40 protein-coding genes and 1 pseudogene are annotated in these 41,864 nt (G+C 35.9%); 6 read left to right on the top strand and 35 right to left on the bottom strand.

The features are described from left to right. Nucleotides 1-323 precede the first annotated feature (323 nt). Nucleotides 324-998 (top strand): hypothetical protein, encoded by a 675-nt coding sequence (locus WA340_RS03875; protein ID WP_336127368.1) that lies wholly within the window; start codon nt 324-326, stop codon nt 996-998. A gap of 229 nt (nt 999-1,227) precedes the next feature. Here the strand turns inward: WA340_RS03875 and WA340_RS03880 are convergent, their stop codons facing one another. The 35 genes and pseudogenes from WA340_RS03880 to WA340_RS04050 form a co-directional block, all read right to left on the bottom strand. Then, the gene (locus WA340_RS03880; RefSeq protein WP_336127371.1) at nt 1,228-1,869 is read right to left on the bottom strand and encodes a DUF6266 family protein; all 642 of its coding nucleotides are present in this window, start codon (nt 1,867-1,869) and stop codon (nt 1,228-1,230) included. Nucleotides 1,870-1,957: 88 nt separating this feature from the next. Further along, the gene (locus WA340_RS03885; RefSeq protein WP_336127373.1) at nt 1,958-2,431 is read right to left on the bottom strand and encodes a DUF6943 family protein; all 474 of its coding nucleotides are present in this window, start codon (nt 2,429-2,431) and stop codon (nt 1,958-1,960) included. Nucleotides 2,432-2,636: 205 nt separating this feature from the next. Further along, entirely contained in the window at nt 2,637-2,975 is a 339-nt protein-coding gene (locus WA340_RS03890) for a helix-turn-helix domain-containing protein (protein ID WP_336127374.1), read from the bottom strand. 769 nt (nt 2,976-3,744) lie between these two features. Beyond that, a complete protein-coding gene (locus tag WA340_RS03895) occupies nt 3,745-5,673 on the bottom strand; it encodes a heavy metal translocating P-type ATPase (protein ID WP_336127376.1) in 1,929 nt (642 codons plus the stop codon). Nucleotides 5,674-5,685: 12 nt separating this feature from the next. Beyond that, entirely contained in the window at nt 5,686-6,684 is a 999-nt protein-coding gene (locus WA340_RS03900) for a sodium:calcium antiporter (RefSeq protein WP_336127378.1), read from the bottom strand. A gap of 2 nt (nt 6,685-6,686) precedes the next feature. Further along, on the bottom strand, nt 6,687-7,367 hold the full coding sequence (locus WA340_RS03905; RefSeq protein WP_009778866.1) for a lipoprotein signal peptidase: 681 nt from the start codon (nt 7,365-7,367) through the stop codon (nt 6,687-6,689). Nucleotides 7,368-7,411: 44 nt separating this feature from the next. After that, nucleotides 7,412-8,203 (bottom strand): cation diffusion facilitator family transporter, encoded by a 792-nt coding sequence (locus WA340_RS03910; RefSeq protein ID WP_027885442.1) that lies wholly within the window; start codon nt 8,201-8,203, stop codon nt 7,412-7,414. A gap of 85 nt (nt 8,204-8,288) precedes the next feature. Then, on the bottom strand, nt 8,289-8,720 hold the full coding sequence (locus WA340_RS03915; protein WP_027885443.1) for a hypothetical protein: 432 nt from the start codon (nt 8,718-8,720) through the stop codon (nt 8,289-8,291). A 128-nt stretch (nt 8,721-8,848) separates the two neighbouring features. Next, on the bottom strand, nt 8,849-10,252 hold the full coding sequence (gene lpdA, locus WA340_RS03920) for a dihydrolipoyl dehydrogenase (RefSeq protein ID WP_298528474.1): 1,404 nt from the start codon (nt 10,250-10,252) through the stop codon (nt 8,849-8,851). 87 nt (nt 10,253-10,339) lie between these two features. After that, the gene (locus tag WA340_RS03925; RefSeq protein ID WP_336127379.1) at nt 10,340-10,774 is read right to left on the bottom strand and encodes a Fur family transcriptional regulator; all 435 of its coding nucleotides are present in this window, start codon (nt 10,772-10,774) and stop codon (nt 10,340-10,342) included. Nucleotides 10,775-10,809: 35 nt separating this feature from the next. Beyond that, nucleotides 10,810-13,338 carry a heavy metal translocating P-type ATPase gene (locus tag WA340_RS03930; protein WP_093026604.1) on the bottom strand — a complete coding sequence of 843 codons (2,529 nt, stop codon included), beginning with the start codon at nt 13,336-13,338 and terminating at the stop codon, nt 10,810-10,812. A gap of 4 nt (nt 13,339-13,342) precedes the next feature. Further along, nucleotides 13,343-13,702 carry an STAS/SEC14 domain-containing protein gene (locus WA340_RS03935; protein WP_027885449.1) on the bottom strand — a complete coding sequence of 120 codons (360 nt, stop codon included), beginning with the start codon at nt 13,700-13,702 and terminating at the stop codon, nt 13,343-13,345. Beyond that, nucleotides 13,699-14,163, bottom strand: coding sequence for a Fur family transcriptional regulator (locus WA340_RS03940; RefSeq protein WP_051191359.1), 465 nt, complete (start codon nt 14,161-14,163; stop codon nt 13,699-13,701). The genes WA340_RS03935 and WA340_RS03940 overlap by 4 nt, the downstream gene beginning before the upstream one ends. 9 nt (nt 14,164-14,172) lie before the next feature. Continuing rightward, a complete protein-coding gene (locus tag WA340_RS03945) occupies nt 14,173-14,589 on the bottom strand; it encodes a Fur family transcriptional regulator (RefSeq protein WP_027885450.1) in 417 nt (138 codons plus the stop codon). 15 nt (nt 14,590-14,604) lie between these two features. After that, nucleotides 14,605-14,874 carry a P-II family nitrogen regulator gene (locus tag WA340_RS03950; RefSeq protein WP_442920766.1) on the bottom strand — a complete coding sequence of 90 codons (270 nt, stop codon included), beginning with the start codon at nt 14,872-14,874 and terminating at the stop codon, nt 14,605-14,607. Nucleotides 14,875-15,041: 167 nt separating this feature from the next. Next, nucleotides 15,042-16,265: an efflux RND transporter periplasmic adaptor subunit gene (locus WA340_RS03955; RefSeq protein WP_121665799.1), complete on the bottom strand. Its 1,224-nt coding sequence runs from the start codon at nt 16,263-16,265 to the stop codon at nt 15,042-15,044. Between the two features lie 43 nt (nt 16,266-16,308). Beyond that, entirely contained in the window at nt 16,309-20,748 is a 4,440-nt protein-coding gene (locus WA340_RS03960) for a CusA/CzcA family heavy metal efflux RND transporter (RefSeq protein ID WP_336127384.1), read from the bottom strand. A gap of 138 nt (nt 20,749-20,886) precedes the next feature. Continuing rightward, nucleotides 20,887-21,198: a DUF6660 family protein gene (locus tag WA340_RS03965; protein ID WP_027885454.1), complete on the bottom strand. Its 312-nt coding sequence runs from the start codon at nt 21,196-21,198 to the stop codon at nt 20,887-20,889. 58 nt (nt 21,199-21,256) lie between these two features. Next, a complete protein-coding gene (locus tag WA340_RS03970; protein ID WP_336127386.1) occupies nt 21,257-23,320 on the bottom strand; it encodes a Piwi domain-containing protein in 2,064 nt (687 codons plus the stop codon). Nucleotides 23,321-23,340: 20 nt separating this feature from the next. Further along, the gene (locus WA340_RS03975; protein ID WP_336127387.1) at nt 23,341-23,658 is read right to left on the bottom strand and encodes a helix-turn-helix domain-containing protein; all 318 of its coding nucleotides are present in this window, start codon (nt 23,656-23,658) and stop codon (nt 23,341-23,343) included. 156 nt (nt 23,659-23,814) lie between these two features. Beyond that, nucleotides 23,815-24,129: pseudogene (locus WA340_RS03980) on the bottom strand (efflux RND transporter permease subunit); the annotation flags it as partial. 53 nt (nt 24,130-24,182) lie between these two features. Continuing rightward, nucleotides 24,183-25,199, bottom strand: coding sequence for a TQO small subunit DoxD (locus tag WA340_RS03985; RefSeq protein WP_129760615.1), 1,017 nt, complete (start codon nt 25,197-25,199; stop codon nt 24,183-24,185). 6 nt (nt 25,200-25,205) lie between these two features. Further along, a complete protein-coding gene (locus tag WA340_RS03990) occupies nt 25,206-25,628 on the bottom strand; it encodes a sulfur reduction protein DsrE (protein WP_129760614.1) in 423 nt (140 codons plus the stop codon). Further along, nucleotides 25,625-26,035, bottom strand: a complete 411-nt coding sequence (locus WA340_RS03995; protein ID WP_129760613.1) for a DoxX family protein — start codon at nt 26,033-26,035, stop codon at nt 25,625-25,627. Before WA340_RS03995 ends, WA340_RS03990 begins: the two co-directional genes overlap by 4 nt. Before the next feature lie 687 nt (nt 26,036-26,722). Further along, nucleotides 26,723-29,806, bottom strand: coding sequence for an efflux RND transporter permease subunit (locus WA340_RS04000; protein WP_129760611.1), 3,084 nt, complete (start codon nt 29,804-29,806; stop codon nt 26,723-26,725). A gap of 11 nt (nt 29,807-29,817) precedes the next feature. Further along, nucleotides 29,818-31,323 carry an efflux RND transporter periplasmic adaptor subunit gene (locus tag WA340_RS04005; RefSeq protein WP_336127391.1) on the bottom strand — a complete coding sequence of 502 codons (1,506 nt, stop codon included), beginning with the start codon at nt 31,321-31,323 and terminating at the stop codon, nt 29,818-29,820. Between the two features lie 11 nt (nt 31,324-31,334). Continuing rightward, on the bottom strand, nt 31,335-31,628 hold the full coding sequence (locus WA340_RS04010) for a hypothetical protein (RefSeq protein ID WP_129760609.1): 294 nt from the start codon (nt 31,626-31,628) through the stop codon (nt 31,335-31,337). A gap of 20 nt (nt 31,629-31,648) precedes the next feature. Continuing rightward, complete coding sequence (locus tag WA340_RS04015; protein ID WP_336127393.1) at nt 31,649-32,833, bottom strand: TolC family protein; 1,185 nt, start codon at nt 32,831-32,833, stop codon at nt 31,649-31,651. 78 nt (nt 32,834-32,911) lie between these two features. Beyond that, on the bottom strand, nt 32,912-33,346 hold the full coding sequence (locus tag WA340_RS04020) for a hypothetical protein (RefSeq protein ID WP_336127395.1): 435 nt from the start codon (nt 33,344-33,346) through the stop codon (nt 32,912-32,914). A gap of 36 nt (nt 33,347-33,382) precedes the next feature. Then, nucleotides 33,383-35,119 (bottom strand): DUF3987 domain-containing protein, encoded by a 1,737-nt coding sequence (locus WA340_RS04025; protein WP_336127396.1) that lies wholly within the window; start codon nt 35,117-35,119, stop codon nt 33,383-33,385. Beyond that, nucleotides 35,116-36,024: a BT4734/BF3469 family protein gene (locus WA340_RS04030; protein ID WP_336127398.1), complete on the bottom strand. Its 909-nt coding sequence runs from the start codon at nt 36,022-36,024 to the stop codon at nt 35,116-35,118. The genes WA340_RS04025 and WA340_RS04030 overlap by 4 nt, the downstream gene beginning before the upstream one ends. Then, a complete protein-coding gene (locus WA340_RS04035; protein ID WP_336127400.1) occupies nt 36,011-36,307 on the bottom strand; it encodes a helix-turn-helix domain-containing protein in 297 nt (98 codons plus the stop codon). The genes WA340_RS04030 and WA340_RS04035 overlap by 14 nt, the downstream gene beginning before the upstream one ends. After that, the gene (locus WA340_RS04040; RefSeq protein ID WP_336127402.1) at nt 36,304-36,606 is read right to left on the bottom strand and encodes a helix-turn-helix domain-containing protein; all 303 of its coding nucleotides are present in this window, start codon (nt 36,604-36,606) and stop codon (nt 36,304-36,306) included. The genes WA340_RS04035 and WA340_RS04040 overlap by 4 nt, the downstream gene beginning before the upstream one ends. A gap of 210 nt (nt 36,607-36,816) precedes the next feature. Continuing rightward, a complete protein-coding gene (locus WA340_RS04045; RefSeq protein ID WP_336127404.1) occupies nt 36,817-37,821 on the bottom strand; it encodes a DUF6617 family protein in 1,005 nt (334 codons plus the stop codon). Continuing rightward, entirely contained in the window at nt 37,814-38,926 is a 1,113-nt protein-coding gene (locus WA340_RS04050) for a site-specific integrase (RefSeq protein WP_336127406.1), read from the bottom strand. Before WA340_RS04050 ends, WA340_RS04045 begins: the two co-directional genes overlap by 8 nt. Nucleotides 38,927-39,202: 276 nt before the next feature. Between WA340_RS04050 and WA340_RS04055 the strand changes: the two genes are divergently transcribed. The 5 genes from WA340_RS04055 (at nt 39,203) to WA340_RS04075 (ending at nt 41,764) form a co-directional block, all read left to right on the top strand. After that, nucleotides 39,203-39,667, top strand: a complete 465-nt coding sequence (locus WA340_RS04055; protein ID WP_336127408.1) for a hypothetical protein — start codon at nt 39,203-39,205, stop codon at nt 39,665-39,667. Between the two features lie 176 nt (nt 39,668-39,843). Continuing rightward, the gene (locus tag WA340_RS04060) at nt 39,844-40,077 is read left to right on the top strand and encodes a hypothetical protein (protein ID WP_336127409.1); all 234 of its coding nucleotides are present in this window, start codon (nt 39,844-39,846) and stop codon (nt 40,075-40,077) included. Then, nucleotides 40,061-40,363, top strand: coding sequence for a type II toxin-antitoxin system RelE/ParE family toxin (locus WA340_RS04065; RefSeq protein ID WP_336127410.1), 303 nt, complete (start codon nt 40,061-40,063; stop codon nt 40,361-40,363). The genes WA340_RS04060 and WA340_RS04065 overlap by 17 nt, the downstream gene beginning before the upstream one ends. Before the next feature lie 172 nt (nt 40,364-40,535). After that, nucleotides 40,536-41,300 carry a hypothetical protein gene (locus WA340_RS04070; RefSeq protein ID WP_336127411.1) on the top strand — a complete coding sequence of 255 codons (765 nt, stop codon included), beginning with the start codon at nt 40,536-40,538 and terminating at the stop codon, nt 41,298-41,300. A gap of 2 nt (nt 41,301-41,302) precedes the next feature. Then, nucleotides 41,303-41,764 (top strand): hypothetical protein, encoded by a 462-nt coding sequence (locus tag WA340_RS04075; protein ID WP_336127412.1) that lies wholly within the window; start codon nt 41,303-41,305, stop codon nt 41,762-41,764. The last annotated feature ends 100 nt before the right edge of the window (nt 41,765-41,864 follow it).

Raw genomic sequence — 41,864 nt, forward strand, 5'->3', positions numbered from 1 at the left:
TAGTCTCTGCGTATATCATAACCTTATTCCTCTCTTTGGTTCTTTATGATTAAATGTTAAAGTTAATAGATTGCTAACTTAAGTCGTATAAATTCAATTGCGGTTGAATTTCCTTTCGGAAATTCAAACCTATTTACTAAATTAGTACCTAACTTAAAATCCTGCGGATTTTAAGCCGCAACTGAAATTTATACACAAACGTTGGCAACAAGCTGAAAGACATCATCGAAAAGATAATTGACCATATAAGAATTAAGGATTTATTTTGGATTCATATAAGACCACATTTATGTAGTTTTAGCTTTAAAGGAATTCCAGAGGATTTGCATTTTACTTTTGCAAAAAACAGTAAATCCGGAATTAATTTCCACATAACAAAAAATATAGCAGACTCTCAAAACCCAAAGAAAAAACCATTCATTCCAATTTTAGAAATTGATAAGGAAGTTATTACATCTGATTTAAGTTCATTATTTATAAATATGATTTTTGGAATGTTTAAAGAAATTGACATATCTGAAAAATCTAATTTTTCTTTCTTAAGTTTTGATAGTTTAAATAAAGACAAAACTTTTGGAGAAAATGATGAAGACTTATTTAATTCATTTAAGGAAGTTTCAAAAATAACTCGAAAAACAAGACTCAAAGTTGAACAAGGTTGGACTGACAAACTTGTGGAATTGACTCAATCTGAAAAAATGATTGGCTTGATTAACGAAAACACGAAAGAAATTGAGAAATCGGAAATTAAGGAAATTGACGGTGGAATTTTAATGAACGAGGATAAATCATTGACAGTTATTAAAATTTACGACAAATGGTATGAATTATCAACTGACATAAAACCAATTGAAATGTTTAAGCGAGTAATTGATGAACGACTTGCTAAATTCATTTGGAACAACATTAAACGTTCAATAATTATATTGAAATCAGTAAATTCTTGGAAAGAAACTGAAAATAGATATAAACCGATTGAAATAATACTAAATAAATAAAAGCCAGTTGCCAACAACGTGTAAGCGCAATAACGGCTGAATTTCCTCGCGGAAATTAAGAAACCCTTATTTATAAGGGATTTCAATTAAAAAGGCAACAATAAGGCAACAAATATTTGATTATAAGAACTAATCAAAGGAAAGAAATAATAGATAAAATTAGGAACTTATTAAACGATAAAAATAAAACCGTTCGTGTAGAACGGTTTTATTATTTAAACATCAACCGTTAATTAGCTGTTCCAGAGCCTAAATAAACGCTGTTTGACACAATACTACCATCTGCTGTAGTAAATGCCATAAAAAGCTCAACAGTATCTCCTGCATAGGTACTTGGAATTGTAATGATTTGTGATCCTACAGTTCTATCAGCACCATCAAGAATATACATTGATTCTTTTTTACTTGGATTGTAAACTAAAACCATTGCTTTATCGGTTGCATTTGCATTACCTTCAGCAGAGTTATCATCCCAAGTAAACTCAACTTGTCCAGCAGTTGCTAAATCTGTTGCAGGGTTTAACGCTCCTGATAAGTTACCTCTACTTAATAAAACTAAAGCATAATCTACAGTAAAGTTTGGTGCAGCTCCTGTAATAGCATTATTCAATACATAAGACATTGCAGCATTAAACTCTGTTTTTTGCACCGCATAAGACTTATATCCCTTTTGGATAAAGCCTAAATTTGGTTGAAGATACTCCAAAGTAACAGTAAACTTGTTTCTTTGGTTAACTTGCCCCTCTGTTCGTGGATTTGCCACGCTTGAAGGTTTGATTCTCAAGTAGTCAATACCCTTCCAAGAAGCACCGACTACGTTTCCTACTTTTCCTGATACACCGCCCAGGATTCCTTGTGAAATAACACCCATTGTATATAAAATTTAAAATTAATACTTGTTCGAAGTTGGTACGGACTTGGTACGGTCTTTAACCAACACAAGTAATATATGGCAAATACTATGCTAATAGATTGATTTGGTTTTTGTTGCCCTTTGTTGCCCGATTTTGCTTTTTAGAAAATAGATTTTGTATGTATGACACTTTTAAATCTGCCATTTTTGAAATTACTTTTTGAAGTTGAGCTTCTTTTTTACAAATTGCTGACACTATATTAATATCCTTTTGTAACTCAAATTCATCATTTAACAACGAGGTGTAACTGTTTTTTAAGGTGTTTCGGCAATCATCTATTGAGATAAACGGAATAACACTACCTTTTAAATAGTAAGCGTAAAAACCGCCAATTTGCAACATCATAGATAAATGAAAAAGCGTGTTTTTTTCTGCTTCCGTTTTTGTGATTACTACAAAACAGTTAGGACAAGGATTTGAGAGCGGTTTCCCGCTGTTAAGTCCTTTGTTTAGGATAAAAAAATGAGGGTTCGAGTAGGTTCTTCCGATTTGGTGTGTTTTTAGTTCAAAAGTTGACATAGCTATCCAATTTAAAATTGCTTCGCTACGCTTCGCACCATTAATTTTTTAAAAGAAAAACAATAAAAAAAGAAAGCCTAATGCTCTTGTGGCGTGGATAAGGCTGTCAAGGTTTTTGGATAAAAGTTTTTTTAGATTAATTGTTTAATGATTGTGAAAAATGCTTTTGAAAAAAGTTTTATTCAAAACCCGTAGGGCGTGACCTTTATAGCCTTGCGCGTTGGCTGTGGTAGCCACATATATTTGCTACCTTTTTTTTATTTATTTTCTGTTGTTCTAAAACATCTAATATGTCTTGTTTTTTATAAAAAATTCTATTGCCGATACGAATTGGATTTAAAATGCCGTTTTTATTCCAGGAATGTATTGTAACTAAACTTATTTTTAAATAATCGGCTACTTTTTGTCTTGTTAGGATTTCATCATTTTGTTTTTTAGATAATTCTTTAAGGTAGTTTTCAATTTTAAACATTAGTTTATCTGCTACCGCATCTGCTAATTCATCTATTGTAACCTCTGTGATTTGGATTGTTTTTGTAATCATCTTGTTTTCTTTTTAGTTAATTGATTTCCAATTTTTGGGGCATAAACTCTTAAAAAAATAGGTTACAATACGTATTTGAGCATTGGATGAAGCGGTTGTATGGGTAGCGTTTTAAATAGTTGTTTGATAAAACAGCATTTAAACAAGCTACTTATACAGGACTTTTAGGCAATAGCTTTTTGTTTTTTTGAGGTACGAGAAAAAGCAATATGCTATGGCGTATTACTACATTTTATGAACCTATTTTTTTAAAACCGCTGACTTGGGTGGTGGGGAAAAGTGGTCTTTTATATTTGTTAACGAAATGAAACAAACAAAGACTTGAGGTAAGGAATACTTGGACTTAACGATGGTTTTGTGCAGCTTGAATAAGGTAACGAATATGCATCATTTTAAGCTAAATTTTCATATGGCTATTGTTTCAGTTTAGTTCGGATTTTTATTAAAAGTTCGGATGTGAGCGTGGGAAAAGCGGCTATTTTACATAATGGCGTTATAACTACAGCTTTGGTGATGCGGTGGGTGTAGCGGCTGCTATTATAACTACCCGTTATGTAAACATAGCTTGGGGTAGTTTTTGGTGTGAGGGATGGCAACAGCTCTTTGCTTTTTTATTGTACTACTTTTAAAATATAATAGCAAATAAAATAAGCAATGTGCTGTGTGAGGGTTGGCAACCAAAAACTACAAGTGCGGTGGATAGCGGAACAAAACAAAAGACAGAGGATTTTGAGGTACGAAAAAACTGGGTTTTGGGTTGTGGGGACAATTACCAACTCATTCGTTGTAATCTAACTGCATTTAAAATTGCTAATAATGCTACTCCTACATCTGCAAAAACTGCTTCCCACATTGTAGCTAAACCACCTGCTCCTAAAATTAAGACAATGACTTTAACACCAAAAGCTAAAATGATATTTTGCCAAACGATTTTTCGTGTGGAACGACTTATTTTAATGGCTCTAACAACTTTTGAAGGTTGGTCGGTTTGAATGATAACGTCTGCTGTTTCAATAGCTACATCACTACCCAAACCACCCATTGCAATTCCAACGTTACTTGCTGCTAAAACAGGCGCATCGTTTATACCATCCCCTATAAATGCTACTTTATTTTCAGGATTCTTTTTTAAAATTTCAACTTCGTTTAACTTATCTTCTGGTAATAAACCACCTTTAGCATTTTCAATATTTAGTTCTTTAGCGACTTGTTGAGTAATGGAATCTTTATCACCAGAAAGCATCATAATATTTTTAATGCCTACTTTGTGTAATGCTGTAATTGTTTCTTTTGCATCTTCCTTTAATTCATCTGCTATGACTACATAACCTGCAAATTGATTATCGATTGCAACTAATACTATCGATTCTACAATAGATTCCGTTTCCGTTGGAACATTTATATTATTCGCAGTCATTAAGGCTTTATTTCCTACTAAAACTGTTTTACCATTTACAATGCCTTTTAATCCTTTACCTGCAATTTCAGAAATGTCTTGTGCTTCAAAATCTTCTCCTTCTGCTTTATACTCTAAAATGGCTTTAGCAATTGGATGTGTGGATTGTTCTTCCATCGCCATCAGGTACTTCATAAACGTTGCCTTTTCTAATGTTATGGGTTTGATTTCCTTTATTTTGAATACCCCGTGAGTAACGGTTCCTGTTTTGTCCATTACTACCGTATTCACTTGGGTCATTGCATCCAAGAAGGATGCACCCTTGAATAGAATACCGTTTCGGGATGCTGCACCCAACCCACCGAAGTAACCCAGGGGAATGGAAATCACCAATGCACAGGGACAAGAAATTACCAGAAAAATCAAGGCCCGGTATAACCACTCCTGAAATACGTACCCGTCCACAAAAAAATAAGGTAAAAACGTTAAGCATACTGCTAAGAAAACTACGATAGGAGTATAGATGCGTGCAAATTTCCTTATAAACAGTTCGGTCTTTGATTTACGTGCTGTGGCATTTTGCACCATATCGAGAATTCGAGTAATGGAACTATCCTTAAATTCCTTGGTGGTTTCCACTTCTACAACACCTTCTAGATTGATGCTCCCGGCAAAAACCTTGTCTCCTTTGGCAATGGTGTCGGGTTTGCTTTCCCCCGTAATCGCTGCGGTATTGACCGATGCTTTTTTAGATAGCAATTGGCCATCTAAAGGGAACTTTTCACCTACGCGCACTTGTATTTTTTCTCCAATTTCAACGGTCTCGGGATCGACCGAAACATAATCGCCGTTCCGATACACCACGGCCTCATTAGGACGTACATCAAGAAGCGCCTTTATGTTGCCCTTTGCTCGTTTTACAGCTGCGTTTTGGAAAAGTTCGCCCACGGCGTAAAACAGCATTACGGCCACACCTTCCGGGTATTCCCCAATGGCGAACGCCCCTAAGGTTGCGATAGACATTAGGAAGAATTCGGTAAAGAAATCACCGTCCCTGATACTTTTCCATCCCTCTTTTATAACAGGAAAACCAACGGGGATGTAGGCTACCGCATACCAAGCGATTCGTACCCAACCTTTAAAAAACGGAAAGGCATCAAAGTAATCAATAGCAATTCCCGCTATCAACATCACAAAACTGAATATGGAAGGGATGTATTCCTTAATGCTCAGTTGTGATGAAACCTTATTTTCAATTGAAGGATCCTTGAGGTCTCTTAGATTTAGTTTTTTCTTTTTCATATATGTTTTATTTTAAAATAGTTTTAGAACAAAAAATACCATTGTCAATAGATAGACGATATAGGCTGCATCGAACGCGAATATCTGCCATCTGCTAAAACCGTGAAGTTCCTTGCTTTGATGGACAAAAAGGGAGTACAAAAGCGGCATCAGTCCAACGAAGGCAAGATTCACCCAAAACAACTGGAAATCTTCGATAGGGGTAGTAACCAGCGCCAACGGGAAAAAGGCGACCGTCATCGTAACAGCATTATCTGCGATAACACTAGTGGTGCCTGCCGTTACTTCGCCTCCTTTCACCACGCTCCAGGTCTTAAATATTTCAGGCGCGGTGGTCATTATACCCGTGATGAACAATCCCCCAACGATTTCAGAAATATTCAGGGCCGAAACAATATTTTCTGTTGCCTTAACAATAAAAAAAGCACCCACAGCTATGGCCAGGGCCCCGGCCACGGATAACCAGACTTTCTTTTTGTCCCATTCTACTTTTTCGCCCTTTTCCCTGCCTTTTATAATGGCATGCGTTAAAAAAGCAGCATAGGCAGCCAGCATAATATAGCCATCGATGGGTTGTAATCCACGCCAGGCTTTGGGAAGGGTTAGTATAGCTACCAAAGCAATGATTGCCAGGTAGGGGATGGACAATACCGAAACAGAACGTTTGTTCAGAGCCAGTAGGTTGGCATCCAGATGTTTTTGGTGTTCCTTATTATTTTTAAATTGCTTTCTGGAAGCGAAATAGGCTATGCTAACCATCAACGGAATGGAAATTATATTGGAACCCAAAAGGTTGCCCAGACCAATTTCCGATACTCCCCGGGCTGCACTGGTAACGTTTACAGCTACCTCGGGGCTGGCGGTCACAATGGCAAGGAGAGCTGCTCCTGCAGAAGCTGTAAGCCCCCATTGCTTACGGAGCATCTTTAAAGGCGTCAAGAGTTGGTCCGCACCCCAATGGGCAGCCCAAGCTGCCAATCCCAATACTACTACCAAAAGCCAAACGTTCATAACTAATCGTTGTTTATAATTTTTCTGTTACCCTCAGTATATTTCAACTTTTTATTTTCCGATATTTTCTGGTCTTTTTTTTGTTGGCTTTGAAAGATCAGGAGTAAAATCACTCCCGTGCTAATCCAGACATCTGCGGTATTAAATACAGGGTCAAAAAAAGTAAATTGATTACCTCCCCAAAATGGCAGCCACTCCGGAAGCCTTGTATCAATAATGGGAAGGAACCACATATCCACGACATTGCCATTTAAAAATCCAGCATATCCACCCCCTGACGGGAATATTTCTGCAACGTTTTGTACTGCCGGATCACTTTTTTCAAAGATCAGTCCGTAAAATGCACCGTCAATCAAATTACCCAATGCACCTGCGTATATAAATGCTGCACAGATTACAAAAACCTTTGCATATCCTTCACGTATCATCTTTTTGATATAAAAAGTCCCCCAAACAATGGCGGCCAGCCGAAATAGGATCAAAACAAGCTTGGCCAGATATCCCTCCCCAAACTTAAAGCCCCAGGCCATTCCGGGATTTTCCAAAAAATGCAAGCGAAACCAATCCAGGCCAAATACGTAGTACTCCTCGCCATAATAAAAATGGGTCTTCACATAAATCTTTATGGTCTGGTCTATTGCCAACAACAGTAAAATCAATAATGCTACACTACTTTTATTCATAATTTCCTATTGTTTCCCAACGTCTTGTGCAACATATATTTGCATTATTTAGATAATTTTAAAATTCTTATGGCGCCCCGCATTACAAACGTGAAGACGATGCCGCCAATCACCAAATCGGGCCATTTGCTATTCAGAAAATAGACCAGTACCCCTGCCACTATAACCCCACCGTTTACAATAATATCATTGGACGTAAAAATGGCACTGGCCTGCATATGGGCCTCCTTACTTTTAGCCTTGTTTATCAACCAAAGCGAAATAAGGTTCCCCAGTAGGGCTAAAATGGAAACTACAATCATCCACTGGAACATTGGTGTTTCACTACTGGTAAAAAACCTTCTTAATACCTCTGCAAAACCAAGTGTTGCCAATGCCATCTGAAAATACCCGCTGAATTTTGCGACCTTCTTTTTTCTTGAAATGGCACCGCCTACCGCGAATAGGCTTAGCGCATATACGATGGAATCTGCCAGCATATCCAACGAATCCGCCACAAGTCCCATAGAAGAGGAAATCCAACCTGTGGTCATTTCGATAACGAAAAAACCAAAGTTGATGCCCAAGACCCACCAAAGGATTCTTTTTTGTTTGGATTGGTCTTCCATTACGGGTGGTTCGGCTTCTGTGGTTCCCTCTAAAGAATCCCCAAGGTTTAAACCGGCTATTGATGTTTGTATATCTTCAATGCCATCCACATGATATACTTCCAATTTCCTGTTGGGAATATCAAAATCCAAATATTTCACTTGAGCATAAGATTCCAACTTCATCCGGATCATCTGCTCTTCCGAAGGGCAATCCATTTTGGTTATCTTAAATGTTGTTTTCTCCATTATCTCTTTTTTTATTTTTAATATTCGTTATAATAGTTGTCCTTTATCCGGATACAATTGTTACAAAATCCTTTTAGCAGCAGGTTTACTTCTTCTGCCTGAAACCACTCCGGCAAAGGCACTTTTGCTCTTCATCTTTCTCCCATTTACCAATGTATGTTTCCCAGTAGCTCTTTTGAATTTTTAGGAACCCCCGCAGGCTATCCGGTTTCATCAAAGACATAGACATTTCATTTCTTTGCCTGTATGCTGAATTATTCAGTGTCTGGACACCCTTCTGGAGGAATAATGTTTTTTGCACTCTTTTAGGAGCAGCGTCTTTTCGCTGAAACTTTTCAGTGTCATAGAAAACCTCCGCGGCTTCTTTTCCACTCATGCAGATCGTTTCCTTTAACATCAAACGGGTTCTAAAAATATCGGACCAAAGCTTTTGACGCTTTTTCTGAATAAATTCATAGCCGTCACGAAGTAGCGTCAAACTACTATCGATGTTTTTGTCTTTCGGAATAGTTCTCATGCTCTTTACATTTTTAAAATATTTATTTTATTTTTTAGACCATAAACTTAAACTTAATACAAACTGATTTAAGTCTTATGAAATGATTAAAAACTGCCTAATCCGATTTTACAATTAAATTAAGGCCGTTAAATATGCAACGCTCTGTCTTCGGTGGCTGCCAGACAGGCCTCTTTAAAGGTTTCTGAAAAAGTTGGGTGCCCGTGGGACATCCTTGCAACATCTTCGGCAGATGCCCTGAATTCCATCGCTACCACCGCTTCGGTATAGCTGTCTGCAATGCGTGGCCCTATCATATGCACTCCCAATATCTCATCAGTTTCTTTATCTGCGATTACTTTTATGAAGCCGTCGGTGTCCATACTTATTTTCGCCCTTGCGTTGGCCTTAAAAGGAAAAGAGCCTGTTTTAATACTTCTTCCTGCTTCTTTCAATTCTTCTTCGGTTAAGCCTACCCCGGCCACTTCGGGCTGGGTATAAACAATATTAGGAATAAGCGAATAATTGATATGTGGCTTTTGATCTGCTATCCTTTCGGCTACAAAAACGCCCTCTTCACTGGCTTTATGGGCAAGCATTGCCCCTCGGATTACATCCCCAATGGCATATACACCCTTGACATTGGTTTCAAGGTTCTCATTTACCGTTACCTGTCCTTTCTCATTGGTTTCCACGCCAATGTTTTCAAGGCCTAAATTGGCGGTGTACGGTTTCCGGCCAATGGCCATAAGGCAATAGTCGCCTTCTAAATTCATTTCTTTTTTATCGGACAGGTTTTCCGCTTTCAATTCAACTTTGTTGTCCGTTGCTGTTGCATTGGTCACTTTATGTTCCAAATAAAACTCAATTCCCTGTTTTCTTAGGGAACGATGCAATTGATGTCCCAGTGCGCCATCCATAGTGGCGATGAGGCTATCAAAATATTCCACAATAGACACCTTAGAGCCCAGGCGGGCGAAAACAGAACCTATCTCAACCCCGATAACGCCTCCACCAACGACCATTAAATGCTCGGGAATTTGGCCTAAGGCAAGGGCTTCGGTAGAAGAGATGATCCGCTTTTTATCGATTTCAATATTGGGCAGTGAAGCGGGTTTGGACCCTGTGGCAATGATGATTTTATCGGTTGCTATGGTTTCCGTTTTATCTTCGCCCTTAATCTCAATCGTGTTTTTATCCCTGATGGTACCGTGACCTTCATATACGGAAACCTTGTTCTTTTTCATCAGATACCCAACGCCATTGATGATTTCCTGTACCACATCCTGAACCCTTTGGTTCATTTTTTTGATATCGACATTGGCTTCTTTTACATCAATCCCAAAATTTTCGAATTGATGTTTGAGTTTGTAATAATGCTCAGAGGCTTCAAGCCAGGCTTTTGACGGGATACAGCCCACGTTAAGGCAGGTGCCGCCAAGCGTGCTGTACCTTTCAATAATGGCTACTTTTAATCCTAATTGGGCGCAACGTATAGCGCTTACATACCCGCCAGGGCCAGAGCCTATAATTGTTACATCATATTTTTCCATATTCGTAAATTTTTTAATTAAATAAGGTGGGGGAAACCTTAAGCTGACCAGGGGCGCAAGGGTTCAGTTTTAAGGTACTCCCACCTATTATTTTTTACTACAATTTTTACATACCCCTTTTAATACCAGGTTCAAATCGTTTATTTCATAATCGTCCGGCAAGTTTTGTTTCGATATTCTATCCGGCAAGCAAATAGTTTTTCCGCAAACGGTACAATGAAAATGCATATGTAAATCTGTACCGTATTTACCTTTGGCCTTTTTATCGGAAATTGCAAATTTTGCCACTCCTGTCCCTTCATTAATCTGATGAATTAGCCCTTTATCTTCAAAAGTTTTTAGGTTTCGATAAAAGGTAGTTCTGTTTGCCGTTTTGTTTTTTTCGCTTTTAGCGATAAAGACTTTTTGCATTTCGTTTAAACTTACTGCATAGGTCTTCCTATTGAGGTATTTGTGAATTTTCAACCTCATTTCAGTGGGACGTATCCCTTTTGACGATAATTTTTTTTCCGTTTTTGTCATTTTATATTCTTTCGAAAAACAGTCTAAGTCCGGATCTAATCTTTTTTATAAGCCAAAAGCCTTAACGCATTAAAAACCACCAGAAGCGTCGAACCTTCATGGATTACTACAGCCACTCCAATATTTGCCAAGCCGAATATGGTTGAAGGTATAAGCAGGGCCACAATACCAAGGCTAACCCAAAGGTTTTGCCTGATAATCGCCTTTGCCTTCCTGCTTAAGCCTATGGCAAAGGGCAGGGTTTCCAACTTATCGGCCATTAGCGCAATATCCGCCGTTTCCAAGGCTACATCACTTCCCGCAGCACCCATAGCTATGCCTACAGTGCTGTTTGCCATGGCAGGGGCATCATTAACGCCATCGCCCACCATTGCCACCTTGGATTCCTTTTCTTTTAATTCTTTTATAGCATCCACTTTTTCTTCCGGCAATAGGCTCCCCCAGGCATCGGTCAATCCTATTTCTTCTGCTACAGCGTCTGCTACCTTCTGGTTATCTCCGGTAAGCATGATCATTCGTTTAATGCCGATTTCTTTTAATTTTTTGAGGGTTCCCTTGGCGGCTTCACGAGGGGTATCCATTAATGCAATGATGCCTATATATTCTTCATTTTTTCGTATAAGCATTGTTGTATTTCCACCACCTTCAAGACCACGCACTTTCGTAGCTATTTTTTCGGAAGGTGTACTCTCATCAAGCCCTTCGTACAGGTCGAGGTTACCTATATAGATTTTATCATTGCCAAACGATGCTTTAATCCCTTTACCCAGAACTGCCTCCAAATTAGAGGCATTTGGGATTTCCTCGCCTTCCAGACGCTCTTTTCCATCACGAACTACAGCTTTGGCCAGGGGGTGATCACTCAAACTTTCCACAGCTACTGCTATTTTGAGAAGTTCGTTTTCAGATATATTTCCAAGTGGCACCACTTGGGTAAGTTTTGGCTTTCCTTCCGTTAGAGTTCCGGTTTTATCAAAGGCGAGGGCGGTAATAACCCCCAGGTCCTCCAGAGGGCGCCCTCCTTTAATTAATACCCCGCCACGGGCAGCTCTGGCCACTCCACTCAATACAGCACTTGGGGTCGAGATTGCCAACGCACAGGGACTTGCAGCTACCAGTACCGCCATTGCCCGGTAAAAGCTCGCACTAAAGGGTTCGTCAATAACTAAAAAAGCGAACAAAAGAATCCCGACCAAAATAAGGACGGACGGCACAAAATATTTTTCAAATTTATCGGTGAGCAACTGGGTAGGTGATTTTTGGGTCTGGGCCTCGTTAACCAGTTTCACCAATCGGGAAAGCGTTGAATCTTTGGCTGCTTTGATCACTTTAATTTCCAAAGTATTGTTCCCATTGATCGTTCCAGCAAAAACGCGGTTTTCATCCTTGATATCATCTTGCGCCGAATAATCCTTGTCAACATCTTCTACGGGAACTTTATCTACCGGTACACTTTCCCCGGTAATCGGAGCTTGGTTGACACTGCTTTTTCCGTTGACCACAACGCCATCGGCAGATATTTTACTGTTCGGCTTGACCACGATAATATCGCCTATACCCAATTTTTCGATACCCACCTCTTCGGTTTTGCCATCTTTTTTGAGCAAAGCTGTTTTTGGTGCGAGATCGGCAAGGGCCGCTATGGACTTTCGGGCCTTGTTCATTGCATAGTGTTCCAGGGCGTGGCCAAGGCTGAACAGGAACAGCAAGAGTGCACCTTCGGCCCATTCTCCCAGAACAGCGGCACCTATGGCGGCCACCAACATTAAAAAATCGATTTCAAAACCACCTTTGGCAACGGTCTGTATGGCCTCTTTTGCCGTAAAGTAACCCCCAAAAAAGTAAGCACCTATGTATAAAGTAAGACTGACCCAATCTGGGATGGATGCAACATAGGAAAGTCCGAAACCTATCCCGAGAAGGGCGCCGCAGATAATAGAAAAAATAAGCTCCGTATTTTTACCGAAAATCCCACCGTGGGCGTGCCCTTCTCCTTCCTCGTGGGTCTCGCCCTCTTTGTGCTCGTGCCCCTCTGTGGAAGTTTGTTCTTTAGTATCTTCCTTCTTTGAACGCTCCTGTTTTTTGGATGCTTTGGTGTAATCATTTTCGTTTGAAGAACTCCGCTGAATCTGAAGGTATTCTTTTTCAATTTGTTTACTTATTTCATCAAAATTCGTTTGCTTTTTATCAAATTCAAGTCGTACCATTCCAGAGCCTGAAACGGAAACTTCCAAAACTCCATTGATTGCCAAAAGGCTTTTCTCGATGGAACGAGCGTGCCTTGTATGTCTAATCCCCTCAACCTCTAAAAGAAGATGACCATATTTTTCTGTAATTTCTGCCCCGGCATTTTCCGCCAAAGATTGAATTCGGTCAATAGAGATAATGTCCGGATCATAATGAAAGCACAGTTGCGGCACCGTATCTTCCTGATCATCTACTATATGTACTTTTTCAAGACCCTCTTTGGCCTCTAATTCAGCAATGAGCCTTTGCACACAAGTGTCTTTTTCATTTGGCACCTGAGGTAGCAATACCGGAATTTTTAGTTGTAGCTTTTTCATATCCCTATTGGTTTAATATCCATCTTTTAGCTTCTTCCTTTTCGGTAAAGTCGAAATATTTAACTTCCGAGCTTGTAAAAAAATCAGTGGCTTTAGCAGCCCATTCCTGCCATTCTTTTTCACCCACAAAGGCCATCTTTCCATAATCTGAAATATGGGCGGTATCAACTTTTAAATCTTCCCATAAGCCTTTGAGATCGTAGCCCTTAAAGTTAACTAGTTCAAAAAAGAAATTCACCTTATTTCCATTTTTGACAATATTATGTATCAAAGGATGGATTTTCTCTATATCCTCTTTAGTAATCTTACCGCTTATTGAAGCGGATATCAAATTGCTTTTTTCGACATTTTTGATTCGTATCATTGTTTTAAGTTTTTATGAGCAGATTGGTCTATGTTATATTTTAGCTTCTTTGCTTTTTGGCATTTTACACATGCCCCCTTCAAAACTAAATTTACTTCGGTTATTTCGTATTTGTCAGGTAAATTTTCCTGTGGAACTTTATTGGGCAAACAGAAGGTTTTGCTGCAATTCATACAGTGAAGGTGTAAGTGTAGATCCAGCGAATTCTTATCAGAATATGCATATTTTGCGGTAGCCGTACCGTCATCAATTTGATGTATAATCCCTTTCTTTTGAAATAATTTTATACTCCGATAAATTGTTGTTCTATCTCGTGTATGTTTACTTTTTTTAACGAAAGCCGTTTCTATTTCCCTTAATGTTACAGCATAAAACTTTCTTTTGAGATATTTATAAATAAATAATCTCATTTTGGTAGGTCTAATCCCGTTGTTTCTAAGTGTTTCTTCGGCTTTGGTCATCTCATAAAATTAAACGCCACTACATTTCTCACATATTCCCTTTACTACCAGATTGATATCCTCTGCCACATAGCCTTCGGGCAGGTTTATCTGAGGGATTTTGTGCTCTGTAAGGCACACGGTTTCCCCGCAACTATTGCAATGAAAATGTAAGTGAAGGTCGTTTCCCACCTCACATTCACAATTGTCTTCGCACAGGGCATATTTAATGATGCCGGTGCCATCCTCAATTTGATGCACGATTCCTTTTTCTTCAAATGTCTTCATAGTACGGAAAAGCGTACTCCTTTCCGAGCTTTCGAAATCCTTTCCAAGGTCGCCTAAGCTAACGGCCACATTCAGTTGTGCCAGCCGTCTATAGGTCATCAAGCGCATTGCCGTAGGGCGGATGCCTTTGCTTTCCAACTTTTTTACTATTTTTTCCATTTGCTATAAAAGTATTTAGGGGTCGTAACGCTTTATGGATTCCCCGGTTTTTATCTGGAAGGCATCTTCAATATCGGAAAGATAAATTATTCCGTCACCGGGTTCAGTTGTTTTTGCATTCTCAAGGATAATATCTATTGCTGATTGTGCTTCTTCGTTTTGACATACCAGTTCTAACTTTACAACCGGACTGTCTGTTACACGGAAATCTAAAGAAGGTGATGCGCCTTTTGCTTTAAAAGCCCCGGTACCTTCCCCCTGGGAAAGCGCGTCATACTTTTGAATCCACTTTCACTAAGGGATTCTATCACTTTTTGAACTCGTTTCGGTTTTATAAATGCTTTTATTTCTTTCATTGCTGTAATATTAATTTTAGTATTAAGGATGAACCCTCTGGAATTTTAATTAAGACAAACATTTAACAGAGAGTCCATCCATCTAATTTTTTTAATTTAATGACCATGGGAAGTCTGGCTTTTCTGCATTTCAGAAACCAGATAATAGGCATTATTATAGGCAACCAACGTACCTTCAGGCAGAGGCTCCAGCAGTTTAATTTCAACCCAACCATCTTCATTTATTCCCGTTCTAACCTGCACTGGTTTCAATTCCCATTCGGTTTCACCATCTTCCTGGTGTTTTTGGGCCGTAAAGATGTAGGGATTTCCTTCTTCTTCAATTATTGCTTCTTCCGGTAAGGCAGGAACAGCTTCTTCACCGGTCCTGATTTTTCCGTTTATATACATCCCCGGAATTAGAAAATCTTCTTTATTATCGATTTCTGCATGCACATGTACCGCTTTGGGGTTTTGTTCAAATTGTTTCCCCACTGAATAAATTTCCCCGGTTAAATTACTGCCTGGAACCGATTCCAGTGTAAACGCAATCTTTTGGCCTTCTTTCACCTTATAAATATCTTTTTCAAAAACCATTAGATCGGCATGAACATGTTCATTATCAACTACCATAAACATGCTGGTTTGCGGCTCCACATACTGTCCTATCTGCACCAGTACTTTTTCTATATAACCTCCAATTGGGCTTACTACCGGAATATATTCATATAATTCACCGTCTCTAACCTGGGAAGCATTTAGGTTTAACTGGCGCAATTGCGATTCGTACCCCCGCACTTCACCTTGTACAGACTGGTAATCTGCCTGGGTTTGTTGAAAAGATTTTCCAGATCCTACCTCTGCTTCATATAAACGTTTCTGTCTTTCAAATTCCTTTTCCAAAAATTGCATCCTGCTATATGCATTAATATAATCAGACTGCATTCTGGTTAAATTTGGGTGAGAAAGATAAGCCAGTACCTGACCTTTATTTACCTTATCCCCCTCAATAACCTTTATAGAAGTTATATTACCGCCTAAAACTGCCGTCACGGTAGCCTCATATTGTGGCGGCACTTCTAACTGGCCATTGGCTTCCACAATACCGGACAAAGCTTTTTTAGGTAAGGTATCTACTTTAATCCCCAGACTATTGAATTTCATTTCTGAAAGATGTACCGAACGCATCCCACCTTCTTCTTCACCGTGTTCTTCATCTCCTTCCTCACCGTGATTTTCACCTTCTTCGGTATTAGTAGTTGCAGTTTCACTGGAAGCGTCATCCCCTTCCTCAGGATTTTCTTTACATCCAAAGAATATGCTGAGCGTTAAGGCAAGCATTAAAATATTTATTGATCTTGTATTCATATCGATTTTCTTATTTTTATTTTTTATTTGAATTCTTAAGGTAATATTCCAGTTGGTAACGGCTGTCGAGATAATCATTAAAAGCACTCCAGGCATTTACCTCAATTCTAATGGCATCCCTTATATTTTGAAGGAAAGTTATATAATCTATAGCTCCCTCTTTAAATGCTAATACTGACCCTTCCTGTTGTTCCTGTGCTAAAGGAAGTGCTTCATCCCTATAATAATTCCATGAGTTTCTCCATTTGATATAGTCTTCACGCATATTTTTATAGGCGGTTTCCAGTTCGATTTTATCCTGATAAAAGTTTTGCTCTGCAATCTGTCTATTTACTTGTGCTTCCTGTGTACGGCCTAATTCCGGCCCAAAAAACAGCGGAATTTGAATTCCTATTTGATATTGGAAGAAACCCGATTGCCCGGCTATTTCCTGCCTACCGTACTGACCCTGAAATTTGGGCAAAAATTCAGATTTTCGTTCTCTGGTAACCGCTTTGGCAACATCTATCCTTTGTTCCGAAACCTGTAGCAACGGATGATTTTCAAGCGACTCTACCAGAAAGTTTAAAGGTTCGTCTAAAGTTTCAACAGGCAAATCTGGTACATCATAGATTGTGTCACTAACGAACCATAGGTTTAAACGCTGTATTGATTTCAGGTAATCTCGGTACGATTGTTCCAGCTGTATTTTAACCTCGTTCGCCTGGTTGGAGGTAGCAAGATATTCCAATTTGGAGGTGGCCTCTGTTTCATACCTGATTCTTGCAGCCCTTTCAATATCTTCAAAAATTGAATCCATTTTTCTATAAACCTGGAATGTCCTTTTAGTTGTATAAACCGAGGCCCAGGCCCTGCTTACTTCACGTTCAATTTCAATAGTAGATAACTCTAAGGCACTTTCAGCAAGGGCAACCCTTTCTTTCTGCAATTTTAACCGGGGGGCAATTCCAAAAATATCAATGCCTTGCTGTTGGACGCCAATTTGAGTATAGACCCCATCAGAGCCATCTCCTACTTCTTCTTTTCCTGTAAAGATTTGGGTATTTCCAAAATCATAGGCGGTTTTACGCAATACTTCCTCACTTTCAATTTCAAGTTGAGCAGCTTTTAATTGCGGAAAGTTTTGGATTGCCATTTCTTTAGCCTCTTGCAAACTAATAGTTTGTAAAGAATCCTGTTGTGAATATTCAGATGACATTGCATCAGATTGTGCATTTACAGAAAAGGTTCCGCCTAAAACAAAGCCAATTATCAAAATCGTAGCTAAAGATCGTGAATTGGAAGAACCAAGCTTGTTCTGTTCCTTTTTCTCCCGTCTCTTCTCTACAAATGTATAAAGGACAGGAAGAACCACCAGCGTAAGCAAGGTAGCCGTAAGCATACCACCTATAACAACTGTAGCAAGTGGTTGTTGAACTTCTGCACCGGCAGATGTGGAAAATGCCATTGGTAAAAAACCGAAAATATCTGTTGTTGCTGTTAACATAATGGGACGTATTCGTTCTTTGGTTCCTGTAAAAATTCTATCTTTTATACTGGTTACCCCTTCTTCTTTTAAGGAATTAAACCTGTTAATAAGCACCAGCCCGTTTAAAACGGCAACCCCAAACAATACAATGAAGCCTACACCAGCTGAAATACTAAACGGCATATCTCTTAACCAAAGAGCAAATATTCCTCCAATAGCCGCCAGTGGAATGGCTATATAGATCATAATTGATTGGGAAAAAGATTGGAGTGCAAAGTACAGAAGCACGAATATCAGAAATAGAGCGATGGGCACTACTATTTGTAAACGCCCTTTTGCTCTTTGAAGGTTTTCAAACTCCCCACCATAAGTAATGTAATATCCTGGAGGTAAATCTAACTCTTCATCCAATTTTTGCTGGATGTCATTTACCACAGATTCCACATCCCTCCCGCGGGCATTAACTCCCACATAGGTTCTTCTAAAGGTGTTATCCCTGGAAATTTGCATAGGACCCGGTACATAACTAATATCAGCTACTTCCTTAATCGGAACCTGGGTTCCATCCGGCAGATCTATATAGAGGGTACGTAAATCATCAATGCTTTGGCGGTGCGCCTCATCAAAACGTATTACCATATCAAACCGCTTTTCCCCTTCAAAGATCACTCCGGCCGTTCCTCCAGCAAAAGCTGCACTTATATAATCGTTAATCTTTTCAATGTCCAATCCATATTGCGCAATTTTTTTACGATTAAACCGCACCGTCATTTGTGGAAGACCAGATGTTCGTTCAGGGTTCACATCTCCTACGCCCGGTATAGTCTGTATTATTTCAGCCATTTTATCAGCTTTTTCAGCAAGAAGGTCTAAATCTTCACCATATAATTTTACCGCAACATCTTCCCTGACCCCGGTAAGCAGTTCATTAAAACGAAGCTCTACAGGCTGGCTAAAAACCAGGTTGACTCCCGTAAGTTCTTCATTAAGTTTCTCTTTGATCTTTTCTATCAATTCCTCTTTAGAACTTGCCGAAGTCCAATTATCCATATCCTTCTCTAATACAATAAACATATCGGCAATATCCATAGGCATTGGATCAGTAGGGATATCGGCAACCCCAATCCTCGCTACGGCGGTTTCTACTTCCGGGAAATTCTCAAGAAGGATATCTTCTATTTTTGTGGAAACATCAATTGCTTCACTCAAACCACTTCCAGGTCTTATTAAAGCCTGCATGGCGATATCCCCTTCATCAAGTTGAGGGACAAATTCCCCTCCCATTCTGGAAAAGATAAAACCGGCTACTATAAGTAAGACAACCGCAGACCCCAATACTATGAACTTCAATCTTAAAGCTCCTTTTAATAAAGGCATGTATCCTTTTTGAATCCCTCCAATAATTTTATCACTAACTTTTTCCAGCCAGCGTTCAAACTTTCCAAACCAGTTCTTTTTATTCTGAATTGGTTTCATAAATAAAGCAGACATCATAGGGACATAGGTAAGGCATAAGAAAATAGCACCTATCATGGCAAAACCAAAAGTAAATGCCATTGGCCGAAACATTTTCCCTTCTACCCCCGTTAGAAAAAGAATGGGCGCAAATACGATAAGAATGATAATTTGTCCAAAAAAGGCGGAACCCATCATCGTACTTCCGGCATCATAGGCTACTTCATCCATTTTAGCCTTATTAAATTTTATTTTGCCGGAACGCATCCGTTTTTGTATTTCATATACCGTACCCTCAATGATGATCACAGCACCGTCTATAATAATTCCAAAGTCAATAGCTCCCAAACTCATTAGATTGGCCCAGACATTAAATTGCTTCATTAATATAAAAGCAAAAAGAAGTGATAAAGGAATGGTAGTCGCTGTTATAAGTCCACCTCTTAAGCTACCTAATAGTATCACCAGGGCAAAAATCACGATTAAAGCACCTTCCAGAAGATTCTGGGTCACGGTACTCGTAGTTCTTTCAATTAAAACACTTCTGTCAAGGAAGGGTTCTATTGATAAACCTTCAGGCAAAGATTGTTCTACCGTCTCCATACGATCCTGAACATTTGCAATTACTTTATTAGGATTTGCACCTTTCAACATGAGCACCATACCGCCAACAGCTTCACGGCCGTCCTGGGTAAAAGCACCATAGCGTACCTGGCTACCAAACTGGACCTCTTCAGCTGCATCTCCAATTGTTACAGGTACTCCATTTTCATTCTTGATAACAATAGATTTTATATCATCTAGTGACCTGATTAAACCCTCACCACGGATAAAATTGGCCATATTATTTTTTTCTATATATGCACCGCCTGTATTAACATTATTTTTTTGCAGGGCATCGAAGACTTGGGAAATAGAAACGTTTAACGCATTCAGTTTTTCGGGATTAATGGCAATTTCATATTGTTTTATAGAGCCCCCAAATGAATTTACCTCTACTACACCTTCGACGAGGGTCATTTGACGCTTTACGATCCAATCCTGGATGGTACGCAATTCCGTAGGGGAATAAACAGTGTCATACTCTTTTTGGGGCTTTATCGTATATTGATAAATCTCACCCAAACCTGTAGTAATGGGCCCCATAGCGGGACTTCCAAATTTTTCAGGTATTTGGTCCCTGACTTCGTTCAGTTTTTCCTGAACCAGTTGACGGGGTTTGTAAATGCCCATATCGTCCTCAAAAACAATTGTAACCACGGAAAGGCCAAACCGGGAAACAGATCGTATTTCCGTAACCCCGGGCAGGTTCCCCATTGAGAGTTCTACAGGATAGGTTACAAATTGTTCAATATCTTCTGTTGCAAGATTAGGTGATTGGGTGATCACCTGAACCTGGTTGTTAGTAATATCTGGCACCGATCCCAGGTTGACGGTCATCATGGACCAAATACCCGTCCCTATCAGCGCTAAGGTAAGTAGTCCAATAATAAATTTATTATTAATGGAAAATGCGATTATCTTATTAATCATATAAATAAAAATTTAATTCAGTTAAAATTCTTGATAATAATTTTGTGCCTAACAAAATCTATCAATAGGACCAAGGATCTAGTATGAGAACCAGGATTTGGTCAAAAAAGGATATAATTATCCTTTAAAAAAACTGAATTATGCCTGTGGTGGCTGTAAAATGGAAGTGGTAAAATCTTTTTTTATACCGTTTAAGTAGAGAAAATCTTGAGAAGAATTGTATTTAAACTCAAATTTTATTTCTGCGAATTTGAAATAAGTTGCGTTTATATGGCAACATTGGCAAATACAAAATGGGGAACATAAATCTGCATCTTGATGTTGGTGGTTATCACCTAAATCTTGAGAAATTTCTGTTTTAACTTCATTGTCAAAAGTACCTGTATCTTCACAAGGCACTAAATTTAGTGTGAAGATATAGATTGACAATATGAATGCTAAAAATTTCATTAAGGCAAATATAAGAATTTTTTAATGCAATGGTTGTGCAAAGAAAAAAGGCTTCGGATTATAAAAACCATAAGGTTTCTTGACCAAAAGGTGGTATTTCCTTGCTTTCAAAACGAGGTGCTATTTCTGCAACCATTTCAGGATATTTAATTGTTATTGGTACGTTTTGTTGACGTAAGGATTTCCAATATAGCCTACTAAATTGATACACTTGCTCTATTAGCTTTCTAATCATTTTACTATCATTTAAAGCCTCTGGTGTAGGACTTGATATTTTAAGTTTTATTGGAAATGAATAACTTGAATGACTTGGGTATTTTACAGTATTGTTATACCTCAAATTATTAAAGAGTAAATATTTATATTCTCCTTTAGGGCCAATATTTATATATGTGCCACTCATTGGAATTAACTCACCATTCCAATTTTGGTCAAAAGCAATAATATCTTGTGATTTTGTTTTATTAATATTAAGAACAAAAAGAGGACAAGGCAATTGAAGTTTATCCATCATTTCTAAAACAGGTTGTATTTCTTCATCCTTCATATCCTTATAAAAGTGAATCACTATTTTTTCAGGTATTTGGTTTGTTGGTACGTATTGATAGATAGCATCACTTAATGCACCCCCTAACTGTTTAACATCAGATTTACTGAAATAATGAAATTCATTAAACCTTCCATTATTTTTAAAACTGAATGCACTTGCTACATATCGAATGTTTTCTTCGGTATTTTTAAATGCACCCACACCAATAACTAATTCATTTTTAGGTTTGACATTTAGTTGCCAAGGTGTACCATCTAATTTTGCTAATAAGGCTAATGATATATTGGTTAAATCGTATATGAACTTATGTTGATTTCTTCTAAATCTATCAAACTCTATTACTTGAGATATTATTCTTTTATATAAAAGCTGCTCTTTAACCTTGTAATACACTAACTTTTTTTCAAGATTGGGTTCGTGCTTGTTAAAAGGACTTAAATAAATAGCAACATAATTAATATTAGGGTCTGATTTAAAATCTTTTATACCCTTTGCTATTTGAGGTAATGGATTTTCTAAATCATCAAATACTATATTGACATCATTATCGAAATGTGCTAAAACACCAGCATAAATATTTAAACCTTTATACCAACTTGTACCATCTTCCAATAACTTTTGCAATGCTTCTACTTCTTTAGTATAACTTGTATGATGTATAAAGAAGAAATGCACATTATCTAACTGACAAGGATTTAAAGGCTTTAAATTCTTAAAATCAATTTTGGGATTTCTACCAACACCATTTTGGAACACTAAATCATTGCTTTCATCAGCAACTTCACCAATTCGATTTATTTCTACAGGTAAGTAATCGTCATTATTAACAGGGATAACTTTCTTAAATTCCTCACTTAAAATGAAATGCTGAATAAACTTATCGATTTTGTGTTTATAACTTATATATTTATTGGAATCATCTTTTGGTTCTGGTTGAATATTAAAAGCTGTTCGTAAATCGTTATTCAAAATGGCAAAAGCCTTTGTGTTATCATCAATAAATTCCTTTTCCTTATGATATTTTAATAACCTCATTTTATATACAACTTTATTAAGATTTGTTGTTGAGGTATGTTTTATAATTTCAGAAATAGGTTTTTTAAACACTTTAGCCATACCATCATAAGAAATAACTAACTCACCATATTCACTAACTTCTTTAATTTGTACTTTGACAGTAAACTTATAATACTGTGCAAAACTTTTATTTTGATATGATCTATTACCTATCCAAATTTGATTATCATTCACAAAGTTTTGACCAACAAGTTTTTTTATGCTTTTAAAGAATTTTTTGATTCGCCAATTATAGTAATGCTTTATTAAGTCGGTTGGTTGTTGTTTTAGATTGAGTTTTAAAGGCAAATAGCCTTCCTTTTCATAAATAAATGATGTGTAGATAAAATCAGGATTTTCTTCTTTTATACCAGGAAACAAATCTTCTATATTGGTTGGAAACTTTGTTTTATACAACTTTTGAGCATTACCAATTTTCTCTTTACTTAAATAAAAAGTTATTGGTTTGTCTGGTAAATCAAATGTTATGATATTAAAATAAAGTTCCTGACTCATAAGACTTGGGTTTATTAATTCTACTTCTTGCTCAATCTATTAATTTTTTGTTCTACAATTTTGAGGATTTCCGTAATGTTTTTTTCTTCTTTTAACATAAAGACAATTTTATCTGCTAACCAATATTGAAGTAATTCGCTTTTGTTTTGCTTTAATGCTTTAGCTAATGCTTCAACTTGTTCTTTACGAGCTATACGAGTGCCACGTTCAATTTTACTTAATAATGCGGTATCTATATTCATTTGAGAAGCAACTTCTCTTAATAATAATTGCTTTTCTTCTCGTATTTCTCTGATGTATTCTCCAAACGTCATTTTGGGGATATCTTGACTTGTCAATATTTGTCTAATGCAAGAAAAAGAAAATAAGAACTAACAAAAAGATATTAACAATTACAAACAGGAAATGAGGAAGTTAAGGATATGAGGATATGAATAAAAAAAACCTCCCTAATAAGAGAGGCTTCCTTAAATCCTGTATTTCCTTAAAATCCTTTAATGGGTATTTTTTGTGACCAATTGATACACACAAGGAATTACTACCAAGTTTAATATTGTAGCAGATAACAAACCACCTAAAATAACTACAGCCATTGGGCTTTGTATTTCACTACCTGGTTCGCCACCTTTTAAAGCCAAAGGAATTAACGCCAAACCTGTTGTAAAAGCGGTCATTAAAATTGGGTTTAAACGGTCTAAAGCTCCTGTTTTAATTAATTGGAAACCGTGCATTCCTTCTTTTCTTAAATCTTTATAACGTGATACTAATAAGATACCATTACGAATAGCTAAACCGAAAAGTATAAAAAAGCCATAGACGAAGAATTACTCCCGCTATGGCTTAAATACATTGTTAGTCTCTATTATTTTTCAATTGAATGTGTCCAATAAGCACCACTAATGTCAGTAATTTTAAGAGTGTATTTTCCACTTGCTAAGTTTAATAAATTATTATTATCTAAATTTAATTTTGCTTTGGCTCCCAATGGTACAACTAAACTATGTTCACCGGGTCTGATTTTAGCAACATAATAATTTTTGATATTTTCCTTATTTAACTGAGCTAGGTTTTCTTGCGAATATTTTACAACTGTTTTATTGTTTTCGTCCATTAATTCAATTGCTATTACCCAAGAGCCATAAACATCAACTCCTTCTGTTCTAAACACATCAAATGAAAGGGTGGATTTTTCAATTTTACCATCTGTAATTTCTAGTTTTGGTTTTACCGATTTATTCTGTAGTGTTCCCCATAAACCACCGTGAAATATTTGGTTGGTCATTAAGGTTATCCCTAAAATAAATAGAGACCCCATTAATACGACTTTAGGGAATTTACTTTCTTTTATTGGTAAAAGCCCTGAACCAAACCAACTAAACCATTTCTTTTTAGTAACAGTGAAATTGTACTTTATTAAATAATTATCTATAGAATATTTTCCGCTTCCTGTTAAAAACAAAACAAAGCCTGTAGCTATTCCTAATACACCTATTTGCCATTCATCTAGGCAGGTTGTGCCTATCCAACCTGAACCAAGAAGAATCCCCAAAGCCAAGCCAAATACACCAATACTCATAAATCGAGTAAATAACCCAAACATTATAAATAGTCCCACAATACCTTCAACAATGGTAAAAACCACCATATTTATCCAAAGCACATCAGGATTTTCCACTAAGTATTGAATAATAGGTTTTATACCTAAAGCATTGGGCAAAAAAGCATTAAACTTTTCACCAATATATCCAGCCACTTCAGGGTCTAGTTTATCTACTAAAACAGTTCTTCTCCAAAATGCAGAAAAATATGTCCAACCTACTACTAATCTTAATGCCAGAGTCAAGAGACCTGCATCATTTTTTATATTTACTATCTTCATTGTTTATTAGATTGTAAGTGTGATAAACCCTTTTTTAGTAAGTTGAAAACCGAATAAAATACCGTTAGGCGTTATTGCAAGATTGGCTGGTAAAATTTCTGGATTTATATCAAACTTCGAAAGCGAAATTCCACAGACAAAAACTTTAATATTTTGGACTTTTGCTTTTTCCAACAGTATATTAAATTCTGTATTGCCCGAAATACTATTCACTGTTTTACCACAGATTACTACATAAAATTCTCCATAATTTTTTCCATCTTCTTTTTTCAGTTTACTAGCAGTTAACAAAATAGGTTTGAGTTGTTGTATGTTTTTTGAAAGCACTAAATAATTATTTTTTTTAGGGTTACTATTTTGTGCTTGCAATTGAGATGTTCCAAATAGTAAAAGGAACATAGTTGTTGTATATAAGATTATATTTTTCATTGTTTTTGAATTTTTAAGTTTGAATTAATACTAAAAAAAAGTAGACCACCAAGTATGGCTACGTTTTTAAAAAGTGGGCCTAGAGTTGCAATTTGTCCCACTTGCACTGTTAGTGTAATAGGAATTAAAACCGCAATCAATACTATTGAAGCTATTTTTGTTTTAAAGCCAATAAGTAATGAAATGCCTGCAATTAGCATTACAATTCCTGATAGAATCACAGCTATTTCTGGTGTTCCTAAAATATTCCCAATAAAACCCATTGAGGAATTTTCTATTCTACTTACAGTTTTTTCGGTATTAAAAAAATGATTGGTGCTCGCTATGATAAAAATTAGGCTAAGCATAATGCGAAGTATAACTACAGATTGGTAGTTAACTTCAAGTGTTTTTTCTTGAAATTTCATTTTCGATATTTGTAATTGATTGATATATAGCAGGAATAATAACTGCTTTACGTTTTCTTATTTAGAAAAATCAATTACGAATAGACCTTGAGGTTCTGATATAAAATATAGAGAGGAACATCAGAAACCTGTTGGTTTCTTGATGTATTAAGATTAAAAGAATACCTGAGTAAAAAGGTAGTATAATCAATATGAGAATACTCAGCAATTAGAAAATCAGATTGCTGAAAATTTGGTTTTGTGATAGTCTGAATAGTTTCAGAAAACTCAAAAGTCTGGCAATTTGATTGCGAAACTGTAGACTGACTCTTATTTAAGACTTTGGTTTGAGGAATTTCTAATTCAGCTTGAATAAAATTCCTAACCTTACAAGGTGAAAGCAATAATAACAACACAAGTCCAAAAATGGACAAGTTTGCGTTCATTTTATTTATTTTAAAATTTTCTTTCACTTTGCGAAGATAGATACATTTTTTTCAGCATTATGTTATTTTTTTCTTAATGTAAGCTAATGGTCTTACATATAAAAAGTAGCGGATTTCAAGAACTTAAACCATTATTTTATAAATGAGTTGTTATGATTAATTACTTATTTCTGTTTTGTATGTAATGTTGGCGATTCTATTCAGTATAATTTAATTTGATAAAATTTGAGCCACTTCATAAAGAAGCAGCTCAAATTAATGTTTAATCTTTCTTTTTTGTGACCAATTGATAAACACAAGGAATTACTACCAAGTTTAATATTGTAGCAGATAGTAAACCACCTAAAATAACAACTGCCATTGGACTTTGTATTTCACTACCTGGTTCACCACCTTTTAAAGCCAATGGAATTAACGCCAAACCTGTTGTAAAAGCGGTCATTAAAATTGGATTTAAACGGTCTAAAGCTCCTGTTTTTATCAACTGAAACCCTTTCATTCCTTCTTGTCGTAAGTCTTCATAACGTGATACTAATAAGATACCGTTACGTGTTGCAATTCCGAAAAGACTAATAAATCCAATTGTGGCTGCAATACTTATGATTCCTGATGTGAAATACACAATCAAAATACCACCAATCAAGGCCAACGGTAAATTAATCAATACCACAAATGCCAATTTTACATCTTTAAATTCATAATAGAGTAAAAGGAAAATAATGGCTATCGCAACGATTGCTGTTATCATAAGTAATTGTGATGCTTTGGATTCGCTTTCAAACTGTCCGCCATATTGCACACGATAGCCTTCTGGCATATTCACATTGTTTGCAACCACTTCCTTGATTTCGTTTACTGCACCACGTAAATCCCTGCCTTGTACATTGGCAGCAACCACAATTTTACGTTGTACATCTTCACGATTAATGGTATTTGGACTACTTACCGATTGAATAGTTGCCAATTCCCCTAATATCGTTTGTCCACCATTTGGTAAACTAATTAAGGCGTTTTTGATATTTTCAATATCATCACGAAACGGTTTTTCGTAGCGAACTATCAAATCGAAATACTGTTGACCTTCGTAAATCTCGCCTGCTTCTTCTCCTGCAAAAGCAATATCTACCTGTTCCATTAGATTTCCAACCGTCATTCCATACGCTGCTAAAATCTGACGTTTAGGTTTGATACGAATTTGTGGTACTTCAATTTGTTGGTCAACAGCAACATCTGCCAATCCATCAATTTCTTTGATGTTTTGCTCTACTCTTTTACCAACCTCGAACAAACGTTGTAAATCTGAACCAAAAATCTTTATGGCAATATTGGCACGTGTTCCAGAAAGCATATGGTCAATACGGTGTGCAATGGGTTGTCCCAACGTTATATTAACACCTGGTGCAACGCTCAATTTGTTTCGGACTTCTTCAAAGAATTCTTCTTTGGTTTTATCCTCAAGCACAAAAGGCACATCTATTTCTGATGCATTTACACCTTGTGCGTGTTCATCCAATTCAGCCCTTCCTTGTCTTCGGGTAACAACTTCCACTTCTGGTAAATCCAATAAAATAGTTTCTATTAATTTTCCTGTTTTGTTGCTTTCTTCTAAAGACATTCCTGGTGGACCAACCACGCTTATCACCAAAGAGCCTTCATTAAATTCTGGTAGAAAACTTCTCCCCAATTGTGTTAGAACTAAAAGACTTATGATAAATGCAATTACTGTAGTTCCAATAATGGTTTTTGGAATATTAGTCGCACTTTTCAAAAGATTACCATAATGTTTCTGTAACCAGCGTTCCACACGTGTTCCTTCCGCTTGTTTATTGAGTAGTTTTTCATTATCCAATAAATAAGAACACAAAATTGGTGTTACCGTAACTGCGACTATCAATGATGTTAACACAGAGGTTACAAAAGCAATACCTAATGGTTGCAATAACCGACCTTCCATTCCGCTTAAAAAGAATAGTGGAACAAATGACACAATAATAATTAGTGTTGCGATAATGATTGAACTTCTAATCTCTACAGAGGCATCACGCACAACCGTAATTGTAGATTGTCGTTCTGCTTTCGGTTTTTTGATATTCTCTCGTAAGCGTTTATACACGTTTTCGACATCAATAATCGCATCATCAACCAACGCACCAATAGCAATTGCCATACCACCTAAACTCATTGTATTGATTGTGTAACCCAACCATTTTAAAATGATAATAGACACCAACAATGAAATAGGAATTGCCAATAATGATATTAACGTTGTTCTCCAATTCATTAAAAAGATGAACAGGATAATCATTACAAAAAATGCACCTTCTAAAAGAGTCATATTCAGATTGCTAATAGAGGCATCGATAAAATCGGATTGTCTAAAGATTTGACTTTTAATGTTTACGCCTTTTGGTAAAGTTTTTTGTAAATCGGTAATCGCTTCATCCAAGCGGTCTGTCAATTCCAATGTATTAACATCAGGTTGTTTTGAAATGGTTAAAATCACCGCTGGATTTGCATTTAAAGAACCATCACCAATTTTATCTGAAGCCCCAATTTTCACAGTCGCCACGTCTTTTATTTTGATGGTTTGTCCGTTGACTTGTTTTAAAACTGCTTCCTGTAAATCTTCTAACGCATACGCTCTACCGCTTCCTTTAATGATGTATTGATTACCGTATTGATTCACAACACCACCAGGTGCATTTGTATTTGCTTCCTTAACGTGTTCTACCAATTCGGAAAGACTCACGTTGTAATGTTTCATCTTTTCAGGATTAGCAAATACTTGGTATTGTTTGTAATCGCCTCCAATGACCACCACATTTGCAATTCCACCAATCGCTTTTATACGTGGTCTAATTGTCCAATCGGAAAGTGTTCGTAATTCCATTGGCGACAAACTATCCGAAGTCACTCCCAATAGCATTATTTCACCCATAATCGATGAAATAGGTGCCATTGTTGGTGCTCCGATACCTTCTGGTAAATTTTCCCGAACCATTGGGATTCGTTCACTTACAATTTGTCGAGCACGATAAATATCGGTTCCCCATTCAAATTCTACCCAAACAATGGAAATTCCAGCTGCCGATGACGAACGGATTCGTCTCACATTGGGCGAACCGTTTAAGGCTGTTTCTAATTGATAGGTGACTAATTTCTCTACTTCTTCCGATTCCATTCCGTGCGCTTCGGTAAGAATAGTTACCGTTGGTGCTGTTAAGTCTGGGAATACATCAACATTCATCGTCTTTGCATAATACACGCCTAACACACTCAACACCACAGCTCCTAACAGAATAAGCAATCTGTTATGAAGTGATATATTTAATATTTTATTCAACATAACTTTTGCTTTTAGTGTTCGTGTCCGTGTGCAGGTGTAGAACCTGACATTGATGCCATTTTAACTTGGTAGGCTCCTGTGGTTACAACCACATCACCAACCTGTAAACCTTTAAGCACCTCTACGTTTTTACCATTTCGTTTTCCTATGGAAATAGGGCGTCTTTCAAAACTTTCTCCAGAAAGTTGCACCATTACCGAATAGTTGCCATAATCTTCCAATAAAGCCGATTCGGGTACAAGTGTTCCTTGTTCTCCATTACCCATAGCAATTTGTACTTGGGTTAGACTTCCATCTGGCAAGTTTATAGCATCGTTTACTTTGGCATATACCGAAATTAACGGACTGTCGCGTTCCACATCTTTGGATATGGACAGAATTTCACCTTCTGAATCTAAAATGCTTTTCCAATTTCCTATTTCAGTTTGATACCAAACGTTTTTAATGTTTTGCATCGTCAACCCATATGTAGGTGCTATTTGCGATTTAAGCACTTTAGATTGTTCGGTTGCAACACTTATTAAAACCGTTCCTTGTTCTGCATAATCACCATTGGCAACATTTACACTCCTTATAAACCCATCAAAAGGTGCTCGTATTTGTTTACTGCCACCAGAAACTCCTGAAGCAAGCGATTGATATTGCGATTTTGCAATAGCATAGTTGCTTTCTACTTTTTCAAATTCTGATTTTGGTATAATCTTACTTTCGTAAAGCTCTTTCTTCCTATTATACTCGGATGTGGCTTGGTCATAGTTCGCTTTGGCTTTAGCTATTTCTGCGCTTAAATTATTGCTTGCCAATCCTTGACTACTTACATTCATAAGCAATTGACCTTGTTTCACTTCCGTTCCTTCCGTTAAGTTAGTTGTGGCAAAATTTACGGTTCCATTAGCCGTTGCGACCATTGTTTTTACAGAACCCTGTGCAGGCTGCCAAACTCCCGATGTCTTAATCACATCGTAAATTTCACCATTCATTACAGATGCTGTTTGAAACTCTATTTTCCAAGCCTGTTCTTTTAAAAAGGATATAGAACCATCTTCTCCTGCATCGTCTATTGCGTTATTGGCTTCTTCCATATTAGCATACACCATTAGGTCTTTAATCATAATTTTATCGGTGTATTGTGGTGTGGAAAGGTCGAATACCAATTGATGTATTCCCGATTCCTTTGGTTGAATGATGGGCGAAAATATTCCTGGTGATGATGGACTTTCTGCTGTAGCACGAATGCCTTTGTCACCTTTAATTAAACTTACTGTAACCGAACCTTCACGCACAGGTTGATGTTTGTCCATTACCGTAAAATGCGCTGCAAATTTGCTGGGTTGCCCAACAATAAGTACAGGAAATTCAACGAACAATTCGGTTTGGTCTGTCCAAATGGTATAATCCACTCGAGGTATTTCTTCGCCTACGTGACTTCCATCTGGATTGTGGGCGTGATTATCTTCATTATTTTGCTTACAAGCTATTGCCATAAAGGCAAGCACAATTATTACATACTTTTTCATTTGTTTTATTTTTAGTGGTCGTGGTGTTCTTCTCCGTTGTCGTGAGTGTGTGTTTTCTCATCGGATTTCATAGAATCCTTGTCCACGTTAAACTCTTCTTGTTTTACGTCTTCGTGTTCAGTCTTATGACTACCATCAGCATTATGCTCGTGTCCGTGGTCATCGTTTGTTTCTTCTTTTTTTGTGTCTCGACAACTTGTAATACTTATTGCAAGGATTACAGTTAATGCCAATAAAAATTTTGATACTGTTTTACTCACAATGAGTTTATTTGTTTTAAGGTGTTCGTGAATCTGTGATTTCATTGTTTTAGATTTTTAAATTGTTAAAGTTTGTGTATTAATAATTGTGCTTGTAAAAGCTGTAATTCTTTTTCCATTTGCAGCATTTTGTCGGTAGCATCCCGATAAAACTGCACTTCCATATAGTACTCCAAAAAGGAATATTCCCCTAAATTGTAGGCTTTAAAAAGCAAATCTTCGCTGTTCAGGGATTCTATGATATTTTGGTATTCGGTGTATTTATCAAACAATAATTGATACTGATTATACTCCTGTTGCAAATCGGCATACAATAGTTGTTTGGTTACTTGCGAACTTGATTGTTGGTACTCGTAATTTGCCTGGGCAGCTTTAACTTTATTCTTGCTGCTCCATAATGGAATGGACAAACCACCGTAAACACCAGAATAATTATTGCCATTTACACCTTGATAATTATATCCTAAAGCAAGGTTGGGCAAAATTTTATTCTTTTCGAGTGTTACATTTTGAAGTGCTGACGCTTCATTAGCCTGTAACTCCAATAATTTGGGGTCACTTGCCAATTTGTCGCTCCATAGTGTTTCCATAGTTTGCAGTTCAAAAGGAATTTCCAATTGCAGATTATCCAACTCAAGCGATTGCTCACCATTTAAGGTTTGCAATACCGTAATTTGATTCTGAATTTCAGCTTCTAATTGTTCTACTACAAATTGTTCTTGAATCCAAGCTACTTTGGCTTTATTGAGGTCTAAAATGCCAACTTGCTCTTTATTGAAAAGCTCTTGCATTTGCTCATAAACCTGCTTGCTTTGTTGCTTTCTATTGGTTTCAATAGTCTTTTGCTTTTGAAGTATATAGAGGCTAATTAACCCTTGTTTTGCTTTTAAGAGTACTTCCTGTCGCTTTTTAGTAAATAGGGCTTGTAGCTGTTCTGCTTTCAAGTTATTCCATTTGCTACGCGCTGCATACACCGTTGGAAACTCAAAAGACTGTGAAATTTCAAACTCGGTATAATCGTTACTTTGGTGTTCACCAAATGGCAAATAATATCCCGAAAGTTGAGGGTCTGGTAAATTATTAGCAATTTTATTTTGCAAGTTTTGCCCATCGATGTACGATTGATAGGCTTTTAACTCGGTATTGTTCTGTTCTATTTGGTTAAGTAATTCATCTACTGATTTTGTTTGAGAATAAATGTTACCAACGAACAGGCATACACCAATGGTGCATACTAATTTTATGTTCATAATGATGTTTTTTTAGGTTTATCAAAATAGAATTACAGGGTGTTTTTTGTTTATACTAACAAAACCCTGTATAACTGATTAACCTAAACTTGGTGGTCCCCGAAGTGAGCAATTGGGGAAATATGTGTTTTGAAGTTTATCTGGCGGATGATACCATCTTTCTTTTGAGGTATCAACATCTATAAGTGCAAGATTTACGGTTTCAGGAAATAGTGTTCTTACCGATTCTTTTTCTACGGTAATTTTCTTTACTGTTGATTCCTTCAACACCAACACATCTGTTGTTGTATTGATATGCACGTGCATTTCTACAAACCAATCAAAAAATCCTTTTTTAGAATTATCTTTTTCAGGGGTTTCGTGATGATGTTCGTGATTGTGCGAATGTGCTACTGCACTATGTTGATGTTCTTCTTGATGTTGATGATGCCAATGTGGCACAACTTGGTGCATCAGTAACATACTGAATATGCCCAAGAAAAATAGTGCCTTTATGTTTTTGTGTTTTTGCATCACGTACAAAAGTAATAAAATATAAATAGAGTATTATTAATTCTTTTGACTGTTCGAATAATTGTTATGTGCTTCCCTATGTATTAAACCAGCATCGACAAATTTAGTAATATAGCCTTCTGCTGTTTTATGAGGAATCTTGTTTTTGTCGGCTATATTTAGGTAATCTTGTCTTGAAAATTGATAAGGTAATTCTTCTAAAAAACGTTCTTTTCGATTGGCTCGTTTAACTTGCTTTTGTTCAATAGGCAAATCGTTAAAAACCTTACTACTGTGCTTTACTAATACGCTTATCATTTCCAATGTATTTTCAAAATCTATATCCTCACAATATCTTACTTGGTTTACATCACCATCTTCCATAATGCGAAATACAGAAAACAACATTATAATTCTAAATGCTATTAACCCCAAACGTCTAACAGTTGCTATATAGTCATCGGGTTGAAGATTGAGGTATTTGGTTTGAAGCTTCTCAAAAAACACATTAAACTTTTGTTGTTGCTCGGTTGTTAGCCTTACTTCAATATCAGGATTGTTTTTTAGGGTTTTGTATAACCCAAAAAATTCTTTTCCTAATTGGTCGTAATATTCATCTAAACCATTGGTTGTATCAGTTTGAAAAACGTTCTTCCAAGTAGGTTTGATATTCATATAATAAAACATAAAACGACTAAACAAGCCATTTTCAGCACTTGGAACCAATGCCTGAATCTGCTTTGGTGTACCAGACAACACCGTTGACAAACAAGGTCTTTCAATATCTACATACTCTCTGTCCGTTCTACGATAGTAACTAATGGTTTCGTGGTGGAATGCTTTACGAAAACCATCGGAATAATTACCGTAATCACTTTTAAAAGCTTGTGCTAAAGTTTCTCCTTCGGTTTCAAAAATTAACCCTCTACCTTCATTATCCGATATTAATTGATAAACACCTGTTACACTATTGTTAGCCGGAATAAACAGCATTCTTTCAGGTGGTTTACTCGGTTTTTCCATAGTTTCACTTTTGCCCTTATTCATATTATAAGTAGCCATTTCAACTTGATGCTGTTGTTTTAGGGTTTTGGATTGTTCGCGCTTTTCTTTGTGAACAGGATTTACCAAATTTTTAATTTGGTTTAATCTCCCTTTTCCTGCTGAAGCAGGTGCAGTAACAAATAAATACAAGTTGCTAAACACTTTCCGTTGGTCGTACACACCAAACAATTTAGGAAAACAGGCACTAAATGCAGTTAATGCACCCAACAACAAAATATCACGTTCTTCATTACTGCTTGATGGTTTTACTACTTGTTGCAAAAATGTTGGGATGTTGTTGTAAACTGTTGTTGGTATTGTTGGCAATGGTTGTTTTTCTTCCTCTGGATGTTGCGATACTTCAACAACTTGTTGTTGCTGTTTTGGTTTAATACCAACTTGATGCAAATGGTGGTATAAGGTTGCTATGCTTATACCGTGTCCTTTTGCTTGTGAGCATTTATTATACTGTTCGTCGCATTCTTTATGGTCGTAACCTGAATAATTTCTGCTAATTCTATGGTAGTAATCACGTCCAGCTTCACCGTATTCCTCTGAAATAGCAAAACCAATATCACGCCATTTATCGTAAGTATCAGTAATATCGATACCTGATTGTTCTAAAGCGTTGATATATGTTTCAATATCATTTGCAACAACCGTTGTCGGTTTGTTGTTGATTGGTTTTTTAGGTACTTCTTTTTGCTCTGGAACAGCTAACCAATCTTTCGGGTTGAATATTTTTGTCATAGCTTTTGATGTCTTTTATGTAGGTATGCCAATGGATCGTGGGATAAAAAACACGCTCTGGAAATGTCTTTACCCGATTGGTCTACCTCAATGTTATATGTTTGCTTAATGTAATTGGCCACCGCAATAAAATATTCATTGTGTGACACTTTAGATACATCGATTCTAATTATCCATTTTAAGCCTTCTCCTGAAGGTGATGTAAACAACAATTCGGTATCAAAATATTCATCGTTCAATAATTGTTGTTTTAGTTCTTCAAGATTTTGTAAATGGTCAAAATCGATTGTCAATAATGATGAATGCTCAATTAAGCTAGCATCATTTCGTTTAGAAAACACGCCTGAAAATGTTACATAATCAAAATGATTTGCTTTAAATTTTCGTGCTTCTTTTGGGTCTTTAATCGCTCTAAATTGCTCTGTGATACTTTTATACTTATCGCTTGTAATACGCTCAAATATTTGATATAACCTTACTTTTTCGGTTGGAAAAACATTTCTAATTGGTGCTTTATAAAAACTGCTGTAAGCATACCAAGTATCATCGGGTTTATCTAACCAGGATAATTCATCTTCTTGCTTTACTTCAAGATTTAGATGTAGTTCTTTGTTAATTTTTAGTAACAATTCTTCTTCATCTATGAGTTTAAAATGATAGGATGCGAAATCAAAAACATCACCTTTAAAATCGATTAGTTCTGTATCATAATGTACCGCTCTATTATCGACAACATTAATTTGTAATGTTGATTTACCACCGTTGAAAGGGTTACGGGTTACCCAGCAGTCCCTTCCTTTTAAGGAAAGGACTGTTGATTTGGGATAATACTGCCTTAATACATACGCATAGATATTTAACCCGTAATGCGTTTTCTTTAAGATGGTTTCTTTACTTATTTCCATCGCATTTGAAATTTGGGTTGTAATAATTGCTCTGTAATAGTTCCTCTATATCTGATACCTTGTTATAAAATTTACCTTGTACCTTACTATATGGAATCGTACCATTTGTACGGAACGTTTGCAAAGTCCGTTGGCTAATATGTAGCGTTTGCATTACGTCCTGATTGTCAATCCACGTATCTTTTAAGCATTCTGCTCTCGATGCTCTTATTAATTCGATACGTGCTTTTAAATCCTTAATCTCTTGTGAGAGTGCCAAGAGTAAATCGATTATTTCAGTCATAACTTTACCTTTCCTTTTTTGATTAGGTAATCGGCAGCTTGCTGTTCGATTTCATCTAGGGAATCCATACGGTTACGCAATAACCATTGGTCTAACTCCTGACGTTGGAAATAGATTTTTTTGCCATTCGGTTTATAGTGTGGAATGGCTCCCGTACTTGTAAGTTTATACAAGTGCGATTGTGATAGTTCTAAATACTTGCAAGTTTCATTGAAGTTCAATACTTGCTTTTGCAACGTTTGTTGTTCTAATAACAACTTTTCGATGCTTTCTAAACGTTCTATAATTTTAACGTCCATCTTTTTATAATTTTAATTTAAAAATGGACTTCTGCGCAAAAGTCATCCTTGATTGTCAAGGACATAGCAAATATGGAAAAAGGTGTTTGGTATAATAGAAAAGAGAAAAAATGGTATTATTAAACCATTGTAAAACAATAAGTTATATTGTTTTTGGTATTATCTATTTGGTATTTAGTAGAGAAAATACCACTTTATAAAAATGAAGATTTATTTGATTTGGTCAAGCCAAAAATTAGCATCAACTAATTTTTGATAGGCTCTTTTTTCAGTACCTAAAAATCTACGGTATTCTTTACCTGCATTACTACTTGGTCCATATCGATAAGCAAAGAATTTATAAATGTGTTTAGGCTCAATTTTTTTAGATGGTTTACTTTCAAAAAATATTCTTTCATTAAAATATTTAGTTTCTGTTAACTTAACCATAAAAGCTGCAAGTAAGATTTTATTACCTCTATCCTTTATGAAGTTATATTCATCATCTATAATGCCTTTTTCATTTAACAGCTCCTCTAATTTTGCAAATTCTCTTTGTTTAATCTTATTAATAAGTTCGTTATAGGATAAGACATCATTGTTTTCCTCTCTAAAATCACCTTGTATAGCGTTGAAAATTGAACTTTGTTTTACTTTTTTCCTGACCGTTTTTATTTCTGCACCAGAATAGGATTTTACAATTAACTCTTGAGGTGGTTCTTCATTAAAAAATACTTCGTGTAGTTCTTCGATAGTATAAATTTCTGTATCACTTAAATCTGAAAATCGGTCTTGAAGTACCATAAAAAGCATCATCGCATTAGCTTTTAAAAATGAAATGATATAGGCTTCATCTGATTTGTCATTATTAATAGGCTTTAAATACAAACTTTCATCAAGATCATTTTCAGAAATGTAATTGCTAATCTGGGTTAAATAATTTGTAATTCGGTTAAATTCTTTGTCATAGAGAAAAGACAAATGACCAGATGTTGAATTTGCTTCAAGGGTGTCATTAATAGCATTAAACTTTTTGATATAATCATTTTCAATTAGTTTAAAGTAATATTTACGCTTGTTTGAATATGCTTTTTTAAAGTCGATTTCATAATTAGGCGTTGTATTGAGGTATTGCTTTTTAAAGCCTTTTAAAAGCTCTTTAAATTGGTTTTCGGTTCTTTTATCATCAGTAACCTTTTCCACATACAGTAAGTCGATAAATAGGTCTTTAGCCATTTGGGTTAAGGTTTATTCTGTAAGCTGCTTGTTTCTTTTTGTCGTCAATTACTTTAGCGTAAATTTGAGTTGTTTTTAAGTTCTTATGACCTAACATTTTTGATACTGTATAAATATCAGTACCTAAAGTTAGCTGCAATGTAGCAAATGAATGTCGCGCACAATGGAACGTGATATTCTTCTTAATTTCTGCATCTCCAACCCAATCTTTTAATAGGTCATAGTTTCTCTGAACATTATTTATATTCTCGAAAACTTTTTGAGTAGGTTCGCCTTTTTCTCCTAACAATTCAAATGCTTGTTCAGAAATTGGCAAGGTTTCAGCTCCTTTAGTTTTCTTTTGCTTAAATCTAATAAAATTCCCGTAACTTTCTGAATATTGGATTTCTGACCATTGTAGCTTTGTAATATCCGACCAACGCAAACCTGTAAGGCAAGAGAAAAGAAACGCATTTTTTAATTGTGGGTGTTTGCTATCTGTACTAAAAAGCTTTCTAACTTCTTCTAAAGTTAAAAATTCCATATGTGTATCTTCTTCTTTGAAGTTTTCAACATGAATTGCAGGATTGTATTGTATTACCTTTTCTTTAACCGCTTGACGTAATACTGCCAATAACTTTTTAAAATATGCAGATTTAGTATTTTGGCTTAATTCTCGTTTACTTCTGGAAAGTGCCTTTTTATCTAAATACTCTTTAAAACCTTCAACCCATTCTTCATCAATTCTTTCAAAAGAAATACCGCTAGGATAATAAGCTTTTAAGTGTTTTAAAGTACTATTCCATACCGCTAAATTCCCCTTGCTTTCTGAACGTCTTTCAATCCATTGCTCTAAATACACAAAGAAATTACCTTGTTTCTTTTCCTTATTCTCAAAGCCATAGATATTATTTTGAATTTCTAGATGCCTTTTAGCTCTGATGCTTTCAGCAAGTTGTAAGATTTTCTTATTCTCTAATTTCTGTGCTTTGGTTAAGGAACCTTTATCAGGTTCTGGTGTTAAATACAATTTCAAGTACTCGTACTTACGATTACCGTTTTCGTAATAATCAAGATATAAACTAATTCGTTTCCCTTTTCTACGTTGGCGTAAAGTAACTTTCATTTTCCTTATATTTACTGTGTTAAACGATGTGTTGTATTACTGTTAAATGGGCAACAATACGGCAACAAATATAAGCAAAAAAGGGTTGTTTGACAACAAAAAAGAATACCAAAAACTCCATAAAACAATGATTAATAGGTGTATAACAAATAAAAGAAAGATAATGAATTTCCTACTCGGAAATTCCATTCATTTTTGCTATCTTTCGGTCAACGTCGGAAAAATGGTCGCCCATTTTTCCGTAACGAAACCATAGCCAAAACCGTTGTAAGTAATTTGACCAAAACAAGAAAAATAGAACTGAATTTAGGAAATCCGACAAATGGATGGCTTCCGATTGAATTAAAATCTACGGATTTTGAATTGGAATTTAATGCGTCAAATATTCCTGAAAACCCGACTGATAAACTTTGCGAATCTCTGATTTTAGCAGTAAACGGAATCGAAACGGAAATATGCTGGAATCTGGAACCTGAATGTTGTTTCTTTGAACTAAAACAAAGCGGAAAAGATATTGAGCTGAATATTTCAAAAAGTGGAGGAATAACAGAAAACCGAAATCTGATTTATAAACTGGCTGGAGATTTTGAGTCTGTGATTTTGCCAATGTATCGGAGTTTAAAAAAGTTCAATACGTTGGAATTTGACAAAGCTGATTGGAAAAAAATTGACCAAATAAAACTGAATAAATTAACTGAATTAGTAACGGAAAGAAAAAACTACTTACAACAACGTGTATAATTAATTGCTTTGGTCGTTGCCTATTTGGAAAATTCCTTCGGAATTTTCTCGCGTTCGTTTTTGTTTACTAAATTAGTTGCTGAAACACGCAACTAACCATACACAAACACGTTATGCAACAGTTAAAATCACGTTCAAAAATTGAATGTTTAGATTAAATTTGTAAATTTGATATTATGGATTTAAGTTTAGAAAATAAAAAAATAGAATTAATTCAATGGTTATCAACTTTGAATGACACATCTCTGATTGACAAACTTATGAAATTAAGAGAGAAAGAGAAGAACGATTGGTGGAATGAAATTTCTGCAAGAGAAAAAGAGTCTATCGAAAAAGGAATTCAAGATGCTGATAATGGAAAATTGACTTCTCACTCAAACGTGAAAGGAATCTATGAAAAGTGGTTATAAAATTCTGTGGACTGACCACGCAATATCTGAACTTAAAAAAACTATTGAATATCTTGAGAACAAATGGACTGAAAGAGAATTAAGAACATTCTCTGCAAAATTAGACCATACAATAGAACTGATTTCAAAATCACCCGAAATTTTCCCAGTATCATTCGAGAAAAAAAATATTCGAAAAGCTGTTGTCGAAAAACACAATAATCTTTATTACCGAATTAATAAAAATTCCATTGAGATTGTTTCTTTGTTTTCAAACAGAAAGAATCCGAATAAGAAAAAGCTATAAAAACCGTTGCATAACACCGTGTATAATTAATTGCTTTGGTCGTTGCCTACTTGGAAAATCCTCGCGGATTTTCTATTCGGTTTGTATTTGCTAAATTAGTTGCTTAAACACGCAACGAAATCATACACAAACACGTTGTAAGTAATGTTGACCAAACCAAGATAATTTCTATATGCAATTAAAAATACCTACAGATAAAGCAATTGAAATTTTAAAAAAAAGAAAATCTGAAATCGGAGCGTTTGACTTTGAACCTAAAGTCTGGAAAGGAAAAACGGAAAATGATTTAAGAGAAATATTTGATGGCTTTGATACAAAATGGCTACAAATAAGTCAAATTAACTTTGACACGCCATTTTCTGATATGAAATATGAAGTACGTGAAAAAGGGAAAAAACAAGCAAATCAATATTTAGAATCATATATAGAACAAATCAAAGAGTATTCCGAAATTCAAAATATTCAACACGAAGAAAATGAGAAATACTTTGAAAATCAAAACCGAGGATTAAAAAACCAACTTTCAGAAGCCATTTCGAGTGCTAACGTAATTTTAGAAGATAGAAACCAAATTCTATCAGAACTAAATGACAAAAACAAAGAAGTAATAAACCTCAAAGAAAATACAGTACAATTGTCAGAAATCACTATAAATAAACTTTTCGGACTTTTAAAAAACCTTCCTATTGGACAAGTTGTTGCACTTTTTGGTTCAATTTTCGCAATTATTGGTTTTGCTTTTTATTTTGGAACACTAATCCAAGAAAAATCAAATATGGATAACGAATTTGAATTACGAGAAAAGTTAAACAACATCGAAAATTTGAATCAAAATTTAGAGGACAAAATAATTATATTAGGAAAAGAAAATTCTGAACTCAAAAATAACTTGAAAAAACAATCAACTAAAAAAACAGATACTATTAAAACAAAATAAATATGAAAAAAATTATCATCGCCTCATTGTTTCTTACCTTTTGCTTTAAATCTTATTCTCAACAAGTTCAAGGACAAGCAGTAAAAACAAATGTGAATATTACCAAACAAAGAGATTTGGAATTGAAACCTGAATCTTCAACAATAAATATTCCTTTGAAAACTGATTTGACCAAATACAAAAAAATTGTTTTAAGTGTAGAGGGTTGGGCAAAAAAGGCAAATGAAAAGGATATTCGAAATGCTTTAAAACAATCAATTTTTATCGTTGAAAAGAAAGATTACAAAAAGGGTAAAACCAAAATGAATAGTGACACTTTATACTTTTTTTGGAATCGTTCGGCTGACCACGATGACAGAAACACAACTATTATTGTTAGAGATTCAGATATGAAAGTTTTATATAGTGCTTCACATACCAACGTTGGTAGAGCCAAAATGTTAGACTTTATTTTGAGTATTTAATAAAAAAACACTACTTACAACAATGGCTATAAGTAATTGCTTGTTCTCGCCTACTTCTGAAAATCCTCGCGGATTTTCAGTTTGGTGTGTACTTGCAAAG

The sequence above is a fragment of the Mesoflavibacter sp. CH_XMU1422-2 genome (genome assembly GCF_037029245.1).
In the GTDB taxonomy this organism is placed as follows: domain Bacteria; phylum Bacteroidota; class Bacteroidia; order Flavobacteriales; family Flavobacteriaceae; genus Mesoflavibacter; species Mesoflavibacter zeaxanthinifaciens.

Bases quoted from the DNA above. Each gene is read 5' to 3' on its own strand.
- WA340_RS03880 (WP_336127371.1), bottom strand. From the start codon at position 1,869: ATGGGTGTTATTTCACAAGGAATCCTGGGCGGTGTATCAGGAAAAGTA.
- WA340_RS03885 (WP_336127373.1), bottom strand. From the start codon at position 2,431: ATGTCAACTTTTGAACTAAAAACACACCAAATCGGAAGAACCTACTCG.
- WA340_RS03890 (WP_336127374.1), bottom strand. From the start codon at position 2,975: ATGATTACAAAAACAATCCAAATCACAGAGGTTACAATAGATGAATTA.
- WA340_RS03895 (WP_336127376.1), bottom strand. From the start codon at position 5,673: ATGAAAAAGAAAAAACTAAATCTAAGAGACCTCAAGGATCCTTCAATT.
- WA340_RS03900 (WP_336127378.1), bottom strand. From the start codon at position 6,684: ATGAACGTTTGGCTTTTGGTAGTAGTATTGGGATTGGCAGCTTGGGCT.
- WA340_RS03905 (WP_009778866.1), bottom strand. From the start codon at position 7,367: ATGAATAAAAGTAGTGTAGCATTATTGATTTTACTGTTGTTGGCAATA.
- WA340_RS03910 (WP_027885442.1), bottom strand. From the start codon at position 8,203: ATGGAGAAAACAACATTTAAGATAACCAAAATGGATTGCCCTTCGGAA.
- WA340_RS03915 (WP_027885443.1), bottom strand. From the start codon at position 8,720: ATGAGAACTATTCCGAAAGACAAAAACATCGATAGTAGTTTGACGCTA.
- lpdA (WP_298528474.1), bottom strand. From the start codon at position 10,252: ATGGAAAAATATGATGTAACAATTATAGGCTCTGGCCCTGGCGGGTAT.
- WA340_RS03925 (WP_336127379.1), bottom strand. From the start codon at position 10,774: ATGACAAAAACGGAAAAAAAATTATCGTCAAAAGGGATACGTCCCACT.
- WA340_RS03930 (WP_093026604.1), bottom strand. From the start codon at position 13,338: ATGAAAAAGCTACAACTAAAAATTCCGGTATTGCTACCTCAGGTGCCA.
- WA340_RS03935 (WP_027885449.1), bottom strand. From the start codon at position 13,702: ATGATACGAATCAAAAATGTCGAAAAAAGCAATTTGATATCCGCTTCA.
- WA340_RS03940 (WP_051191359.1), bottom strand. From the start codon at position 14,163: ATGACCAAAGCCGAAGAAACACTTAGAAACAACGGGATTAGACCTACC.
- WA340_RS03945 (WP_027885450.1), bottom strand. From the start codon at position 14,589: ATGGAAAAAATAGTAAAAAAGTTGGAAAGCAAAGGCATCCGCCCTACG.
- WA340_RS03955 (WP_121665799.1), bottom strand. From the start codon at position 16,265: ATGCTTGCCTTAACGCTCAGCATATTCTTTGGATGTAAAGAAAATCCT.
- WA340_RS03960 (WP_336127384.1), bottom strand. From the start codon at position 20,748: ATGATTAATAAGATAATCGCATTTTCCATTAATAATAAATTTATTATT.
- WA340_RS03965 (WP_027885454.1), bottom strand. From the start codon at position 21,198: ATGAAATTTTTAGCATTCATATTGTCAATCTATATCTTCACACTAAAT.
- WA340_RS03970 (WP_336127386.1), bottom strand. From the start codon at position 23,320: ATGAGTCAGGAACTTTATTTTAATATCATAACATTTGATTTACCAGAC.
- WA340_RS03985 (WP_129760615.1), bottom strand. From the start codon at position 25,199: ATGAAGATAGTAAATATAAAAAATGATGCAGGTCTCTTGACTCTGGCA.
- WA340_RS03990 (WP_129760614.1), bottom strand. From the start codon at position 25,628: ATGAAAAATATAATCTTATATACAACAACTATGTTCCTTTTACTATTT.
- WA340_RS03995 (WP_129760613.1), bottom strand. From the start codon at position 26,035: ATGAAATTTCAAGAAAAAACACTTGAAGTTAACTACCAATCTGTAGTT.
- WA340_RS04000 (WP_129760611.1), bottom strand. From the start codon at position 29,806: ATGTTGAATAAAATATTAAATATATCACTTCATAACAGATTGCTTATT.
- WA340_RS04005 (WP_336127391.1), bottom strand. From the start codon at position 31,323: ATGAAAAAGTATGTAATAATTGTGCTTGCCTTTATGGCAATAGCTTGT.
- WA340_RS04010 (WP_129760609.1), bottom strand. From the start codon at position 31,628: ATGAAATCACAGATTCACGAACACCTTAAAACAAATAAACTCATTGTG.
- WA340_RS04015 (WP_336127393.1), bottom strand. From the start codon at position 32,833: ATGAACATAAAATTAGTATGCACCATTGGTGTATGCCTGTTCGTTGGT.
- WA340_RS04020 (WP_336127395.1), bottom strand. From the start codon at position 33,346: ATGCAAAAACACAAAAACATAAAGGCACTATTTTTCTTGGGCATATTC.
- WA340_RS04025 (WP_336127396.1), bottom strand. From the start codon at position 35,119: ATGACAAAAATATTCAACCCGAAAGATTGGTTAGCTGTTCCAGAGCAA.
- WA340_RS04030 (WP_336127398.1), bottom strand. From the start codon at position 36,024: ATGGAAATAAGTAAAGAAACCATCTTAAAGAAAACGCATTACGGGTTA.
- WA340_RS04035 (WP_336127400.1), bottom strand. From the start codon at position 36,307: ATGACTGAAATAATCGATTTACTCTTGGCACTCTCACAAGAGATTAAG.
- WA340_RS04040 (WP_336127402.1), bottom strand. From the start codon at position 36,606: ATGGACGTTAAAATTATAGAACGTTTAGAAAGCATCGAAAAGTTGTTA.
- WA340_RS04045 (WP_336127404.1), bottom strand. From the start codon at position 37,821: ATGGCTAAAGACCTATTTATCGACTTACTGTATGTGGAAAAGGTTACT.
- WA340_RS04050 (WP_336127406.1), bottom strand. From the start codon at position 38,926: ATGAAAGTTACTTTACGCCAACGTAGAAAAGGGAAACGAATTAGTTTA.
- WA340_RS04060 (WP_336127409.1), top strand. From the start codon at position 39,844: ATGGATTTAAGTTTAGAAAATAAAAAAATAGAATTAATTCAATGGTTA.
- WA340_RS04065 (WP_336127410.1), top strand. From the start codon at position 40,061: ATGAAAAGTGGTTATAAAATTCTGTGGACTGACCACGCAATATCTGAA.
- WA340_RS04070 (WP_336127411.1), top strand. From the start codon at position 40,536: ATGCAATTAAAAATACCTACAGATAAAGCAATTGAAATTTTAAAAAAA.
- WA340_RS04075 (WP_336127412.1), top strand. From the start codon at position 41,303: ATGAAAAAAATTATCATCGCCTCATTGTTTCTTACCTTTTGCTTTAAA.